The sequence below is a fragment of the Saccharothrix sp. BKS2 genome (assembly GCF_047689505.1).
Classification (GTDB): domain Bacteria; phylum Actinomycetota; class Actinomycetes; order Mycobacteriales; family Pseudonocardiaceae; genus Actinosynnema; species Actinosynnema lopnurensis.
In genome coordinates this window covers 285,902-343,395 of the sequence record NZ_JAUQOL010000010.1, presented here as the reverse complement: position 1 = coordinate 343,395, position 57,494 = coordinate 285,902, and the positions used below count along the sequence as shown (strand labels likewise).

Here is a 57,494-nt window from a genome sequence, read left to right as displayed (position 1 = left end):
CGCCGCCCGCGACATCACCACCCGCCAGTTCGAGGTGCCCGGCGCCAACGCCGCGAACCGGACGTTCGAGCGGGTGCGCTCGGCGGCCGAGGCCGCCCAGCGGGCCTACCTCGCCGAGCGGGGCAGCCTGCCGTACGTGCCGGGCGCGCCGCAGCCCACCGCGCTGCCCGACCACGGCTGGCCGTGGGGCATCGCGATGGCCGAGCGGCTCGCCTCCGCGGCGATGGACCTGCTCAAGCGCCTGGTGTGGGTGATGCCGGACGCCCAGCGGCTCGGCCTGGCCCGCACCGACCTGCACGACGTGCGCGCCCGGCTGCGCGCCCTGCGGACCGAGCTGGACGAGCACTGGACCACCGCCGAGCTGGAGGAGCTGGACCAGGGCTACTGGGAGCGGCGGCTGCACCGGTTCGCGGAGCGGATGCTGACCGCGCCGGACGGCGTCGGGCAGCGGGTGCGCGAGCAGGTGGACCGCATCGCCCACATCCTCGGCGACGCGCACGACATCCTCGACGGGCTGGACGACGACCAGCTGCGCGTGGGCGTGCTGCGCTCGTGGCACCGGCTGCTCACCGAACCGCGCACCCCCGCCGAGGCCGAGGCCGGGCTGGCGGGCGGCGGGCTGTGGCTGTCGAGGGTGCTGGCGCTGGAGGTGGCGACCACCTGCCTGGCCGACGACACCCGCGGCGAGCTGGACCAGGCCGTGGAGCTGGTGCAGATCAGCCTCCAGACGCGCAACGCCTTCGCCGAGTACAGCCTCACCCCCGACGACAAGGCCGGCGGCGCCGCGCTGAGCCGGTTCTCCGGGTTCCTCAAGCGGTCCTGGCGGGTCAACGACTGGATCTGGGGCCGCCTCGACGGCGCCACCATGCTGTGCAGGGTGGTGTTCGACCCGAAGCGGCTGCTGCGGGTGGACCGGCTCACCGGCGCGGACGGCGACCCGGCGCAGCGCGCCGCCCGCCGCGTCGACGAGCTGGTGCGCGCCCTGTTCGGCGAGGGGCTGCCCGACGACCTGCGGCCGTGCGTGGCCAGGGCGGAGGACGAGCTGGCGCGGGTCTACGCGGACCCGGACGGCGACCACCCGCCGACGTGCGCGGCGCTGGCCGAGCTCGCCTCGTGGGCGCTGCACATCCAGATCGCCTGCGAGGAGCTGCCCGCGCTGCGCGCCGCGATCCTGGCCGACCGGCTGGAGGGCGCGGACCGGCGCTCGCGCGGCGAGCTGTTCCTGGAGGAGCAGGCGGCGCTGTTGGCGCGGCTGCCCGTGCGCACCGACGCCGAACGGGTCGAGGTGGGCCTCCAGGCGCTGCGCGCGTTCGACCGGGCCGGCATCGGGCGCGAGCCGCTGGTGCAGGAGGCGGGCAGCGACCAGGTCATCCGCACGGCGGCGACCGCGGCGGCCGTGGCGGTCACCGTGGTCGACAGCGAGAACTCCGGGCTCGGCACGGCGAAACCGCTGACCAGGACGTTGCGCGGGGCGGCGCTGCTGCCGTACTGGACGATCACCGGGCTGACCCGCGGCGGGCAGCTGGCGCAGTTCCTCGGGCTGCTGGGGTTCGCGCTGGGCGGCGCGCTGCTGGTGCTGTCGCTGTTCGACCTGCTGCCGCCGTGGGCGGTGGGCCCGGCGGCGGCGCTGGGCGGCGGCACGCTGATGGCCGCGTTCGGCTACGCGGCGCTGCGGTCCGGGACCCTGCTGCACGGGCTGGTGCTGCTCTCACCGGTGATCCCGCTGGTCGCGGTGGCGGTCGACCGGACCCGGGACGCGATGGCCGGCGGGGAGACCGGGGACCAGGCCACCACCGGCATGGTCGCGGTGGGCGGGGTGCTGCTGGTCGTGGTGGGGCTGCTGGTCATCGGCAGCCTGCCCGCGCCGGTCGGCACGCCGCTGGCGGTGCTGGCCAGGGTCCGGCTCGAACCGCGCCTGCTGCTGCGGGTGCTGGTGGCGGCGGCGATCGTGGTCGGCGTGTGGGTGTTCGTGCGCTACCGGCTCTACGACCTGCCGCCCGTGCCGGTCGTGGTGGGCACCGCGGTGGCGGTCCTGTTCGGCGCGGTCACCTCGTACGTGCTGGGCAGCTCGCTGCGGCGGTGGCGGCAGGTGGACGGGACGTGGGACACCGAGCCCGCCGAGCCGCCCGCGTCGGCGACCGCCGGGTGGGCCGCCGTGTACGGGTCCGCGCTGCTGGTCGTGGCCGCCTCGGTGCAGGTGTTCGAGCTGCGGTTCACCGGCTGGGAGGCGGTGCTGGGCACGGCGCTGGCGTTCGGGCTGGTGCTGCTGTTCGTGACCACCTGGTGGGTGCCGCTGCGGGCCCGGCGCACCATCGCGACCTCGCTGGTGGAGCAGATGTCGATCGTGGACTTCGACCCGGACGACGTGGACGGCGCACTGCTGCGGCGGTTGGAGGGCCACGGGATGCTGTTCAGGTTCCTCACCGAGCTGGGGCCCGACGGCCGGCCGCGCCTGGGCCCCGGTGGCGTCCGGGTCGCGCAGCGCGTCAAGCGCATGGCCGCCACCGGGGTGGACGTGGGTTAGGGCCCTGCCGGAGGTCGGGCCGGCAGGGATCGGGCGGCCGGGGATCAGGCGGCCAGCGCCGGGCGGGTCTCGGGGACGCCGAGGGCGCGGGCGTAGAGGCGCTCGAAGGTCTCCAGGGTGCCGTCGAGGGCGTGGGCGGCGATGAGCTCGCCGCTGGCCGCGCCCATCCGGGCCGTCACGGCCGGGTCCGCCAGCACCGCGTGCAGCCGGTCGGCCAGCCCGCGCACGTCGCCCGGCGTGAACAGCCAGCCGTTGCGGCCCGGTCGGCACAGGTGCGGCAGCGCCATCGCGTCGGCCGCCACCACCGGCCTGCCCGCGGCCATCGCCTCCATGGTGGCCAGGCTCTGGAGCTCCGCGATGCCGGGCATGCAGAACACGTCGGCCGCCGCGTAGGCGTCGAGCAGCTCCTCCTCGGGGACGAACCCCCGGAACCGCACCCGGTCGGCGATGCCCAGGTCGCGGGCCAGCGACTCCCACGCCGCCCGGCACGACCCGTCGCCGACGACCTCCGCGCGCAGGCGCGGCACCAGCGCCACCGCGCGCAGCAGCTCGTCCACCCGCTTCTCCTCGTCCAGCCGGCCCACGAACAGCACGGTCGGCGCGTCGGAGCGCCGCGCGGGCCGCCGACCCCGGTACCGGTCGAGGTCGATCCCGCACGACACCGGCACCGCGCGCGGCGGGAACCCGTTGTCGTGCAGCAGCTCCACCGCCCGCGGCGTCGGCGCGGTCACCACGTCCGCCGCCCCGAACACCCGCCCCAGGTCCCGCCACGCCCACCGCGAGGCCGCGCCCCGCAGCCACGCCGGCACCCGCGCGTGGCCGAACAGGTTCTCCGGCATGAAGTGGTTGGTCGCCACCGTCGGCACCCCCAGCTCCGCCGCCCGCCGCAGCGCGTAGCGGCCCACCACGAAGTGCGCCTGCACGTGCACCACGTCCGGCCGCAGCCGCTCCAGCAGCACCCCCACGTCCCGGCGCACCTGCCACGGCAGCCCCACGCGGAACGTGCGGTGGAACGGCGTGCGGTGCGACCGCACCCGGTGCACGGTGACGCCGTCGACCCGCTCGGCACCCGCCCGCCCCGTCGTGGACACGCAGATCACGTGCACGTCGTGGCCCCGGCCGGCGAGACCGGCGGCCAACCGGTGGGCGAACCTGGCCGCGCCGTTGACGTCCGGCGGGAAGGTCTCCGCCGCGATCACGACCCGCAGGGCGCGTCCCTCGTCCACTGTCTTCTCCGTCCTGGTGGGAACCGTCCCGGGAGGAACCGCTCCGGTGGGAACTGCGTGTGCTCCGCGCGCCAGCGCCACCACGCCGCCGACGGCGACCAGAGCGCAGGCGAGTTCGGCCAGGGCGACGGCGCCGCTGGTCCGGGTCGCCTCGCCGAGCAGCCCCGCGCCGGCGCCGACGGCCACCAGCGGGTCCACCACGGTGAGGCAGGCGACCGCCAGGTGCGGCGGTCCGCCGGCGTAGGCGTGCTGGGTGAACCAGCCGCCGACGAGCAGGGCGGCGGCGATGCCCGCCGCCGACAGCGCGGTCGCCCAGGACACCCCGCCCCGCTGGACGTCCTGGGACACCGCGCGCATGAGCACGGACACGAGGCCGTAGGCGACACCGGCCGCCGAACCGAACCCGAGGGCCCGCACCGCCGGCCGCCGCGCCAGCACGCCCAGCAGGGCGGGTCCGGCGAGCAGGCCGAGGGCCAGCAGCCCCGCCCGGACCTGCGCCTCCGGCGCCACGGTGGTGGGGGTGGCGCTGCCCGCGGCCAGGAGCACGAAAGCCCCCACCGCGAGCGTGGTCACCAGCACCGCGGGCAGCTCGCGGCGGCGCCCGTCGAGCAGCGCGGTGACGCCGATGGCCACCACGCCCACCGGCTGCACCACGCTCAGCGGCGCCATCCCCAGCGCCACCGCGTGCACCCCGGAGCCGAGGACCAGCAGCAGCAGGCCCAGCAGCCACCGCGGCCGGCGCACCAGGTCCGGCAGCCGCGGCGCGCCGGCCCCCGCGCGCACCGCCTCGTGCTGGAGGCGGGCGGCCAGGGCGAAGCACACCGCGCCCAGCACCGCCAGCACCACCGCGAGCCACGTCACGACGACACCCCCCGGCGGACCGCGACGGCGGCCAAGGCGAACAGCAGGCCGTAGAGCAGGACGAACAACACCCGTTCGAAAAGGCCCAGCAGAACCGCGCCGCCGTCCGGCCGGACCAGTGCGACGTGGCTGAGCATAAAAGCGACGGAGGTGATTCCGGCAGCCACGGAAAAACGACGAACGGCGGTATTGGCGGTGAACGTCCGGGAAACCAGCCACCCCGCCAGCGGCAGCGCCGCGAACATCACCGCGCCCGCGTACCGGTGCACCGCGCCCGAGAACGACGTCGGCGCGCCGGTCGGGTCGGTCGGGAACACCGCGGCCACCGCCAACCCCGCCGCCCACAGCCCCATCAGCCACGACGCCGCCCCGTGCCGGGGCAGGCCGGAGCGCACCAGGACCACCAGCAGCCCCACCGACGCGGCCGACAGCGACAGCGCGGCGGCGCCCAGCGGCACCGACCCGCCGTCCACGAAGATGTAATCGCTGACCGTGTGCCGCACCGGGCTCAATTTCCCGACCGACACCACGTGCAGGTACCCGACCGGGAGCAATGAGCCGATCAGCCCGACCACGGTCAGCGGGAGCGCCAGCGCCCCGCTTTTCCCCCCGATCAACGCCACAACGGAAATCCTGGCGGTCCCGCCGGACCGAAAGATATCCGGAACACCCCCGAGGAAACCCTGAGGGCCCGGGGGTGACCCTGATGGGGCCAGCCCCACCACCGGGCCCCCACCACCGGGCCCCCACCGGCGGGGTCCTACGCTTCGCTGTCGTGAGCCCGCACCCCCAGCACCCTGCCGTGGAAGTGTCGGGGCTGGTCAAGCGCTACGGCTCCACCGTCGCGGTGAACGGACTCGACCTCACCCTGGCGACCGGCACGGTCCTCGCGCTGCTCGGCCCCAACGGCGCGGGCAAGACCACCACCGCCGAGGTGTGCGAGGGGTTCCGCCGGGCCGACGCCGGCCTGGTCCGCGTCCTCGGCCTCGACCCCGCCCGCGACGGCGACCGGCTGCGGGCCCGCATCGGCGTGATGCCGCAGGGCGGCGGCGGCTACCCCGGCGTGCGCGCCGCCGAGCTGCTGCGGCTCGTCGCCACCTGCGCCGCCAACCCCCACGACCCCGCCTGGCTGCTCGACGTGCTCGGCCTGTCCTCCGTCGGCCGCACCCCCTACAAGCGCCTCTCCGGCGGCCAGCAGCAGCGCCTCTCCCTCGCCTGCGCCCTCGTCGGCCGCCCCGAGCTGGTGTTCCTCGACGAACCCACCGCCGGCCTCGACCCCCAGGCCCGCCACCTGGTGTGGGACCTGATCGCCGCGCTGCGCGCCGACGGCGTCAGCGTGCTGCTCACCACCCACCTCATGGACGAGGCCGAGGCCCTCGCCGACCACGTCGTCATCGTCGACGCCGGCCGCGTCGTCGCCCAGGGCAGCCCCGCCGAGCTCACCACCCGGCACGACGAGCAGCAGCTCCGCTTCCGCGCCCGACCCGGCCTGGACCTGACGCTGCTGCGCGCCGCCCTGCCCGAGGGCCTGGAGGTCCGCGAGACCACCCGCGGCGCCTACCTCGTGCGGGGCACCATCGACCCGCAGGTCGTCTCCACCGTCACCTCCTGGTGCGCCCAGCAGGGCGTGCTCGCCGAGGAGCTGACCGTGGCCAAGCGGAGCCTGGAGGACGTGTTCCTCGAACTGACCGGCAGGGAGCTGCGCTCGTGACCGACCCCCGGTTCGCCCCCGGCACCTTCACCCCCGCCCCCGGCCGCGGCAACCTCGCCCGGATGCTGCTCGCCCAGGCCCGCACCGAGACCGCGCTCACCCTGCGCAACGGCGAGCAGGTCCTGCTCACCGTGCTCATCCCGGTGGCGCTGCTGGTCGCGATGAGCCTCATGGCGGTCATCCCGGTGCCCGAACCGCGCGTCGCCTCGGCCACCGCCCGCGTCCTCGCCCTCGCGGTCATCTCCTCCGCCTTCACCGGCCAGGCCATCGCCCTCGGCTTCGACCGCCGATACGGCGTGCTCAAGCGGCTCGCCGCGACCTCCCTGCCGCGCTGGCTGCTCGTCGCCGGCCGGGTCGCCGCCGGGCTCGCCGTCGTCGCCGTGCAGGTGCTGATCCTCTGCGCCGTCGCGCTCGCGCTGGGCTGGCGGCTCCCGCCCGTCGCCGGCCTGCTGTGGGCCGCCGCGCTGCTCGTCCTGGGCGCGCTCACCTTCGGCGCGCTCGGCGTGCTGCTCGGCGGCGCGCTGCGCGCCGAGGTCGTGCTCGCCCTGGCCAACATCGCCTGGTTCGCGCTGCTGCTCATCGGCGGCGTCGCGCTCGGCGTCGACACCCTGCCCGCGTGGCTGCGCGTGATCGTGGACGCACTTCCCTCCGCCGCCCTCGCCGAGGGGCTGCACCACGCGGTCGTCGACGGGGCCGCCCCCGCGCTGCGCCACGTGTCGGTGCTGGTCATCTGGGGTGTGGCCGCGGGCGCGCTGGCCGCCCGGACCACCCGGCTCGACTGACCCCGCCGGGAACACCCCGGACGGCGGTACCTACCATCGGCTGGTGCCCGCCTGGTTCACGACCGCCCTCAGCCGGTTCCAACGCGCCTTCGCCGTCGCCGTGGTCATCGCCCAGGGCGGCATCGCGGTCACCGGCTCGATCGTGCGCGTGACCGGGTCGGGCCTCGGCTGCCCCACCTGGCCCCAGTGCTTCGAGGGCAGCCTCGTGCCCACCGAGCACCCCGAGGTCGCCTCCCTGCACCAGTGGGTCGAGTTCGGCAACCGCACCCTCACCGGCGTGGTCGGCGTCATCGCCGGGCTGTGCGTGCTCGCCGCCTGGTTCAACCGGCCCCGCCGCAAGCGCGTGGTGGTGCTGGCCCTCGTGCAGTTCGGCGGCGTGGTCCTCCAGGCCCTCATCGGCGGCGTCACCGTGCTCACCGGCCTGCTGTGGTGGACCGTGTCCGTGCACTTCCTCGTGTCGATGGCGCTGGTGTGGTTCGCCGTCCTGCTGGTCGCCTCGCTCGGCGAGGGCGACGAACCCGCCCGCCCCCGCGTGCCGCGACCCCTCATGACGCTCCAGGTCGTGCAGGCCGTCACGCTCGGCCTGCTGCTGCTGGCCGGCACCTTCGTCACCGCCGCCGGACCGCACGCCGGCGACGCCGACACCCCGCGCCTGGACGCGCCCGTCGACACCCTCTCCCAGCTGCACGCCGACCTGCTGTTCCTGTTCCTCGGGATGCTCGTCGCGCTCGGCTTCGCGCTCAAGGGCCACCCGGTGCCGCGCCGGCCCTACTCCGCGCTCGTCGCCGTGGTGCTGGCGCAGGGCACCCTGGGCATGGTCCAGTACTGGACCGGTGTGCCCGAGGTGCTCGTGTCGCTGCACGTGCTCGGCGCCGGCGCCGTCGTCGTCGCCACCGCCGCCCTGTGGGTGTCCACCAGGGAACGGCCTCACCGCGCCGAGGAGGGCCTCCGCTCCCAGACCGCGGGCAGCTCCGTCGCCAGCCACGCGTAGAGGTCGTCGACCGCGCGCAGCCGCACCGCCCGCTCCGGGTCGCCGCTCATCAGCCGCATCCCCGACTCCGTCAGCTCGCGCACGCTCACCAGGGCGTCCAGCTTCGCCTGCACCAGGTCGGCCCACCGCTTCTCGTTGATGCGGTACTGCGCCGCCTGCCTGCCCCGGCGGGTCCGCTTGGTCACCAGACCCGCGTTGACCAGGAACTTCAGGTTCGTGCTGATCGAACCGCTGCTCGCCTCCAGCTCCTGCGACAGCTCCGCGGCCGTGCGCTCGGTCGGCTGGCACACGAGCAGGTAGCCCATGATGCGGCCGCCGATGAGCGGGAAGCCCTCCTTCTCGAAGTGCGCCGCGAACCTCTCGATCCACGCCGACAGCCGGGTCTCGCGTCCTGCGCTCACCGCCACCCCCTATGTGCTTCGGTCAACACTGAAACCATAGTAGGTCGCGTGCTGATCTTTGCGCAAAGGCGGGCGGTGCCGCGTGTCGCGGGAGGAGGTGGAGCGGCGGCTCGGGGCGAGGGATGGGAGGCGGTCGGGGCCGGGGGGCCGGGGCGGTCGGGTCGGGGCGGCCAGACTCGGGGCGGTCGGTTCAGAGGCGGCGCAGGCCCGCCAGGACGCGTTCCATCAGGCCCAGGTCCGGCTGGTCGGCGGAGGCGGTGTCGTGGACGTCGATCAGGCCGCGCTCCGCCATGTCGCCGAGCAGCACCTTGGCCACGCCCAGGGGCAGGCGCAGGAGGGCGGCCACCTCGGCGACCGACCGCGGGCGGTCGACGAGGCCGATCACCTCGTGGTGCTCGGACTTCATCCCGTCCGGGTAGTCCCAGTCCACCGCGGAGACCAGGGTCTCGATCTCCAGCTGGTAGGACGAGGTGGTGCGCCCCCCGGTCCACGAGTAGGCGCGGACGATCGACGCCGCCTCCTCGCGGGGGTACTCGAAGTCGGCGTCCCCGTCGTCGTCGAACACCGGCCGGTGCGGCCTGGTGTCGCCGGTGTCGGCGGACGCCTGCTCGGCCGCTTTCGGCTTGTCCGGCCGGCGGCGGCGGGAGTCCAGGCTGAACCCGTTGAGCAGGTTGGCGAACGCCTGGTCCGACGACCCCTCGGGGTCCTGGTCGTGGTTCATGACCACCTCACGCGGACGGGCGGGCCATCATCCGCTTCGCGCCGTGGAGCTGGGCGCGCAGCTCGGGGGTGAGGAGCTGGCCGACCTGGTCGACCACGACGGTCATCTCGTAGGCGACCTGGCCGACGTCCGCGTCCGGCGCGGCCAGCACCGCCAGGCACGAGCCGTCACGGATCGACATCAGCAGCATGATCCCGTGCTGCATCTCGACCACCGACCTGAGCACGCCGCCGCCGTCGAAGCAGCGCGCCGCCGACTCGGTCAGGCTCGCCACCCCGGCCGCGATCGCGGCCAGCTGGTCGGCCCGGTCCTCCGGCAGGTTGCTGGACGCGGTGAGCAGCAGGCCGTCCACCGAGATCACCACCGCGTGGGCCACCCCCGGCACGCGATCGGCGAAGTTGCTCACCAACCAGCCGAACTGATCGACCTGGCGGGACTTCTGCGCGCTCATCCGTTGCTCTCCTGACCGGTTCGGTTCTCCCCGGACCCCTGCACACCTTGCCTGATGCCGGTCTGGTAGTTGGCCAAAAATCCGCGTGTCGCCTGCGGATCCCTCCGTACGGGTGCCACCGCATCGGGTGCGCCCGGCCGTTCGGCCGCCAGGTTCTCCACCAGGTTCTTGCGCGGCTGCCTCTTCGGCAGGCCGGACGCGTTGTCGGACACGGGCGCCTCCCCGCGCTCGTGGTCTTCCGGCGCGCGGTGGCGCGCCGGCTCGGCCGGTCCGGGCGACACCGGGGTGCCGCCGAACCACGTCGACCCGTTCCGCTTCGGCGCGGGAGCCGGGGCCGGGGCCTTCGCGGGCGCCGGCGCGGTGGGGGTGGACGCGTCGGGGGTGCGGCCGCTGAACGGCGACCAACCGTCCTCCCCCAGCGGCACGGCGGGCGGGAGCGGCGGGAGCGCCGGGGGCATGACCAGCGGGGTCGACCCGGTGACCGGGGACCGCGGCAGCACCGGCTGGGGGCCCGTGGACGACGACCTCGGCAGCACCGGCTGGGGACCGGGGGACGGGGACCCGGCGGAATGGGACCCAGTGGAATGGGACCCGGCGGAATGGGACCCGGCGGAATGGGACCCGGCGGAATGGGATGCGGTGGGCAGGCCGTGCGCCGGGAACGGCTGCGGGCCGGTCGACGGCCCGCCCGAAGGGGAAGGACCCACGAGCGGGGAAGGACCGGTCAGCGAGGGCGGGCCCACCGCCGGGACGCGCTGCGCGCCGAAGCCGTCGGAGCCCGGGAGGCGCTGCGGGAGGCCGGCCGCGGAGTTGCCGTTCACCGGGATGGCCTGGACCGGCACGCCCCGGCCCGGGGTGGCGCGCGTGGGCACCGGCCTGCCGGGCACCGCGCCGACCGCGCGCACCAGCTCGGCGGGCAGCGCCACCACCGCGCGCAGCCCGTCGCCCTGCTCGCGCAGGACCACCTCGATGCCGTGCCGCCCGGCGAGTCGGCCGATCACGTACAGGCCGAGCTGGCGGGACACGGTCAGCTCGCCGGAGTCCTCGGCCGCGGCCAGCGCGATGCGGCGGTTGGCCTGGGCCAGGTCCTCCTCGGACATGCCGACGCCCTGGTCCACCACGTCCACCAGCACACCGCCGCCCGGACGGGCGCGACCGCCCACCACGACCTGGGTGCGCGGCGGCGAGAACGTGGTCGCGTTGTCCAGCAGCTCGGCCACCAGCCGCACCAGGTCGCCCGCGGCGTAGCCGACGACCTCGACCGACGGCGTGGTCTGCACGACGACCCGCTGGTACTGCTCGATCTCGGACGCGGCGGCGCGCAGCACGTCGCCCAGCGGCACCGGCCGGGTGAAGCGGCGGGCCACGTCGCTGCCGGAGAGCACCATCAGGTTCTCGTTGTTGCGGCGCATCCGGGTGGCGAGGTTGTCGAGCTTGAACAGGTTCGCCAGCTGCTCGGGGTTCTCCTCCTGGCGCTCCAGCTCCTCCATGAGCTTGAGCTGCCGCTCGACCAGGCCCTGGCTGCGGCGGGACAGGTTGGTGAACGCGTTGCGCATCGCCGCGCGCAGGTCGGCCTGCTCGGCGGCGGAGCTGACCGCCTGCCGGTGCACCGCGTCGAAGGCGCGGGCCACCTGGCCCAGCTCCTCCCGGGTGTGCACGGGCACGGGCTCGACGACCACGTCGTGGGCGCTGTTCTCGCGCAGCTGGGCGACCAGCGCGGGCAGCCGGTGCTCGGCCACGTCGAGCGCCGAGGTGCGCAGCGCCCGCAGGGAGCGCAGCAGGTAGCTGCCGACGATGAAGCCGATGCCCGCCGCGGCGAACAGCGACGCCAGCAGGATCACCGACGCCGCGCCGGCCCGGTCGCTGGTGGCGTCCTGGAGGCGGGCGGCGGCGTCGTCGAGCTGGTCCTCCAGCGTCCGCAGCACGACGCCGATCTGCCGGAGGGTGCCGCGCGAGCTGCTGTTCCACTCGTCCACCGGCACGTCGTTGGAGACCACGGCGGGCAGGCTGCGGACGTACTGGAACAGCCGGTTGCGGGTGTCCACGTCCGGGCCGGCGACCGTGGTCCGGTAGTCCTGCTGCTGGCGCGGCGTGGCGACGGCGGAGAAGTCGGCGAGCTTGTCCTCCTGGCGGGTCCAGGACTGCTCCAGCATGGTCCGCTCGTTGGCCAGCAGCGTGCCGCGGCTGACGCCCGCCAGCACGGTGGCCTGCTGCCAGGACACCTGCTCGGCGGCCATGGCGAGGTTGTGCAGGGCGGTGGCGGTGCCGGACAGGGCCGGGTCGCCGAAGTCGCCGACCATGGCCTGGTCGAAGTCCATCAGGGCGCGCAGCACCACGCTGTAGCCGCCGATGCCGCCCGCCAGGTCGACGCTGCCCGCGAGCACGCGGTCGCGCAGCTGCGGCAGGCCGTCGAGCTGCACCACCACGTCCTGGAAGCGGGCGCCGGCGACCTCGCCCAGCCTGGCGCGGGCCACCAGGTTCTCCACGCCCGCGGCGGCCGTGTCGGTGGTGCGGACCTGGGTCCGGAAGTCGTCCGCGTCGACGCCCTGGCCCTCGGCGCGCTGCGCGGCCATCGCGCGTTCCGCCTGCACGCCCTCGATGAGCGGGTCGAGCCCGGAGCGCAGGGTCACCAGCCGCTGCATCGCGGCGTAGCCGTCCGAGCTCGCGACGTAACCGCGGATCTGCACCAGACCCGCGCCGACCGCCACGAGCACCGGCACCGCCAGCACGGCGGCGAGCTTGATCGGCAGGCGCCAATTCCGCCAGTCCGCGACGGCGGACCACCACTGCCGGCGCGAGTTGTTGTCGCCAGTCACCAGACAAGCCCCGGAAAGTCCGTAGTTGTTTCAAAGTTGAACGACGCCGACTCTTTATGACGGCGGGCAGCGGGTGTTGCTGCGCGATAGTAAGTGGTGGACTGGCCCGGGACAACGACCTTGCGGTCCGTCCTCATCCGATTGGCGCAGCGTGACGATCCCGAGGTCCATCGGACGCCTGTTGAGACATCTTGCGACGTCGCAGCGGAGCGACCCGCGCGAAGCCGGCCACCCGGTTGCCGAGGAGGCGTTGACTGGCGGGCCGGCGCGGTTACGCTGAGCACTCGCCAGCGGTCCACGCGATCCCCCGCGCGCGGCGTGGCAAATCCCCGTGGAGGATTGATGACGAAGGCGATCCTGCCCTCGACGGATTCGAGACCGGCCCGCGGCGGGCGCGGCTTCGCGACTTTCGACGAACCGCCCGCGCCCCTGTTGGTCGACGAGTCCGGCGACCCCGACTTCGTCGCGCTCCAGGCGAGCGAGGACTTCCGCGAGCTGCGGCGCCGGACGACGATCTTCATCGTCCCCGCCACGTGCGGCTTCCTGCTCTGGTACCTGGGTTACGTCGCGCTGTCGGCGTACCTGCCGGAGTTCATGGGCACGCGGGTCTACGGGGTGGTCAACGTGGGGCTGCTGTTCGGGCTGCTCCAGTTCGCCACGACGATCGCGCTCACCCTGGCCTACGCCCGGTACGCGCGGCGCCGGCTCGACCCGCAGGTCGCCGCGGTGCGCGCGCTGACCGACGAGGAGCGGGCCTGATGGGCGGCAACACCGCGCTCAACCTGGGCGTGTTCGGCGTCTTCGTGCTGATCACGCTCTACGTCGTGTACCGGGCGGGCAGCCGCAACGCCACCGCGTCGGACTACTACGCCGCGGGCAGCAGCTTCACCGGGCCGCAGAACGGCATCGCCCTGTCGGGCGACTTCCTGTCCGCCGCGTCGTTCCTGGGCATCTCGGGCAGCATCGCGGTCAACGGCTACGACGGGTTCCTGTACTCCATCGGCTGGGTGGTCTCCTGGCTGATGGGCCTGATGATCATCTCGGAGCGGCTGCGCAACACCGGCCGGTTCACCCTGGGCGACGTGCTGGCGTTCCGGATGCGGCAGCGCCCGGTGCGCGCGGCGGCGGCGAACGTGACGCTGGTGATCTCGCTGTTCTACATGATCGCGCAGATGGCCGGCGCGGGTGCGCTGATGGCGCTGCTGCTGGACGTGCACACCAAGGGCGGCCAGGCGGTCGTCATCGCCGTGGTGGGCATCGTCATGGTGCTGTACGTGCTGGTGGGCGGCATGAAGGGCACCACCTGGGTGCAGATCATCAAGGCCGTGCTGCTGGTGGTGTGCGTGACCCTGATGACGGTGTTCCTGCTGGGCAAGTTCGGGTTCAGCCTGTCGTCGATCCTGGAGACCGCGTCGCGCAACACCCCGCTGGGCCCGGAGGTGCTGGAGCCGGGGGCCCGGTACGGCGGCACGCCGCTGGCCCGGCTGGACTTCATCTCGCTGGCGCTGGCCCTGGTGCTGGGCACCGCCTCGCTGCCGCACGTGCTGATGCGGTTCTACACCGTGCCCAACGCGCGCGAGGCGCGGCGCTCGGTGGTGTGGGCGACGTGGATGATGGCCGCGTTCTACCTGTGCACCCTGGTGATCGGCTTCGGCGCGCTGGCGCTGGTCGGCTCGAACGCCATCACCAAGGCGCCGGGCGGCGAGAACTCGGCCGCGCCGCTGCTGGCCTACGAGATCGGCGGCGCGGTGCTGCTGGGCGTGGTGAGCGCGGTGGCGTTCGCGACGATCCTCGCGGTGGTGGCGGGCCTGACGCTGACCGCGTCGGCCTCGTTCGCGCACGACGTGTACGCCAACGTGATCAAGCGCGGCCAGGCCGACCCGCGGTCGGAGGTCAGGGTGGCCCGGCTGACCGCGGTCGTGGTGGGACTGCTGGCGATCGCCGGCGGCATCGCGGCCAACGGGCAGAACGTGGCGTTCCTGGTGGCGCTGGCGTTCGCGCTGGCCGCGTCGGCGAACCTGTCCACGATCATCTACTCGATGTTCTGGAAGCGCTTCAACACCAACGGCACCCTGTGGGCGATCTACGGCGGGCTCGGCTCGTGCATCGTGCTGCTGGCCTTCTCCCCCTCGCTGTCGGGCGCGCGGAACTCGATCTTCCCGGACGTGGACTTCGCCTGGTTCCCGCTGAGCAACCCGGGCCTGGTGTCGATCCCGTTCTCGTTCCTGTGCGGGTACCTGGGCACGGTGCTGTCGAAGGAGCGGGCCGACCCCGCCAAGCAGGCGGAGATGGAGGTCCGCGCGCTGACCGGGATCGGGTCGGGGCTGCGGTGACGTCGCGGCTGAGGTGACGTCGGGACGCGGCCGGGTCCGGTGGTCCGGCCGGACCTGACGGGCCTGGCGGTCTTGCCGGGCCTGGCGGGCTGCCGGGCCGGACAGGTCCGCCCGACCTAGCGCCGCGCCAGCTCCGCCCGCACCGCCGAGGCGAAGCGCAGCGGCGCGCCCCGGTCGGCCTGCCGGAAGCCCAGCGACGGCTCGACCAGCTCCAGCTCCAGCAGCAGGGGCGAGCCGTCCGCGCCCGGCACCAGGTCCACCCGCGCGTACAGCAGCTCGTGGCGGGGCACGCCGGTCAGCGCCGCGGCCGCGTCCAGCACGTCCTCGGCGACCCGCCGCTGGGCGGGCGAGGGCGACGCGCCGGTCAACCGCTCCAGGACGTAGAGCCCGGACCCGTCCAGCTCGGCGTCCGGGGTGAGCATCGCGCCCTTGGCGAAGGCGTGCGAGTAGTGCCCGCCGAGGAACACCAGCGCCGTCTCGCCGGCCACGTCCACGTTCGCCTGGTACGGCTGCACGAGCGCCCGCACACCCAGCTCCGCCAGGTGCCGCGCGGCGGTCGCGTGGTCGCCGGCCGCGACGCGCAGCGCGCCCCGGGAGCCGCCGCCGACGGTCGGCTTGACCACGAACTCGCCGTCGGGCCAGTCGGTGAACCCGGGCTCGGCCAGGGCCGTGGGCACCACCGGCGCGCCCGCCCGCGCGAGGTCGAACAGGTAGGACTTGTCGGTGTTCCAGCGCACCACGCCCGCCGGGTTGGCCAGGGCCGGCCGCGCGTCGCACCAGGCCAGGAACCCGGCCAGCCGCTCGGGGTAGTCCCAGGTGGCCCGCAGCACGACCAGGTCGGCGTCGACGGGCGTGCCCCAGGCCACCCAGGAGGCGTGCACGCCGACCTCGGCCAGGGCGTCGACCAGCTCGTCCTCGTCACCGTCGCCGGCGGGCAGGGTGGCGCAGGTGGCGAAGAGGACCTTCACCTGCCGGCCATCCTGCGGCGGTGCGCGGGGCCGATCTTCACCGCGGCGGTCGTCTCGCGGTCCCACTCGTGCCGCTCCAGGTCCGGCGTCGCCTCGACGACCGCCTCGGCCGTCGCCACGTCGGGGAGGAACACGTCACCCATGGCGCCGTCGTCGCCGACCAGCACGAGACGCGCGCCGGCCCGGCCGACGGGCTCGACGACCGCGCGCGCCGGCTTGCCGTGCGCGGCCACGAACTCCGACGCGCTCTTCACCGCGCGGTCGACCTTCTTCGCCCCGGTCTTCTTCTCCTCAGCCACGCCGCCCAGATTAGGACCTGCCGGTGACTTCCGCGCGTGACTGCCCTCACCCGGCCGCCCACGCGGGATCGGCACGGTCGGGTTGCCGCGCCCCACCCCTCCCGCCGCGAGGACCCGAACCGTCGACGGGCAGGGCCCCACGGGTTTCGCGGTTCCGCGCGGTGGCCCCGACCAGCGGGTAGCTTCCGTCCTCGTGACTGCGAAGACCGAGGCCGACCGACTGGTCGGCGAATTCCTGGCCTGGCACTTCGACCGCGCTCCCGGCAACGCGGCGATGCTCGGCTCGCCGGCCCACGACCACACGCTCGGGGACTTCTCCGCCACCGCTTTCGCCGATGCCGAACGCGAGGCCGGCTCGTGGCTGGCGCGGTTCACCGCGCTGGAGACCGACGACCTCCAGGAGTCGGTGGACCGCGACCTCGTGGTGGCGGTGCTGCGCGGGGAGCGGGCGAAGGCGTCGTGGCCCGCGTGGCGGCGTGATCCCTCCGTCTACACCGGCGCGGTGCTGTTCCCGCTGTTCAGCGCGTTCCTCAACCGGCTGCGGCCGGAGCCGGAGCTGGTCGCGAGCGTGGTGCGACGGCTGGCCGAGGTGCCGGCGGTGCTCGCCGCGTGCCGCGCGAACCTGGACCAGGGGCTGGCCTCGCCGAAGATCGTGCTGCGCGCCGCGGCGCAGGCGAGGACCGGGCGGGCGTTCCTGACCGGCACGCTGCCCGCGGAGGTGGCCGACCCGGCGCTGCGGGCGGAGCTGGCGGGGGCCGCGGAGCCGGCCGCGCGGGCGTTCGACGAGCTGGCGGCGTTCCTGGACGGGTTCGCGGAGCGGGCCACCGGGGACTGGCGGATGGGCGAGGCGCTGTACTCGACGCTGCTGCGCGAGCAGGAGGTGCTGGGCTACGGCGCCGCCGAGCTGCACGAGCGCGGCCGCTCCGCCTACGCGGAGCTGGAGGCCGAGCTGCGGGAGCTGGCCGGCGCGGACGACTGGCACTCGGTGATGGCGGCGCTCCAGGACGACTTCCCGCCGACGCCGGAGGCGATGCGCGCGGAGTACGAGGCGGAGACGCGGCGGGCGCGGGCGTTCCTGGTGGAGCACGGCCTGGTGACCCTGGCCGAGGGCGAGGAGTGCCGGGTGGTGCCCTCGCCCGCGTTCCAGCGCCCGGTGCTGGCGGTGGCCTCCTACATGTCGCCGCCGCCGCTGACCGACCGGCGGGTCGGGCACTTCTTCGTGCCGTCCCCGCCGGAGGAGTTCACCGCCGAGCAGGTGGAGCAGCGGCTGCGCACCAACTCGCGGGCGCAGCTGGCCACGATCGCGGTGCACGAGGCGTACCCCGGCCACCACTGGCACCTGTCGTGGCTGGCCGCGCAGGACCGGCCGGTGCGCAAGGTGTTCCGCACGCCGTACTTCTCCGAGGGCTGGGCGCTCTACTCGGAGAAGCTGTTGCGGGAGCACGGGTTCTTCACCACGCGGGCCCAGGAGCTGGCGCACGTGGAGGCGCGGCTGTTCCGGGCGGCGCGGATGGTCGTGGACACCGCGCTGCACTGCGGCGACATGGGCGTCGAGGAGGCCGAGGAGTTCATGTCCACCAAGACCTCGCTGACGCCGGGCACGGCGACGGGCGAGGTCACCCGGTACTGCGCGTGGCCGACGCAGGCGCCGTCCTACCTGACCGGGGCGCTGGAGATCGACCGCATCCGCGCCGAGCACACCGGGTCGCTCCGCGAGTTCCACGACACCGTCGCCGGGTCGGGGGCGCTGCCGCTGGGCCTGGCCAGGCGGGTTGCTCTCGGCAGGTGAGACGGCGGAACAGGGCGCGGACGCGCCCGGTTGACGCTGGGAGTACGGCTCCGGGAACGGACGACCCCGAGATGTGGAGGACGGATGCCCAAGGCAGTGGTGGTGCGCGCGACGGGTGGACCCGAGGCGCTGGAGTTCGCCGAGGTCGAGGCGCGCTCGCCCGGTGCGGGCGAACTGCTGGTGGACGTGGCCGCGGCGGGGGTGAACTTCATCGACTGCTACCACCGGGAGGGCCGCTACCCGCTGCCGCTGCCGTTCGTGGTGGGCTTGGAGGGCGCGGGCCGGGTCAGCGCGGTGGGCCCGGACGTGGCGGGTTTCGCGGTGGGCGACCGCGTGGCGTGGTCGCAGGCCCCCGGCAGCTACGCGGAGCAGGTCGTGGTGCCGGCGGCGGGCGCGGTGGCGGTGCCGGAGGGGGTGGACGACGACACGGCGGGCGCGCTGCTGCTCCAGGGCCTGACCGCGCACTACCTGGTCGCCTCCACCTACCCCGTCCGGGAGGGTGACGCGGTGCTCGTGCACGCCGCCGCGGGCGGGGTGGGCCTGCTGCTGGTGCAGCTGGCCAAGGCGCGGGGCGCGCGGGTCATCGGCACGGTGTCGACCGAGGCCAAGGAGGCGCTGGCGCGGGAGGCCGGCGCGGACGAGGTGATCCGCTACGACCGGGTCGACTTCGCGCCCGAGGTGCGGCGGCTGACCGACGGCGCCGGTGTCGCGGCCGCCTACGACGGCGTGGGCCGGACCACGTTCGACGGGAGCCTGGCGAGCCTGCGGCCGCGCGGGGTGCTGGCGCTGTTCGGCGCGTCCAGCGGGGCGGTGCCGCCGGTCGACCCGCAGCGGCTCAACCAGGCGGGCTCGGTGTTCCTGACCCGGCCGTCGCTGGGCGCGCACCTGGCCACCCGGGAGGAGCTGGAGTGGCGGGCGGGCGAGCTGTTCGCGGCCGTCGCGGACGGGTCCCTGCGGGTGCGGGTCGGCGGGCGCTACCCGCTGGCCGAGGCCCGGCGCGCGCACGAGGACCTGGAGGGCCGCCGCACCACGGGCAAGCTGCTGCTGACGCCCTAGCCGCGAGCGCCCCGAACACGGACGGAGGGCCCCGGCACGTCGCCGGGGCCCTCCGCGCGTTCCGGGGTGGGTCGGGTTCCGGGGCGGGTCAGCCCTCCTGGACCGCCACCGCGTCGACCACGAAGATCAGCGTCTCGCCGGGCTGGATGTCGCGGTTGCCCTGGGGGTAGCCCAGGTCCGGCGGCACGACGAGCAGGCGCCGCCCGCCCTCCTTGAGCCCGACCAGGCCCTGGTTCCAGCCCTCGATGACCTGCGCCTGGCCGACGTTGGCCACCTCGAACGGCCGGCTGCCCCAGGACGACTCGCGGGTCTGCTGGTCGCGGAAGGTCGCCAGCACGTAGTTGATCGTGGCCGTGGAGCCGGGCCGGATCTCCGGGCCGGTGCCCTCGGTGAGGTCCCGGACGACCAGGCCGTCCTTCGGCGTGCAGCCGGTGGGGACCGTGATGGTCGGCTCCTCCCCCGCCGCGCCCGACACCTGGTACTGCGCCTCCTCGCACGGCGGCCCGCTCGGCTCGGCCAACTCGGCGCCGGTGGGCTCGGCCTCGGTGGGCGCGGCCTCCTCGGGCGCCGGGACGGTCGCGGAGGCGGTGTTGGTGAGGGTGGACGGTCGGTCACTAGCGGTGCACGCGGTGAGCGCCAGACCGGCGGACAACAGGGACGCGAGGGCCAGGGCCGTACGGCCGACAGTACGCATGGTTGCCGAGCCTAGGGTGCGACCCCGGGGAACGCGCCGCAGGGCCCACCAGCAGGCCCAACGCCGGTCACGGTGCGCTGTCGTTGATCTCCGGTCGAATCCGCAAATGTGCCACTAATTACCGCTTCCGCCGTTGCGTACTCGCGCGTACAGTTACTGCGCGCACTTGATCGGATACCGAGAGCATTCGACCGTTCGAGTGGCGAATCCAAGGAGGTGACCCCGTGCGCGCGGAGCCGAAGGGCGTCCGCAGCAATCTGTTGCAGGAATTGTTCTGGACCCGGACGGGCCTGCTGCTGCTGACACTCGTCGTGGTCTCCGGGACCTGCCTGGCCATTTCGAGCCCGATGCCGCCGAGCGGTCTGCGCGCCTTCCTCACCACCGCGGGCACCAGCGTCCTGATCTCGGCGGTGGTCGGCTTCTGGCAGACCCTGATCACCAGCACGGCCGCGCGCCGGTCGCTGGTGGAACCGGTCGTCGAGGAGAGCCGCAAGGCGCTGCACGAGCTGACCGCCGAGTACCGGGCGCTCGACCGCGAGTTCTTCCCCAGCCACGTGTTCGAGCCCACCGCCAAGCCCGACCCGGCGTTCAACCAGGTGATGATGCAGGACCTGGAGCGGACGCGGCTGTACGCGTTCCGCGGCTTCGCGGGCCGCTACGCGGCCTGCCGGCTGCTGCTGTCGCAGTCGGAGTGCGAGCTCAGGGCGGTGCTGGCCGACCCCAGGGACGAGGACGCGATCAGCGGGCGCGCCCGCTACCTGCTGCGGCACGAGGGCGCGGACGGCGACTACGACACGATCGTGGCGCGGCTGCGCGAGCAGATCCACGTCGGTCTGGTGGGCCTGTTCCTGGCCCGCGGCCGCGGCTCGCGCATCGACCTGACCATCGTGTCCGACCCGCCGCTGGACCGGATGGAGCTGTTCGACGACAGCGTGTGGCTGACCCTCTACAGCAACACCAGCGCGGGGGTGGTGCGCCCGTACCCGCGCACCCTGCGGTTCACCGAGGGCTCGTTCATCTACGGCATGGAACGCGCCGAGTTCCTCCGCATCAGCAATTCCAAGGCGGGGCTCCACATCGTCATCACGCCGGGCACCACCCGGGCGGACTTCCTCGCCCTCTTCGAGAAGATCACCGGGAACTCGCTCGACGAGGACGGGTTCCGGGCGCTGGAGGGGAAGTTCCACCGGTTCCGCAAAGAATTCGCCGCCTTCGCCCAGTTGGGGAGCTGATAAACCGTGCTGACCGAGTTCGCCGGGACCTCCGCCGTCGCGGAGCTCGCCGCCCTCCTCTCCGTGGCCGACCCCCCTGTCGCCGACCACTGGAGCCACGTCGAACGGGGGTTCCGGGGCTGGGTCGGTCGACCCGACCTGCGGGAGAGGCTGCGCGGGCACCTGCGCACCCTCTCCCCGCGGGAGCAGGCGCGCGTGGCCGCGAAGTCGCGGGAGACGACGACGCACTTCGCGTGGTGCCTGCGCGACGAGGCGGCCGAGCCGTTCACGTTCTGGCTGCACGAGTACAAGCCGCAGCGGGACTGGCGGCAGGGCTACGCCGATTCGGTGCACAACCACCGCTACCACTTCTGCACGGTCCTGTTGCAGGGCTCCTACCTGCACGAGCGGTTCAGCGTGGACCTGGCGGACGGCGGCGGGGCGATCCTGTCGACCACGCTGCTGCGCCGGTCCGCGGCGGCCGAGGGCCACTCCGGCACGATGCTGGCCCACGAGTTCCACCGCATCCCCGAGGCCGCGGACGACACCATGACGTTCCTGGTCAAGTCCCGCGCGGTCCGCCCGTGGAGCCTCAGCTTCGACCCGGACACCCGCACGAGTCACCGCCACGTGCCCGTCGAGGCCAGGTTGGAGGACCTCACGAACAGCATGTAACCGCCGCGGGCGGTCGCCGCCCGCCTCTACCATCGGCCCACCCGGCACGGGAGGGGTCCCGATGAGCACTGTCACGAACATGGTCACGAGCGCCGTCACGAGCACCGTCACGGCGGAGGCGATCTCGGAGGTGGAGCGCGAGGTGTGGCGGCTGTGCCGCGACCTCGCGCCGAAGCTCCAGTTCCACGGCTGGCACCACGTCAGCTTCGTGCGCGACAAGGCGGTCCACTTCGCCCGGCGCAACGGCGCGGACGCGCCGCTGGTCGAGGTGGCGGCCCTGGTGCACGACGTCAACTACATGGTCCGGCGCAACTCGCTGCCCGTGGACGGGCGCCGGCTGCGGCTGGACATCCTGGAGCGCGCGGGGGTGCCCGACCACCTCGCGCGGCGGGTGGACCGGGTGGTCGAGGAGGCCGAGATGCGCACCCGGGACCGCAACATCTCCCCCGAGGCGCAGGCCCTGTCCGACGCGGACACCCTGTTCAAGGCGCTGCCGGTGACGCCGGTGGTGCTCGCGCCGCGCTACCTGGAGGAGAACGGCATCACCCTGCGGGAGCTGGCGCACAAGATCGTCGGCGAGCAGCGGGACAAGCACGACGAGGGCTACTACTTCTACGACCCGGAGGCCGCGGCCACCTACTCCCGGTGGGCCACGGCCAACCTGGAGCTGTGGTCGTGCATCGTCGAGTCGCTGGACGACCCGAGCGTCACCGAGCTGCTCTCGGCGGTGTCCTGACCACACCCGGTGACGGGCCGCCCCACCAGATCACCTGGAGGTGTGGCGGCCCGTCCGGGAGCTCCTCGACCCGACGCGGTCGGGCCCCGGTCAGAAGGGCCAGCCGAGCACGGGCAGGCCGAGCACCGCGTCCACGGCGAGGCCGCAGAACACCAGCATCAGGTACAGGTTCGACAGGTGGAAGAACCCCATGGTGTTCGTCGAGCCGCCGCGCCGCACGACCCCGTGCAGCCGGTGCGCGAACACCACGAACCACACGCCCGACACGGCGGCCACCGCGACGTAGACCCACGAGGTGACCGGCGCCAGCAGCAGCGTGCACACCACGGTGACCCAGGAGTAGATGACGATCTGCCTGGTGACCTGCTGCGCGGTGGCCACCACGGGCAGCATCGGCACGCCGGCCCGCGCGTAGTCCTCCTTGAACTTCATCGCGAGCGCCCACGTGTGCGGCGGCGTCCAGAAGAAGATCACGCCGAACATCACCAGGGCGGGCCACGCCACCGTGCCGGTCACCGCGGACCAGCCGATGATCACCGGCATGCAGCCGGCCATGCCGCCCCAGATGACGTTCTGCGAGGTCCGGCGCTTGAGCACCAGGGTGTAGACGAAGATGTAGAACAGGATCGTGGCCACCGCGAACACGGCCGACATGAGGTTCGTGGTCAGCCACAGGAAGCCGAACGAGACCACCCCGAGCACCACGCCGAACACCAGCGCGTTGCGCGGCGGGATGGTGTTGCGGGCCAGCGGCCGGGCGCCGGTGCGCTTCATCACCGAGTCGATGTCGGCGTCGACGTAGCAGTTCAGCGCGTTCGCCGAGCCCGCCGCCAGGGTGCCGCCCGCCAGGGTGCACGCGATCAGCCACAGCGGCGGCAGGCCGCGCTGGGCCAGCAGCATCGCCGGGATCGTGGTGATCAGCAGCAGCTCGATCACCCGCGGCTTGGTCAGCGCCACGTACGCCCCGACGACCTGTCGGGGCGACCGCGCCGGGGCCTCGGTGACGGCACTCATCGCAGGGCGCTCCTCGTCGGGGTCAAGGGGGATGAGCAGATCGTAACCAGGGGTTCCCCCACCGGCCCGTTCGGGTAGTCCCTGATCGCACGAACTACGCCTGTGCGTACACCCACAGAGCGTGTGACGGCACGCGTGTCCTCTGGCCGGACTAGGCTGGCCGGCGGACCTTGGTAACCGCGGATCGGACCTGACGGAAACGATTGAGTTCACCGCCAGCCGTCACCCGATAACCGCCTATGCGAGTTTGGAGCTGGAAGTCAGTGTCCGTCACCGATGACATTGCCCGGTTGACCGAAGCCCACCTGCCCGAGGACTGGACCGACCTCGACAAGCGCGCCGTGGACACCGCCCGCGTGCTGGCCGCGGACGCGGTGCAGAAGGTGGGCAACGGCCACCCCGGCACCGCGATGAGCCTGGCGCCGCTGGCCTACTCTCTGTTCCAGCGCGTCATGCGGCACGACCCCGCGGACGGCGACTGGTTGGGCCGGGACCGCTTCGTGCTCAGCGCGGGCCACTCCAGCCTCACCCTCTACGTGCAGCTGTTCCTCAACGGCTACGGCCTGGAGCTCGACGACCTCAAGGCGCTGCGCACCTGGGGCTCGAACACCCCGGGCCACCCCGAGCACCGCCACACCCCCGGCGTGGAGATCACCACCGGCCCGCTGGGCCAGGGCCTGGCCTCGGCGGTCGGCATGGCGATGGCCGCGCGCCGCGAGCGCGGGCTGTTCGACCCGGACTCCCCGATCGGCGAGAGCCCGTTCGACCACCACATCTTCGTGATCGCCTCCGACGGCGACATCGAGGAGGGCGTGACCAGCGAGGCGTCCTCGCTGGCGGGCACCCAGCAGCTGGGCAACCTCACGGTGATCTACGACGACAACAAGATCTCCATCGAGGACGACACCACCATCGCGCTGTCCGAGGACACCGCGAAGCGCTACGAGGCGTACGGCTGGCACGTCCAGGTCGTCGAGGGCGGCGAGAACGTCACCGGCATCCTGGAGGCGCTGCGCAACGCCAAGGACGAGGTCGACCGGCCGTCGTTCATCCTGCTGCGCACGATCATCGGCTTCCCGGCGCCGACCAAGCAGAACACCGGCGCGGCCCACGGCGCGGCGCTGGGCGCCGACGAGGTGGCCGAGGTCAAGCGCATCCTGGGCTTCGACCCCGAGCAGACCTTCGAGGTCGCGCCCGAGGTGCTGGAGCACACCCGCGCCGTGGTCAAGCGCGGCGAGCAGGCCCGCGCCGAGTGGCAGCGGTCGTTCGACGCGTGGGTCGAGGCGAACCCGGAGCGCAAGGCGCTGCTGGACCGGCTGCTGGCCGACGAGCGGCCCGAGGGCTGGACCGACGCCCTGCCGTCGTGGGACCCGGACCCCAAGGGCGTGGCCACCCGCAAGGCGTCCGGCGAGGTGCTCGGCGCGCTGCGCGACGTGCTGCCGGAGCTGTGGGGCGGCTCGGCCGACCTGGCGGAGTCGAACAACACCACGATGAAGGGCGCCGACTCGTTCGGCCCGGAGTCGATCTCCACCAAGATGTGGAACGCCGACCGCTACGGCCGCACGCTGCACTTCGGCGTCCGCGAGCACGCCATGGGCTCGATCCTCAACGGCATCGCGCTGCACGGCCCGACCCGCCCGTACGGCGGCACGTTCCTGGTGTTCAGCGACTACATGCGCCCGGCGGTCCGGCTGGCCGCGCTGATGAAGTCGCCCGCCATCTACGTGTGGACGCACGACTCCATCGGCCTGGGCGAGGACGGCCCCACGCACCAGCCGGTCGAGCACCTGGCCGCGCTGCGCGCCATCCCGGGCCTGAACGTGGTGCGCCCCGGTGACGCCAACGAGACCGCCGCGGCCTGGAAGGTCACCGTGGAGCGCCGCAACGGCCCGGTGGGCCTGGCGCTGACCCGGCAGAACCTGCCGGTGCTGGTGGGCACCAAGGAGAAGGCCCCCGACGGCATGGCGCGCGGCGGCTACGTGCTGGAGGGCGAGGGCGAGCCGGAGCTGATCCTCGTCGCCACCGGCTCCGAGCTCCAGATCGCGGTCGAGGCCCGGAAGGTGTTCGAGTCCGAGGGCATCGCCACCCGCGTGGTGTCCATGCCGTGCGTCGAGTGGTTCGACACCCAGGACGAGGGGTACCGGGAGAGCGTGCTGCCGTCCTCGGTCAAGGCGCGCGTGGTGGTGGAGGCGGGCATCGCCCAGCCGTGGCACCGGTTCGCCGGCGACGCGGGCGAGATCGTCTCCATCGAGCACTTCGGCGCCTCCGCGGACTACCAGACCCTGTTCCGCGAGTTCGGCTTCACCACCGAGAACGTCGTCGCCGCGGCGCGGCGGTCGCTGGCCCGGACCCGCTAAGACCTCTTCCAGGGAGATGACGACGTGAGCAGCAACCCACTGGCCGACCTCAGCGCGGCGGGCGTGTCGATCTGGCTGGACGACCTGTCCCGGGAACGCCTCGACACGGGCAACCTGGCGAGCCTGATCGCCGAGCACCACGTGGTCGGCGTGACCACGAACCCGACCATCTTCGCCGCCGCCCTGTCGAAGGGCTCGGCCTACGACGCGCAGGTCCGCGAGCTGGCCGCGCGCGGCGCGGACACCGACGCCACCGTGCGCGAGGTGACCACGACCGACGTGCGCAACGCGTGCGACCTGTTCCGCGACACCTACAACGCCACCGACGGCGTCGACGGCCGGGTGTCGATCGAGGTCGACCCCCGCCTGGCCAAGGACACCGAGCGCACCGCGGCCGAGGCGCTCGACCTGTGGAAGACCGTCGACCGGCCGAACCTGATGGTCAAGATCCCGGCCTCGATCGAGGGCCTGCCCGCGATCACCCGGACCCTGGCCGAGGGCGTCAGCGTCAACGTGACGCTGATCTTCTCCGTCGAGCGCTACCGCCGCGTGATGGAGGCGTTCGTCACGGGCCTGGAGCAGGCCAAGGCCAACGGCCACGACCTGCGCACCATCCACTCCGTGGCGTCGTTCTTCGTGTCCCGGGTGGACGCCGAGATCGACAAGCGGCTGGACGCGCTGGACGACCCGCGGGCGGAGGAGCTGCGCGGCAAGGCCGCCATCGCCAACGCCGTGCTGGCCCACGCGGCGTACCAGGAGACGTTCCAGGGCGCCCGGTGGGAGGCGCTGGCCGCCGAGGGCGCCCGCGCGCAGCGCCCGCTGTGGGCCTCCACCGGCGTCAAGGACCCGGCCTACTCCGACACGCGCTACGTCGACCAGCTGGTCGTGGCCGACACGGTCAACACGATGCCCGAGAAGACCCTGCACGCGGTCGCCGATCACGGCAAGATCGTGGGCGACACCGTGTCCGGGCGGGCCGCCCAGGCGCAGGAGGTCTTCGACGGGCTCGTCGAGGTCGGCATCGACCTCGACGACGTGTTCGTCACGCTGGAGACCGAGGGCGTCGACAAGTTCGAGAAGTCGTGGGCCGAGCTGCTGGAGACGGTGACCGGACAGCTGGACCAGGCCAAGGGCTGAGGACGAGGACAATCATGACCGAGGTGATCTCCGTGGAGATCGTCCGCACACCGAACCAGGACCAGGTCGACACCGTCATCGGTGACCTGGTCCGGGACTCGGCGCCGAGCAGGCTCACCGCCGGGGACGCCACGCTGTGGGGTCCCGAGGCGGAGCCCGAGGCGTCGATCCGCCTGTCGTGGACGACGCTGCACGAGACGTCGCGCCCGCTGGTGGCCGAGATCACCGCGCTGCGCGAGGAGCTGCTCGCGGAGGGCGTGGACCGCGTGGTCCTCGCCGGCATGGGCGGCTCCTCGCTGGCCCCCGAGGTGATCACCGGCACGGCGGGCGTGCCGCTGGTCGTGCTCGACACCACCGACCCGGGCCAGGTCGCCGACGCGCTCGCGGGCGACCTGGAGCGGACCGTCCTGGTGGTGTCGTCGAAGTCGGGCGGCACCGTCGAGACCGACAGCCACCGGCGGATCTTCGAGGCGGCGTTCACCGCCGCGGGCGTCGACGCCGCCTCGCGGATCGTCGTGGTGACCGACCCGGGCTCGCCGCTGGAGGCGGCGTCCCGGGAGGCCGGCTACCGCAGGGTGTTCCTGGCCGACCCGAACGTGGGCGGCCGCTACTCGGCGCTGACCGCGTTCGGCCTGGTCCCCTCGGGCCTGGCCGGCGCGGACGTCGGCGCCCTGCTCGACGAGGCGGCCGCGGTCGCCCCGCTGGTCTCGGCGGACTCGGCGGACAACCCGGCGGTGGTGCTGGCCGCGACCTTCGCGGTCGCGCACGCGCACGGCGCGGAGAAGATCGTGTTCGCCGACACCGGATCGGGCATCTCCGGCTTCGGCGACTGGGCCGAGCAGCTGATCGCCGAGTCGACCGGCAAGAACGGCACCGGCCTGCTGCCGGTGGTCGTGGAGGGCCCCGGGGCGCCCGGTTTCTCGGACGCGCGCTCGGACGCCACGACCGTCGCGATCGGCCCGGCCACCGGCTCGTCGACCCTCGCCGTGGAGGGCGCGCTCGGCGCGCAGTTCCTGGTGTGGGAGTACGCGACCGCGCTGGTGGGCCGCGTGCTGGAGATCAACCCGTTCGACCAGCCGGACGTGGAGGCGGCGAAGAAGGCGGCCCGGTCGCTGCTGGACTCCCCCGCGGCGTCCTCGGTGTCGCCCGCGTTCACCGACGGCCCGGTCGAGGTCTACCCGAGCGAGGGCTGGCTGTCGCCGGACGTCAAGACCGTCGCCGAGGCGATCAAGGCGCTCGTCGCGGCCGCCCCGGAGCACGGCTACCTGTCGGTGCAGGCGTACCTGGACCGGATCGACGACGCCTCGTTCGCCCTCGTCCGCCCGGAGTTGGCGCGGCGTTCACACCTCCAGACCACCTTCGGCTGGGGACCGCGGTTCCTGCACTCCACCGGCCAGTACCACAAGGGCGGCCACCAGAACAGCGTCTTCCTCCAGCTCACCGGGGCCTCGGAGGTGTCGCTGGACGTGCCGGGCCGCCCCTACGACCTGAGCACGCTGCAACTGGCGCAGGCGCTGGGCGACGGCCAGGTGCTGGCCGAGCACGGGCGACCGGTGCTGCGCCTGCACCTGACCGACCGCGTCGCCGGGCTGGCGCAGCTCGTCGAGGCAATCCAGGAGGATGGTTCGTGACAGCGCCCGCCGCCAAGCGCAACCCGCTGCGGGACCCGAGGGACAAGCGGCTCCCGCGCATCGCCGGGCCCTCCGGTCTGGTGATCTTCGGCGTGACGGGTGACCTGTCGCGCAAGAAGCTCATGCCCGCCATCTACGACCTGGCCAACCGCGGCCTGCTGCCGCCGGGCTTCGCGCTCGTCGGCTTCGCCCGCCGCGACTGGGCCGACCAGGACTTCATGCAGGTCGTGCACTCCGCGGTCAAGGAGCACGCCCGCACGCCGTTCCGGCAGGAGGTCTGGGACCAGCTCGCCGAGGGCGTCCGGTTCGTTCAGGGCACCTTCGACGACGACAGCGCGTTCGACACGCTGGCCACCACGCTGGCCGACCTGGACCGCGACCGCGGCACGGGCGGCAACCACGCGTTCTACCTGTCGGTGCCGCCCAGCGCGTTCACCACGGTGGTCAACCAGCTCAAGCGCGCGGGCCTGGCCACGCCGCCGACCGACAACCCCGGCCAGTGGCGCCGGGTGGTCATCGAGAAGCCGTTCGGCCACGACCTGAGCAGCGCCAAGCAGCTGAACAAGACCGTCAACGACGTCTTCCCCGAGGAGTCGGTGTTCCGCATCGACCACTACCTCGGCAAGGAGACGGTGCAGAACATCCTGGCGCTGCGCTTCGCCAACCAGCTCTACGAGCCCATCTGGAACGCCAACTACGTCGACCACGTGCAGATCACCATGGCCGAGGACATCGGCCTGGGCGGTCGCGCGGGCTACTACGACGGCATCGGCGCGGCGCGGGACGTGATCCAGAACCACCTGCTCCAGCTGCTCGCGCTGACCGCGATGGAGGAGCCGGTCTCGTTCCGGCCCAGCGACCTGCGCGCGGAGAAGGTCAAGGTGCTGTCGGCGACCCGGGCGACCGGGCCGTTCGACGAGACCAGCGCCCGCGGCCAGTACACCGGCGGCTGGCAGGGCGGGCAGAAGGTGCCCGGCCTGCTGGAGGAGGGCGGCTTCGCGAAGGACTCGATCACCGAGACCTACGCGGCGATCACCTGCGAGGTGAACACCCGCCGCTGGGCGGGCGTGCCGTTCTACCTGCGCACCGGCAAGCGCCTGGGCCGCCGGGTCACCGAGGTGGCCGTGGTGTTCAAGCGGGCGCCGCACCTGCCGTTCGACGACACCGCGACCGAGGAGCTGGGGCAGAACGCCCTGGTCGTGCGGGTGCAGCCGGACGAGGGCGTGACCATGAGGTTCGGCTCGAAGGTGCCGGGCAACTCGATGGAGGTCCGGGACGTCACGATGGACTTCGGCTACGGCCACGCGTTCACCGAGTCCTCCCCGGAGGCGTACGAGCGGCTGCTGCTGGACGTGCTGCTGGGCGAGCCGTCGCTGTTCCCGAAGAACGACGAGGTCGAGCTGTCGTGGGAGATCCTGGACCCGGTGCTCGGGCACTGGGCCACGCACGGCGAGCCGGAGAAGTACAAGGCCGGCACCTGGGGTCCGGCGTCCGCGAACAGGATGCTGGCCCGGACCGGCAGGCACTGGAGGCGTCCGTGATCATCGACCTGCCCTCGACGACCACGTCGCAGGTCAACAGCAAGCTGGTGCAGATCCGGGAGGAGGGTGGCGCGGTCACCCTCGGCCGGGTGCTCACCCTGGTGATCGTCACCGACGACGGCGCGAAGACCGAGGAGGCCGTCGAGGCGGCCAACGACGCCAGCCGCGAGCACCCCTGCCGGGTGATCGTGGTGGCCCGCGGCGCCCGCAAGGCCGCGCCGAGGCTGGACGCGCAGATCCGGGTCGGCGGTGACGCGGGCGCGTCCGAGGTGATCGTGCTGCGCCTGTACGGGGAGCTGGCCAACGAGGGCGCCTCCTGCGTGGTGCCGCTGCTGCTGCCGGACACCCCGGTGGTGGCGTGGTGGCCGAACGAGGCGCCCGCCGTGCCGGCGGAGGACCCGATCGGGCAGCTCGCGCAGCGCCGCATCACCGACGCGGCGGCCGAGAAGAACCCGATCAGGGCGCTGGAGCAGCGGCGCGCCTCGTACACGCCGGGCGACACGGACCTGGCGTGGACGCGGCTGACGCTGTGGCGGGCGATGCTCGCGTCGGCGTTCGACCTGCCGCCGTACGAGAAGGTCGTCGAGGCCGAGGTGAGCGGGGAGAGCGACTCGCCGTCGACCGACCTGCTGGCCGCGTGGCTCGCCGCGTACCTGAAGGTGCCGGTGAAGCGGTCGAAGGCGGCCCGCGGCGAGGGCATCGTGGACGTGCGGCTGGTGCGCCGGTCCGGTGTGGTGGAGCTGTCGCGGCCGGACGGCAAGGTCGGCGCGCTGAACCAGCCGGGTCAGCCGGAGCGCCGGGTGGCGCTCCAACGGCGCGTCGTGCGGGACTGCCTGGCCGAGGAGCTGCGGCGGCTCGACCCGGACGAGGTGTACGACACGGCGCTGAGGGCGCTGGGCAAGGTGGTGCGGGGGCGGACCGCGCCGAAGGCCGCCGTCGCGGCGGGTGGGCGCAAGCCGGCGCCGGCGAAGGTGTCGGCGGACCCCAAGCCCGTCGAGGCGAAGCCGTCGGACGTGAAGGCCGGGGAGGGCGGGTCTGCGGACACCGCGGCCCCGGCTGCTACTGCTGCCGCTCCGGCTGCCGCCAAGGCCGCGGATGCCAAGGCCCCGGCCGCCAAGTCGGTGGCCGCGAAGGCGTCGGGCGCGAAGGCGTCGGGCGCGAAGCCCGCCGCCAAGGCCGCGGCGAAGTCCCGGACGGCGTCGGACGCCAAGGCCCCGACCAAGGCCAAGTCGGCGAAGGCCCCCGGCAAGGCGAAGGCGGGTTCGTGAGCGACCCGCAGATCGTGGTGCACCGTGGCGGCGACCTCCTGGCCGCCGCCACGGCCGCCCGCCTGGTGACCGCGCTGGTGGACGCCCAGGCCGCGCGGGGCGAGGCGCACCTGGTGCTGACCGGCGGGCGCACCGGCACCGCCGTGCTGGAGCAGCTGCGCGACATCCCCGCGCGGGACGCGGTGGACTGGTCGCGGGTGGAGCTGTACTGGGGTGACGAGCGGTTCCTGCCGTCCGGCGACCCCCAGCGCAACGAGACGCAGGCGCGCGAGGCGCTGCTCGACCACGTGCCCGTGCCCGCCGAGCACGTCCACGTGGTGGAGGCTTCCGACGGCCGGTTCGGCGACGACCCGGACGCGGCCGCCGCGGCGTACGCGGAGCTGCTGGGCGAGGGCTTCGCGTTCGACGTGTGCCTGCTCGGCGTGGGCGAGGAGGGGCACGTGGCGTCGGTGTTCCCGGACTCCCCCGCGGTGCACGAGCGGGACCGCGCGGTCGTGGCGGTGCGGAACTGCCCCAAGCCGCCGCCGACCCGGGTGAGCCTGAGCCTGCCCGCGATCCGGGCGTCGCGCGAGGTGTGGCTGATGACGACCGGTGCGGCGAAGGCCGGGGCCGTGGCCTCCGCCCTCGGTGGGGCCGGTGAGGTGGACCTGCCCGCCGCGGGCGCGGTCGGCACCGAGCGCACCCTGTGGCTGCTGGACACCGCCGCCGCGTCGAAGTTGCCGCCGCGCTAGCACCCGCTGTTCGGAACGGCCGTCCCGTCGGCGCTCCTCGCTCTCGGGACGGCCACTCCGCAGGCAACCCTCCCCGCGTGGGACCACGCGGCTGGCCGGTACCCCTCCTGCGCTGTGCCCTCCCCCGCGCTGCCTCTCCCGCGCTGCCTCTCCCGCGTCGTGCCCCGTCCCGCTCTCTCCGCCCTGCCTTCCTCGCCCTGCCCTCCTCCCATCGGGACCTCCCACCGGAATCTCCACCGGGACCTTCCGTCGTGCCCTTTCCTTGCCTTGCCCACCCCTCCCCTGTCCGCATGTCGGACGTTCGCGCTCGCAATTTGTTGGTCGCCCAAGCGTCCCTTTCGGGTGATCAGGCTGTCTCGACAGGTGAGCGGGGGCAGCGAGCGGGGTCGGAGGCGGAGGGCGGGTCATGCCAAGCGTGATGGCGGCGCAGTACGGTGAGGACCGGCGGATAGCTGACTCGGGAGGTCCGACCCTGGCCGGCAACGCGGTGGAGAGGCCGCCGGGCGGTCGGGTCAACGGCGTTCCGACCGATCGGGTGTCGAGTGCTGCCCGGGGGTGGGTCGAGCGCTACCGGCAGTGGGCGTTCGACGTGGCCGCCGTGGCGATCGCGGCGCTCGACGTGTGGCTGCGGGTGGTGCCCGAGGCCGAGACGTACAACTACGTGCTGTCGGCCGTGGCGGTCGTGGCGGTGGCGCTGCGCCGGCGGTTCCCGTTCCTGGTGGTGCTGATCACCGCGCCGGGGTTCCTGGCCGGGTGGGCGCAGCTGGCGGCGATGATCGCGCTCGGCACGCTGGCGCGGCGCAGGCTGCTGTCGACGCAGACGTTCATCGGCGCCGGTCTGGTGTGGTTCAGCCGGTTCTTCACGTGGCCGCCGTCCGAGTTCGTGGAGCTGGACTGGAAGACCCACGTCCACAACGCCATCTACGGCTGCCTGGTGGCCGGGATGCCGATTGCGATCGGTCTCCTCGCCCACGCGCGCGAGGAGCTGTCGGCGCGCATCGCCGAACTGGCCGCCAGCCGGGAGCGGGAGCGGATGCTGCACTCGCACGCCGTGCGGGCCGACGAGCGGGCCCGGCTGGCGCGCGAGATGCACGACGTGGTGTCGCACCAGGTGAGCCTGATCGCGATGCAGGCGGGTGCCCTGCGCATGGCGGCGGAGGACCCGAACGCGCGACGGGTGGCGGGCACGATCCGCACGCTGAGCACCAGAACCCTGGACGAACTGCGCCAACTGGTGAGCGTCCTGCGAACCACGAGCGGCGACGACTCGCCCCAACCGAGGGTCGAGGACCTGCCGCAACTGGTGGCCACCGCGGGCTTCCCGATCAGTCTCGCGGTCCACGGAGAGGTCGCGTCGCTGCCGGCCCCGGTGTCCGGTGCCGTGTACCGCACGGTGCAGGAGGCGCTGACGAACGTCCGCAAGCACGCAGCCGGCGCCCCGACCGGCGTACTGGTCGTCGTGGACCGGGACGAACTGCGAGCGGAGATCCGCAACGACCCACCCCACCACCGACAGGAAACCGGCACCCTCCCCGGCGGCGGCCACGGCCTCATGGGCCTGCGCGAAAGAGCCGCCCTGCTCAACGGCGACTTCGCCGCAGCCCCCACAGAAGACGGCGGCTACCTGGTCCGGGTAACGTTCCCGGTGACGAGGTCCCTGGACACCTGACCCGTCACACGATCGGGTGACCGATGTACGGAAACACCGTTACCGTCGTCGGTTGGAACATGAGGAAACCCGACCACACCCCTGCCTCAGGAACCCAGTCCCCGCCGCAGGCAGACCACCCACTCGGCACCGCACCAAGCCACGAGCCGAGCCCTCCGGAACCCGGGCCTCGACCCGAACCAGGACCTCGACCTGGCCCCGGTCCCGCCCCCTGCCCCGGCGCCCCCGGCCCGGACCACCCGAGCCCGACCGCCACAGGCCAGTGGAGCGCCGGTGGAGCTGAGCCGAGCCGCCGGACCAGACCCCCGTCGACCCTGTCACCGCCACCCGCACCGGCACAGTCCCGGTCAAGCCACCCGGCCCCGTCAAGCCACCCGGCCAGGCAGCGGACGCGGGATGCGCTGGGTCGCCTCGGGATCTGCCGGGGGCAGGTCGGGCGAGCCGCCCGCCGGCTCCGGCGGCAGGTCGTCGGCATCGGGGTGCCGCGTCAGGCACCCCAGCGCGAACACCACCCCGGCCGTCCCCAGCACGAGCCCGACCCCCACCCCCGGCGAAGGCACCACCACCCGCAGCACCGACAACGCGATCACCGCCACCAGCCCCGACCCCACCCCCGCCGGCAGGAACCGAGCCGCCCGCCCCCACCGGCCGGCCGGCAACCGCCGCCGCGCCAGCGCCAGCAGGACCCCCGTCCACGCGAGCACGGTCAACACCGCCATCGCCAAGCCGAACAGCCCGTACACCGACCACATCGACCCGCGCACGTCACCCACGGCCCGCGCGGACCCGATGACGTCGCGGTTGGCGTCCAGCACCTCCAGCGTGGTCGGCAGCAGCCCGGTCGCCTGACCGCCCAGCCGGCTCACGTCCAGCGCGAACGCCCGCGTCACGCTCTGCCGACCCGGCACCTCGAACGGCACGGTCGTGTCGTAGGAGAAGAACGTCAGCGCCAGCACCGCGCCGGACAGGCGGACCGACTTGACGTGCCGGACGACGTCCGTTCCATTGTGGACGGTCACCTCGATCCGGGGGGAGGCCGCCGGGTCCAGCACCAGCCGTTCCTCGCCGACCGGTGTTCCGTCCACTGTGGCGTCAACGGTGATCGCCTCGCCGGCCGCGTGGGCCGGGCCGGCCGCGTGGGCCGAGGCAACCGCACGGGCCTCACCGACCGCGAAGGCCGGGCCGAACGCGAAGGAGGTCCCGCACAGGAGCAGTAGGACGAGGCTGCTCATAATGCGTCTCACAGGGCACCTCGGGAGTGGGGAAGGTCGTCATGCGATCGGCAGGAACACTAGCTCTACTCGGCACCCTGGCCTACGGCGTGGTCGTGCTCGTAGCGACACCGGTATCCGCCCAACCGCGCCCCACCGCCACCGCGTCCCCCGACTCGGGCCCGGCGGGCAGCACGTTCACCGTGAGCTGGGCCGACCTCTACCTGGACCCGCGCTGCTCCAACCGCACGGTGCAGCTCGTCTGGGACACCGGCCAGGTCGTCGGCACCGGGTGGCACGGGGACAGGGGTCGGGGTTCCGGCACCGCGACCGTCCCGCCGGGAGCGACCCCGGGCGGTCACGCCGTCACGGCCCGGCCCGTCTGCGCGGCCACCGGCAGCCCCACGGACGCCTTCACCGTGACGGCGGTCCAGACCACCACGACGGCGCCCGCGGTCACCGCGACGACCACTCCCCCGCCCGTGACGAGCACGACCCGCGCGTCGGAGTCGACCACCACTGAAACCACCACGACAACGACGACCACCACCACGACCACCACCACTGTGACGTCCACCAGCGCACCGATCCCGCTGGAGGACGAGGGCGTCGGCGACGGCGTCCTGACCCTGGACAAGGACAACATCCAGCCGGGCGATCCCCTGACCGCCACGGGCACCGGCTGCGCCCCCGACTCCGAGGTGAGGCTGACCTCCCAGGGCGAGGACATCGGTACGACGCGAGCCGACCCGTCGGGCACCTTCAGCACCCTGGTCGAGTTCCGGACGATCCACCCGGGTCGTCACGTCGTCCGCGCCGACTGCGGCCTGGTGCTGGTCGGCAGCGTCGAGGTGGCCCTGACCAGTTCCACCAGCGGCACCACGCCCACCCTCGTGGCCCTGGTCCTCATCCTGCTGCTGGGCGCCCTGGTGATCCGCCGCCAGTTCGCCGGCCTGTTCGCCAAGCGAACCTGAACCGGCGGACCTGGACCGGCGAACCTGGACCGGCGGACCTGGACCGGCGGACCGAACCCGCGAACGGAACAGCACCACACACGAGCGAAGCTCACAAACCGCAGAAGCACAGCAACGGCCCCCGTGGGGAACCACGGGGGCCGCTGTCGTGCCCGTCGAACGCGACCGGAGGTCGAAAACCTCCCGGTCACGCTCCGAACTAGGGCTCTTCGCGCTGCTTGCGCAGCTTCATGAGCGCCTCTTCGAGGATCGCCTCGCCGTCCGCGTCGGAGCGGCGCTCCTTCACGTACGCCAGGTGCGTCTTGTACGGCTCGTTGCGCGGCGGAGCAGGGGGTGCCTGCTCGTCGCGCCCCGCCGGAAGACCGCACCGGGGGCAGTCCCAGTTCTCCGGGACATCCGCCTCGACCGCGAACGACGGCCGGGACTCGTGCCCGTTCGCGCACCAGTACGACACCCGACGTCGGGGCGCGGACTCGCCGCGTTCCGATTCGCCCATCGGGCCTGCGCCGACGCGGGTACCGCGAATCGCGTTACCACCAGCCATCGACCCTCACACCCCCACCACGTGGTTTCCCTGTCTGCCGGACCGAAAGCTCGGACCGAGGAGAGCTCGGTCAGAGCTTCATGAGCAGCCCGGTGCCCACGATGGCGATGACCCAGACCGCGCCGACGAACAACGTCAGCCGGTCGAGGTTCTTCTCCACCACGCTGGAACCGGACAGGCTCGACTGCATACCGCCGCCGAACAGCGAGGACAGACCGCCGCCGCGCCCGCGGTGCAGCAGCACCAGCAGGATGAGCAGCAAGCTCGAGACGATCAACAGGATCTGCAGGAACAGGATCATTTCTTCCTCGCTGTCAGGCAGGTGACGCCACAGAGTACCCGGTCGACTGCCGACCGTGGACCACTGCCGGGGGAGTGCGTGTCAACCAGATCAGGGTAGTGGGCCACCCGCCGCGAGGGCACACAGCTTGGCGAACTCGTCCGCGTTCAGGCTCGCACCGCCCACGAGGGCGCCGTCGACGTCCTTCTGGGCGACCAGCTCGGCGATGCTGCCGGACTTGACGGAACCGCCGTAAAGCACCCGAACGGCCGAAGCGACGTCCTCGCCGTGCAGCTCGGCGAGCTTGACGCGCAGGGCGGCGCAGACCTCCTGGGCGTCGGCCGCCGAGGCGACCTTGCCGGTGCCGATGGCCCACACGGGCTCGTAGGCGATCACGACGTTCCGGACCTGCTCGGCGGAGAGCCCCTTGAGGCCCTCGACCAGCTGGTTCGTGCAGAACGGCACGTGGTCGCCCGCCTCGCGGACGTCGACCTGCTCGCCCAGGCAGAAGATCGGGGTGATGCCGTGCTTGAGCGCGGCCTTGACCTTCTTGTTGACCAGGGCGTCGTCCTCCTGGTGGTACTCGCGCCGCTCGGAGTGGCCCACGGTGACGTAGGAGCAGCCGAGCTTGGCGAGCATCACGCCGGACACGTCGCCGGTGTAGGCGCCGGAGTCGTGCGGCGACAGGTCCTGCGCGCCGTACTTGAGCAGCAGCTTGTCGCCGTCGACGAGGGTCTGGATGGACCGGATGTCGACGAACGGCGGCAGCACCGCGACCTCGACCTTGGCGAAGTACTTCTCCGGCAGGGAGAAGGCGATCTTCTGCACCAGGGCGATGGCTTCGAGGTGGTTGAGGTTCATCTTCCAGTTGCCCGCGATGAGGGGCTGGCGCGCGGCCATCAGTCCTCCAGGACCTTCACGCCGGGGAGTTCCTTGCCTTCGAGGAACTCCAGGGATGCGCCACCACCGGTGGAGATGTGCGAGAAGCCGTCCTCGGGCAGGCCGAGGGCGCGCACGGCCGCGGCGGAGTCGCCGCCGCCGACCACGGTGAAGGCGTCGCTCTTGACGAGCGCCTCGGCGACGGCCCGCGTGCCGCCGGAGAACGCCTCGAACTCGAACACGCCCATCGGGCCGTTCCAGAAGACGGTCCGCGCGTCGGCGAGCTTGCCCGCGAACAGCTCCCGCGTCTCGGGGCCGATGTCCAGGCCCTCGCGGTCGGCGGGGATGGCGTCGGTGCGCACGACCTCGTGGGGCGCGTCGGCGGCGAACCCGGTGGCCGCGAGCACGTCGACGGGGAGCACGAGCTCCACGCCGCGCTCCTCGGCCTCGGCGAGGAAGCCGCGGACCTGGTCGAGCTGGTCCTCCTGGAGCAGCGACCGGCCGACCTCGTGGCCCTGGGCCTTGAGGAAGGTGTAGGCCATGCCGCCGCCGACGAGGAGCCGGTCGACCTTGCCCAGCAGGTTCTTGATGACGCCGAGCTTGTCGGAGACCTTCGCGCCGCCGAGCACGACGACGTAGGGCCGCTTGAGGTCCTCGGTGAGCTGGTGCAGCACCTCGACCTCGGCCAGCACGAGGCCGCCCGCGTAGTGGGGCAGCTCCCGGGCCACGTCGTAGACCGACGCCTGCTTGCGGTGCACGACGCCGAAGCCGTCGGAGACGAACGCGTCGGCCTTGGCGGCGAGCTCGCGGGCGAGGGCGGCGCGCTCGGCGTCGTCCTTGCTGGTCTCGCGCGGGTCGAAGCGGATGTTCTCCAGCAGCACCACGGTGCCGTCGGCGTCGGCGGTGCCGGTGCCGATCACGACGTCCTGGCCGAGCAGCTCACCGAGCCGCGCGGCGACGGGCGCGAGGGAGAACCTGGGGTCCGGCTCGCCCTTGGGGCGGCCGAGGTGGGCGGCGACCAGGACGCGGGCGCCCGCGCCCACGAGCGCCTTGATCGTCGGGACCGACGCGCGGACGCGGCCGTCGTCGGTGATCCGGTCGCCGTCGAGGGGGACGTTCAGGTCGGCGCGCACGAGCACGCGCCGACCCGACACACCCTCGCTGAGCAGGTCTTCGAGAGTCTTCACAGCGAGCGTCCCGTACCGCTTCAGAGCTTGCCGGCGACGAGGTTGACCAGGTCGACGAGGCGGTTGGAGTAGCCCCACTCGTTGTCGTACCAGCCGACGACCTTGACCTGGTTGCCGTTGACCTTGGTCAGCGGCGCGTCGTAGATGCAGGACGCCGGGTCGGTGACGATGTCCGACGACACGATCGGGTCGGTGCTGTAGCGCAGGTAGCCCTTCAGCGGGCCCTCGGCGGCGGCCTGGTAGGCGGCGTTGACCTCGTCCAGGGTGACGTCGCGACCCACGGTGACGGTCAGGTCGGTGGCCGAGCCGGTGGGCACGGGCACGCGCAGCGCGTAGCCGTCGAGCTTGCCGTTCAGCTCGGGCAGCACCAGGCCGATGGCCTTGGCGGCGCCGGTGCTGGTGGGCACGATGTTCAGCGCGGCGGCGCGGGCGCGGCGCAGGTCCTTGTGCGGCGCGTCCTGGAGGTTCTGGTCCTGCGTGTAGGCGTGGATGGTGGTCATCAGGCCACGCTCGATGGTGAACGAGTCGTGCAGCACCTTGGCCAGCGGGGCCAGGCAGTTCGTGGTGCACGAGGCGTTCGAGATGACGGTCTGCGAGCCGTCGTACTGGCCCTCGTTGGCGCCCAGGACGACGGTGAGGTCCTCGTTCTTGGCCGGGGCCGAGATGATGACCTTCTTCGCGCCGCCCTCGTCGACGTGCTTGCGGGCCACGGTGGCGTCGGTGAAGAAGCCGGTGGACTCGACCACGACGTCGACGCCGAGGTCCTTCCAGGGCAGCTTGCCCGGGTCGCGCTCGGCCAGGGCCTTGATGACCTTGCCGTCGACCGAGATGCCCTCGTCGGTCACGGTCACCTCGCCGTCCAGGCGGCCGAGGATGGAGTCGTACTTGAGCAGGTGTGCCATCGTCTTGACGTCACCGAGGTCGTTGAAGGCGACGATCTCGATGTCGTGCCCGCTGGCCTGAACGGCGCGCCAGAAGTTGCGGCCGATGCGGCCGAAACCATTGACACCTACGCGAACCGTCACGGTGAGTCTCCTCGATCTCGACTGGCGGAACGAACACCAGAGGCGTGCAGTCATGGGCTGACCAGGCAGCCGTCGGTCAGCCTAGCCTCCGCGCCGAGGCCCTGGTCACCCGCACCACCAGGATCTCTTTATCGAACAAGAAAATCCAGCTTGACGGCATTGTTACCGTCAAGTAACAAAGCGGCCGGGCGTTCCGGCGATCTCCGGGCCCGACACCGCCACCGCCCCGCCCACGGCATCGCCCGCGGTTGACGCGAATGTGGAACTCGGGGGTCCTGAACGTTCGACACGATGGTCCTGAACGTTCGACTCGCGGGGTCTGGACGTACGACACGACCGGTCTGGACGTACGACTCGCGGGGTCTGGGCGTACGACTCGCGCGAGGGGGCGGTCAGACCTCGGCCTCCAGCATTTCCGCGGTCACGGCGGACTCCGTGTCGGGCATGCCCATCTCCTTGGCGCGCTTGTCGGCCATGGCCAGCAGGCGCCGGATGCGGCCGGCCACCGCGTCCTTGGTCATCTGCGGCTCCGACAGCTGGCCCAGCTCCTCCAGCGACGCCTGCCGGTGCGCCAGGCGCAGCGCGCCCGCCGCGGCCAGGTGGTCCGGCGCCTCGGCGCCGAGGATCTCCAGCGCCCGCTGCACGCGCGCCGCCGCCGCCACCGCGGCCCGCGCCGAGCGCCGCAGGTTGGCGTCGTCGAAGTTCGCCAGGCGGTTGGCCGTGGCCCGCACCTCGCGGCGCATCCGCCGCTCCTCCCAGGCCAGCACGCTGTCGTGCGCGCCGAGCCTGGTCAGCATCGCGCCGATCGCGTCGCCGTCCCGGATCACCACCCGCTCCGCGCCGCGCACCTCCCGCGACTTCGCGCCGATGCCCATCCGCCGCGCCGCCCCGACCAGCGCCAACGCCGCTTCCGGCCCCGGGCAGGTGATCTCCATCGACGACGACCGGCCGGGCTCGGTCAGCGAGCCGTGCGCCAGGAACGCGCCGCGCCAGGCCGCCTCCGCGTCGCACACCCCGCCGGACACCACCGGCGCGGGCAGGCCGCGCACCGGGCGGCCGCGCGGGTCCAGCAGCCCGGTCTGGCGGGCCAGGCCCTCGCCGTCCTTGACCACGCGCACCACGAACCGGGTGCCCTTGCGCAGGCCGCTGGAGGTAATGGTGAACACGTCGGACTGGTGCCCGTAGAGCTCGTGGATCTCGCGGCGCAGCCGCCGGGCCGTCGAGCCCAGGTCCAGCTCCGCCTCCACGACCACCCGCCCGCCGACGATGTGCAGGCCGCCCGCGAACCGCAGCAGGGACGCGACCTCCGCGCGGCGGCAGCAGGTCTTGGAGACGGCCAGCCTGCTCAGCTCGTCCTTGACCGCAGACGTCATCGCCACGGTGCCTCGCCTCCCCTGGTCGTGCCTTCTTCCAGCAGGGTTGTACTCGACGCCCCGCCGGTCCCGTCAGCGGGGCCGGCCAACGCCCGCCGGATCCCCAGGGCCAGCGCGGCCGGGTCGTGCCGGTCCGGCGCACCGGCCACGGCGACCGGCACGAGGTGCGCCTCGGCCCCCAGAGCTGCGGCGGCGCGCCGCAGGCGGTCCGGGACGGGCACCGCGCCGACGTCCGCGATCACCGCGTCCACGCGCAGCCGCGGCGCGTGCTCGCACAGCACGTCGAGGTGCAGCTCCGGGGAGAAGCCGGCGGTTTCGCCCGGTTGGGGGACGAGGTTGAGCACCACGACCTTCTTCGCGGCGGTGCGCGTCAACGCGTCGTGCAGCTCGGGCACCAGCAGGTGCGGCAGCACGCTGGTGAACCAGGACCCCGGCCCGAGCAGCACCACGTCCGCCCTCAGCACCGCCTCGACGGCCTCCGGGCAGCCGCGCGGCGCCTCACCGGGCCCGCCGGGGCCGTGCAGGCGGATGCGCCGCACCCGGCCGGGGGTGGTGGCGATCGCGACCTGGCCGCGGATGCGGCGCTCCACGTCGGCGTCGTCGTCCAGCCCGGACACGTCGGCCTCGATCTCCAGCGGCTCGGTGCACATGGGCAGCACGCGCCCGCGCACGCCGAGCAGCCGGGCGGCCTCCGCCAGCACCGCCACCGGGTCGCCCAGCTGCTCCAGCAGCCCGGCCAGCACCAGGTTGCCCACGGCGTGCCCGGCCAGCGCGCCCGTGCCGCCGAAGCGGTGCTGGAACAGCGTCGCCCACATCGCGCTGGCGGGGTCCTCGCCCGCCAGCGCCACCATCGCCTTGCGCAGGTCGCCGGGCGGCAGCAGGCCCAGCTCACGGCGCAGGCGCCCCGAGGAGCCGCCGTCGTCGGCGACCGTGACCACGGCCGTCACGTCGTCGGTCACCCGGCGCAGCGCGGTGAGCGTGACGTGCAGGCCGCGCCCGCCGCCCAGCGCCACAGCTGTCCAGCTCACTCGCGTCCCAGGTCCCGGTGCACGACCTTGACCGCCATGCCGTCCTCGCTGGCCAGCCGGGCGGCCAGCTCCTCGGAGATGGCCACGCTGCGGTGCTTGCCGCCGGTGCAGCCCACCGCGAGCGTCAGGTACCGCTTGCCCTCGCGCCGGTAGCCGGCGCCGATGAGCCGCAGCAGCTCGTGGTAGCGGTCGAGGAACTCCTCCGCGCCCTCCTGGGTGAGCACGTAGTTGCGCACGTCGCCGTCCAGGCCGGTCTGCTCGCGCAGCTCGGGGATCCAGAACGGGTTCGGCAGGAACCGCACGTCCATCACCAGGTCGGAGTCCATCGGCAGGCCGTACTTGTAGCCGAACGACAGCACGGTCACGCGCGTGCGGGTCGCCGCCTCGGAGCCGAAGGTGTCCTCGATCTTGTTGCGCAGCTGGTGCACGGACAGGCCGGAGGTGTCCAGCACCAGGTCTGCCTCCTCGCGCAGCGGCGTGAGCAGGACCCGCTCGGCCTCGATGCCGTCCGCGAGGCGCCCGTCACCCTGGAGGGGGTGGCCGCGGCGGACCGACTCGAACCGGCGGATCAGCACGGCGTCGGTGGCCTCCAGGAACAGCACCTTCGGCTTGTAGCCGCGGGTGTCGAGGTCCTTGATGATCGCCGCCAGGTCGTCGGTGAACGCGCGGCTGCGCACGTCCATGACGACCGCGACCCTGGTGATGGCGCCCCTGGCCTGCGCGCCCAGCTCCACCATGGTCGCGATCAGCTCGGGCGGCAGGTTGTCCACCACGAACCACCCGAGGTCTTCCAGGCACTTGGCGGCGGTGCTGCGGCCCGCGCCGGACAGGCCGGTCACCACCGCGACTTCGATGCCGGACTTCTCGCCGGCCGGTGCGCTCACTTCGTTTCCCCTTCGGTACCGACCGCGCTCAACGTCGCGTGCACGGCCTCCGCGGTGCGCCGGCCCACGCCGGGCACCACGCTGATCTCCTCGATGCTCGCCTCACGCAGTCTCTTCAGTGAGCCGAAGTGCTTGAGCAGTGCGGCCCTGCGCGTCTGCCCCAGGCCCGGCACGTCGTCCAGGGCCGAGGTGGTCATGCGCTTGGACCGCTTCTGCCGGTGGTAGGCGACGGCGAACCGGTGCGCCTCGTCGCGCACGCGTTGCAGCAGGTAGAGGGCCTCGCTGGTGCGGGGCAGGATGACCGGGTCCGGCTCGCCGGGCACCCACACCTCCTCCAGCCGCTTGGCCAGGCCGACCACCGCCACGTCGGTGATGCCCAGCTCGGCCAGCACGTCGGAGGCCGCCTGCGCCTGCGGCGCGCCACCGTCGACGACCAGCAGGTTCGGCGCGTAGGCGAACTTGCGCGGCCGGCCGGTCTCGGGGTCGATGCCGGGGTTCGGACCGGCGTCGGCGGTCTCCCTCAGGTAAGCCTGGAAGCGGCGGCGCACGACCTCGGCGATGGAGGCGACGTCGCCCTGCTCGGCGGCCTCGCGGACGGCGAAGCGGCGGTACTCGGACTTGCGCGCCAGGCCGTCCTCGAAGACCACGAGCGAGGCCACCACGTCGGTGCCCTGCACGTGGCTGATGTCGGTGCACTCGATGCGCAGCGGCGCCGAGTCCAGGCCCAGCGCCTCCTGGAGCTCCTGGAGGGCGGCCGAGCGGGCGGTGAGGTCGCCGGCGCGGCGCAGCTTGTGCTGCTGGAACGCCTCCTCGGCGTTGCGCCCGACGGTCTCCATGAGGGCGCGCTTGTCGCCGCGCTGCGGGACGCGCAGCACCACCCGGCCGCCGCGCAGGTCGGACAGCCACCTCTCCACGGCGGGCGCGTCGTCGGGCAGCTCGGGCACCAGCACCTCGCGCGGCACGGGCGCCGCCTCGACGCCGCCGGCCCGCGCGGAGTCGACCTGCTCGCCGTAGAACTGGGTGACGAACTGGTCGACCAGCTCGGGCACGCCGACCTCGTCCACCTTGTCGACGACCCAGCCGCGCTGGCCGCGCACGCGCCCGGCGCGCACGTGGAACACCTGCACGGAGACCTCCAGGTCGTCCTGGGCGAAGGCGACCACGTCGGCGTCGGTGCCGTCGCCGAGGACCACGGCCTGCTTCTCCAGGGCCCGCTTGAGGGCGGCCTGGTCGTCGCGCAGGCGGGCGGCCTTCTCGAACTCCAGCTCCTCGGCGGCGGCCGTCATCTCCCGTTCGAGCCGGCGGACGAGCGAGTCGGTGCGGCCGGCCAGGAAGTCGCAGAAGTCCTCGACGATGTCGCGGTGCTGGTCGGCGGTGACGCGGCCCACGCAGGGCGCGGAGCACTTGTCGATGTAGCCGAGCAGGCACGGGCGGCCGATCTGGCCGTGGCGCTTGAACACGCCGGCGGAGCAGGTGCGGGCCGGGAAGACGCGCAGCAGCAGGTCCAGGGTCTCCCGGATGGCCCAGGCGTGGGCGTAGGGGCCGAAGTAGCGGACGCCCTTGCGGCGCGGGCCGCGGTAGACGTGCAGGCGGGGGAACTCCTCGTGCAGCGTCACGGCCAGGACCGGGTAGCTCTTGTCGTCGCGGTAGCGGACGTTGAAGCGGGGGTCGAACTCCTTGATCCAGTTGTACTCCAGCTGGAGCGCCTCGACCTCGGTGGTGACCACGGTCCACTCGACGCTCGCCGCGGTGGTGACCATCTGCCTGGTGCGCGGGTGCAGGCCCGTGATGTCGGCGAAGTAGGAGTTGAGGCGGGAGCGCAGGTTCTTGGCCTTGCCGACGTAGACCACCCGGCCACCGGCGTCGCGGAACTTGTACACGCCGGGGGCTTCGGGGATGGTGCCTGTCGCGGGGCGATAGGTCGACGGGTCGGCCACGCGACAAGCCTACGTGCGGGCACCGACAAACGATCGCGTGGTCGGTTCACCCGGTCCGGTGGGCGGTCGCCCCCGGACCCGCGGTCCCGGACCCGCGGCCGGTGGTCGGCGGTCGCGGGTCGCGGGTCCTGGGTCGCGGGTCCGGGCGTCCGGCACGCGCGCGGGTCAGGCCAGGAAGACCTGGTCCCCCTCCACCCTGACCGCGACCTCGGTGAGGCCCTTGGTGGCCGGGCCCTTGGCCAGCGAGCCGTCCGCGGCGCTGAACTGGCTGCCGTGGGCCGGGCAGGTGATGGTGCCGTTCTCCGGCGGGGCGACGGCCACGCCCTGGTGGGGGCACGTCGCGTCGTACGCCTTGACGGTCTCGCCGGTGCGGACCAGCACCAGCGGCTTGCTGGTGGCCGGGTTGCCCGCCACCAGGCCGCCGCCGTCGGGCACGTCGGCCAGCGCGGCGATCACCGCGGCGCCCGTCGTGCCGTTGCCGGTGCTGCCGGCGGTCGGGGTGTCGGTGGCGCCGGCGCCGCCGGTCGGGGTCGGCTCGCCGCCGCCGCACGCCGCGAGCCCACCGGGCACCGCGAGCGCGACGAGGAGGCCGCACAGCGCCGAGCGACGGGACAGTCCTGCTTTCTCCGTTGAACTCAAAACCGGTCCTTTGCTACGTGGTGGGAGGTGGTCGTTCGGTACACACGCAATACGACACCACGTGAAGCCGGGTTCAACGGATCCCGCGAGGTGGGACGCCCCTCAGGAGAGCACCACGTCCGGACCGGCCACCGAGACCGGCACCTCGGCCAGGCCGCGCGGCGACGGGCCCGTCAGCACCGCGCCGGAAACCGGGTCGAACGTGCTGGCGTGGGTCGGGCAGGTGATCACCCCGGCGGCGGGCGGGTTCACCGAGGTGCCCTGGTGCGGGCAGGCCGGGTTGAACGCCCGGACCACCTCGTCGGACGGCCTGACCAGCAGCAACTGCCCGTCGCCCGCCACGTCGACCAGCGCGCCGGAGCCGACCGGGACGTCGGCGAGCCCGGCGATGCGGTCACCGGGGCGGGCCGAGCCGACGCCGGGGCGGCGGGCGGGCGGGCCCGCGCCGCACGCGGTCAGGCCGGCGCCGCCGGCGGTCAGGGCGAGCAGGCCGCACAGCAGCGTTCGTCGATCCACGTGCCCATTTTGACCGGTGACGAACGGAGCAGCGCGGACGGCCGGGTGGAGCAGGGCGGCCGGGGACGGGGGCGGCCGGCGCCCCGGACCGTCCGCGCGGTGCGGAGGTCCGAGGCCCGGCGCCCCGGCCACCGGCGGTCGAAGCACCCCCCGCAGCGGTGCCCCGACGTCCCGGCGGCCGGAGTTCGGCGGTTCCGGCCCGGCGGCTCGGCAGACCGGTAGCCCGGTTAGCCCGACGGCTGGGCGATCCGGCGACCCGGCAGCTCAGCGGTCCTGCGCCACCGCGGTCCGGGCCAGCGCCAGCACCGCGGTGAACGGCGGGAACCAGTGGCGCGAGTGCGACGGCGGGTTCGCCCACCTCAGCGAGCCGTACCGGGTCATGGTCGGCGGCAGGGCGATGCGCTGCGGCGAGCGGACGAACTGGACCTCCGCCGGCGCCTTCAGGTGCGTGGGCAGCAGCGCCACCAGTTCGGCGAGGAAGATCCAGTGCTCCCGCGGCCCGGGGATCACCGTGACCGGGCCCGCCAGCATCCGGGCCTTCAGGTCGGCCAGCACCCGGGACCCGATCCGGGCGGGCATGGCCAGGGCGGTGGTGGCCGGCCCGAGCGGCAGGAAGACGCCCTGCTCGGTGACGGACACCTTCCAGCCCAGCAGCCGGTAGCCCGCGATGGCCTCACCCAGCGCCTGCTGGTGCGCGCGGTCGCGGGGCCCCAGTCGCGGGGCGTTGTCGGCGGTGGTGGCGGTGGTGACCCTCATCGGTGCGTTCCTCCCGGTCGGGTGGAGCGGACGGGGTGCGGCGCCGTGAGGTCGTCCCGGCTCCTGCACACCCCGAAGGGTCCGGCCGCGGGGCGGCCCCCACCACACCGGCCTCGGTTGGGATCCATGCACCGGACGGATCCCGTTCATCCACCACCCGGCGTCACCGGGTCCCCGGCAGGGGGCCGACTTCGCCATATGCACGAAATGCATGGACTCGCGATCACATCTCTATACACTGTTGACCACGCTCAGTGACGGGAGCGAGCCATGGACCGGAAAGCCACCAGAGCACCCACCACCAGGCGCGCATGTCCGTCGTGCGGGGCGTTGGTCGCCGCTGACAACACCGACCAGCTCTGCCAGCGCTGCCGGCGCAGCGCGCGCGTCGAGCTCCACGGACCACCCCGCGTCCCGGGGGACTTCTGGGACCACGAGGCGATGGCTGCCGCGTTCTCCGACCGGAACATGGGAGCGCTCCTCGCCGCCTACCGGCACCACCCCCAGCACGTCAGCCGCGTCACCCAGGACCGCATGGCGTCCTGGCTGGGGATCTCCCAGGCACAGCTTTCGCGGTACGAGACCGGTGAGAACCCGATCGACCGGATCGACCGCCTGCGCCACTTCGCGCGGGTGCTCGGCGTCCCCGGCGACCGGCTGTGGTTCGACCGCGTCGGAATCCCAAGCCAGGCGGGCCCCGATCACGGGGTCCCGCCCGATGTGCTCGCCGCGGCGTGGGACGCGTCGAGCATAGCCAGATCGGTCGAGGAGACGGCGAGGAACGACTTGGCGATCAGCAGACGAGCGGCGCTCACCGGAGCTGCCGCGGTGGCAATGGGTCCCTCCCTGGTCGAGCCGTTGCAGCGGTGGCTCCACCCCTTGCAGCCCCTGTCCCGGTGGTCGTCCAGCGCGGCGATCAGCGAGGAGGAGCTGGCGGCGTTGCAGCACGTCGCCGACGGGCTGCGCGGGTGGGGCGGACGAGGCGGGTACGGGCTGGCGCGCAAGGCGGTGCTCGGGCAGTTGGAGGAACTGGCCGAGCGGCTGTCGCGCGCACCGGCGGGCCCGACCACGGAGCGGGCCTTCTTCATCGGCGCGGAGCTGTCCAAGGTCGCGGCGAGCATGTCCTGGGACGCGGGTATGCACGACGCCGCGCAGCGGTACTACGTGCTGGGCGTGCGCATGGCCAAGGCCGGGCGCAACGACCCGTTCGCGGCGCTGTGCCTGGCGGCGATGGCGAGGCAGATGTTCGACCTGGGCCGTTCGGAGGACGGCCTGGAGCTGGTGCAGCTGGCCCAGTACGGCACCAGGCGCACCGCCACGCCGACGTTGCAGGCGCTGTTGCAGACGCGGGAGGCGTGGGCGTACGCGCAGATGGGCCGGGTGCGGGAGTTCCACCGGGCGGTCGGGCAGGCGCAGGACAGCTTCGCCCAGCGGCGGCCCGACGGCGACCCGTGGTGGCTGGACAGCTTCGACGAGGCCGAGATGGAGGGCGTCATCGGGGCGCGGATGCGCGACCTGGCCAGGCACGACCCGTCCCAGGCGCCGAAGGCCGAGCTGCACATCCGGCGGGCGCTGAGCCTGCGCGACCCGTCGCGGGTGCGCAACCGGGCGTTCGACGTGATCGGGCTGGCCCGCACGAAGATGGTGGCGGGTGAACCCGAGGAGGCGTGCGCGCTGATCCAGCAGGTGCTGCCGAAGGCGGCGGGACTGGCGTCCGGGCGGGTGGTGCGCAAGCTCCAGGACTTCGCCAAGGAAGCCGAGATGCACCGCGACCTGGCCGTGGTGCGCGACACGCGGGAAGCGATCAGGGGACTGCGGACGGCCTAGTGATGCGGGTGGGTGTGACGGGGCACAGCAAACTGGTGCCCGAATGCGTCGATGCCGTGCGGGCGGCGATCCGGGCGGCGTTGGAGGCCGAGGCGGCGGGCGGGCCATCCCTGGTGGGGGTGACCTGCCTGGCGCCGGGCGCGGACCAGCTGTTCGCGCGGGTGGTGCTGGACCTCGGCGGGCGGGTGGAGGTCGTGCTGCCCGCCGCGGACTACCGGGACCGGCTCAAACCGGAGAAGCGGGCCGCCTACGACGAGCTGCTGGCGCGGGCGCACGTGGTGAGCGTGCTGCCCAACGAGCTGTCCGGGCGGCACGCGTACGTGATGGCCAACGAGCGGATGCTCGCGTCGGTGGAGCTGCTGATCGCGGTGTGGGACGGGCAGCCGCCCGACGGGCGCGGCGGCACCGCGGACGTGGTGGAGACGGCGCGGGCGTCGGGCGTGCCGGTGGTGGTCGTGTGGCCGGAGGGGGCCAGGCGGGCGTAGCGGGCCGGGTGGAGCAGCCGGGCGCAACAGCGGGCGGGGCGGAATAGCGGACGGTGGTTGTCCGTGATGGCCGGCACACTGCGTGGTGTGCTGGAGACCTCCGCCCGCCTGCTCAAGATGCTGTCGCTGCTCCAGGTCCGCCGCGACTGGACCGGGGCCGAACTGGCGCGGCGGCTCGACGTCGACGTCCGCACCGTGCGGCGGGACGTGGACAAGCTGCGCAACCTCGGCTACCCGGTGAACGCCGCGCCGGGCGTGGCCGGCGGGTACCAGCTGGGCGCGGGCGCCGAGCTGCCGCCGCTGCTGCTCGACGACGACGAGGCCGTGGCGGTGGCCGTCGGGTTGCGCACGGCGGCCAACGGCACGGTGTCGGGCATCGAGGAGACCTCGGTGCGGGCGCTGGCGAAGCTGGAGCAGGTGCTGCCGTCGCGGCTGCGGCGGCGGGTCAACGCGCTCCAGGCGCACACGGTGTCCCTCGCGCCGAGCGTGACGCGGGTCGACCCGGCGACGCTGACCGCGATCGCCGGCGCGTGCCGGGACCACCAGCGGCTGCGGTTCCCGTACTCCGGGCGGGAGGGCGACGCCACCAACCGGCACGTGGAGCCGCTGGGCCTGGCCCACACCGGGCGGCGCTGGTACCTGGTGGCGTGGGACGTCGACCGGGACGACTGGCGAACCTTCCGGGTGGACCGGATCGGGGCCGAGCCGACGTCGGGCGCCCGGTTCACGCCGCGCGAGCCGCCCGAGGAGGACCTCGCCTCGTACGTGTCGCGGCAGCTGTCGGTGGCCCCCTACCCGCACGAGGCCCGGTTGATCGTGCACGCGCCGTACGAGGTGGTGGCGGAGCGGACCTCCTACACCTCGGTGCACCTGGAGCGGATCGACGGGGAGCGGACCAGGCTGACCGTCGGCGCGCCGTCGCTGGAGGAGCTGGGCCCGTGGATCGCGATGATCGGGGTGGACTTCGAGGTGGAGAGCCCGGACGAGCTCAGGCAGCACCTCCGGGCGCTGGCCGGGCGGTTGGCGCGCGCCGCCGGCGACCGGGCCTAGCACAGGGCCTGGGCCGGACGCGGGCCGGACCCGGGCGGGATCCGGGCGGGACCTGGACTGGACCTAGGCGGGGCCGACCCGCAGCAGGATGCGGCGCCCGCGTTCGGCGTGGCCGGTCACCACCGCCTCGACCGGGGCGCCGTCGCGCGGGAAGTCTTTCGGGGCCACCGCGGCGCCGTCCGGGCGGTACAGCTCGGCGGGCACGAAACCCTCGGCCCCGGGGCACGCCCGCGTCGAGACGACCAGGCCGGAGGTCCACCTCTCCACGACCTCGCCGTGCACGGCCGCGCCGACCGGCAGGGTCCGCTTGGCCTTCTCCCAGGTCGAGATGTGGGCCTTGGCGGCCGCGATCGCGTTCCACGAGAAGTCGGCGGGCGGCCGGTAGCCGTGGCGGTCGACGTAGTGGGCCACCAGGGTCGGCGCGGCGTAGACGAACCCGCCCGGACCGGGGACGTGGACCTCCCCGTTGCCCAGGGACACCTCGCCGCCCTCCGCCGGTTCGAACGGCACCCGGAGCGCGTCCTGCCCCGGGTGCCGCTCGCACAGCTCGCACAGGTGGTGGCCCCTGGTCACGTGGGCCCGGCGGAACGCGGCCAGGGTGAGCAGCGCCTCGACCAGCCCGGGTTCCGGCGCGCCGACCCCGAACCGCGAGCCGCGGCCCAGCCAGCCGACGTTGACCAGCCGGCCGGTTCCCTCGTCCGGGGTCAGGTACTCGTAGGGGGTCAGGTCCTCGTACGTGGCCACGCGGACCAGCATCGCTCACGGGCCGTCGACGTGGACGGGTTTCGTCCACATCCCGGGATCAGGGGCGCGTGCGGGCCAGGCGGTAGGAGGCGGCTCCGATCAGCTCCAGGGAGACCTGGAGGCGTTCGGTGCTCACGTTCTGCTCGATCGTGTCCTCCGGGGTGTGGTAGAGCGGCTCCAGCTCGTGCGGGCCGCCCTCGCCGCGCCAGCTGAAGTTCGCCGAGGCGATCCCCCGCTCGTGGAACGGGACGTGGTCGCTGCTGCCGCGCGGCACCGGGCCGTGCACGCGCCCGCCGTAACCCAGGCGGGTGGCGGCCGCGGCGACCTGGGCGGTGGTGGCGTTGTCGCCGCCGTCGACCGACAGCAGCCAGTAGGCGGTGGCCGGGCCGTGGCTGGTGGCGACCATGTCGTTCTGGAAGACGCCCGCGATGCGGCCGGCCTCGGCGTCGGTGAGCTGGTTGACGTAGTACCGGGAGCCGATCAGGCCCTGCTCCTCCGAGCCCCACAGCGCGAAGCGCAGCGCCCGGTGGGTCGGCAGGTAGCGCAGGACGCGGGCCAGTTCGAGGGCCAGGACGGTGCCGCTGCCGTCGTCGTTGGCGCCGGGCGAGCCTGGCACGCTGTCGTAGTGGGCGGTGACCATGACCACGCCGTGGTCGGGGCCGCCGGGGAACGTGGCGGGCCGGTCGGCGATGACGTTGTACGAGGTCAGGTTGGTGTGGTGAGTGGTGGCGACGGTGACGCGGACCGGGCCCGCGGCGCGCAGCCGCTCCACGTGCACCTGGGCGATGCCCAGCACCGGCACGGCCACGTTCTCGGTGAGGGTGGGCGAGAACGCGCCGGTCTTGCCCGCGGGCGGGGTCGACACCCGGCCGATCAGCACGGCCGCCGCGCCCAGGCGGACCACGTCGAGCACCGTGGTGGCGCCGGCGGGCACGTTGACCAGCAGGACGACCTTGCCGGTGAGGTCGGCGGGCAGGGAGGCGCCGTTGTCGAGGTCCACCACCGGGCCGGACGCGGTGACGCCGAGGGCGCCGAAGCGGGACGCGCCCGCGCTCCAGGTGCTCCGGCCGACCTTGAGCGTGGACAGGTACTTGTCGGGTGCCGGGAACGGCTGGAGCGTCACCCGGTAGCGCAAGTCGCGCAGGACGTCGGCGAGGTAGTCGCGGGCGCGGTGCTCGGACTCCAGGCCGCCGATGCGCGGCCCGATGCGCTCGCTGAGCACCCGCAGGTGCTCCATCGCCTTGCGCGACCGCACCCGCCCCACCACGGGGTGGTCACCCAGGCCGAGGTCGGGCAGGTCAGACGCGCCGGGCCGCTGGGCGCGCGCGGCCGGGTTGAGGCCGAGCGTGACCGCCCCCGCCACCGCCGCGGCACCGGTGATGAGTGAACGTCTGCGCATGAGCGGCCCCCCGGGGTTCGTGGTCACCCGAACCTAGGCAGGCCCCCCGACCCGGACAAGCCGCCGATGGCCCACACCGGCTCCGCCAACAGCACCACGCCGATCGGCGGGTCCCCGGCACCCGAACGCAGAACTCGGTCGTCCCGAACGTTCGACACGGTCGTCCCGAACGTTCGACTCGCGCGTTCCGAACGTACGACACGCGAGGTCTGAACGTACGACACGCGAGGTCTGAACGTACGACTCGCGCGAGTCGTACGGTCCGGACCGGCGTGTCGTACGTTCAGGACACCCGAGTTCAGCGTTCGGGGTCACCTGGTTCGGTGGTCGGGGTGGCTGTGCGGTGCAGGTCGCGCAGGGTGCGGACGGCGGTGACGGCGTGGTCGCGGTCCACCGCCTGGATGGCCATGACCGACACGTACTCGTCGTCCGGGAGTTCCAGGCGGGCCCAGGAGGCGCCGTCGGGGAACGAGACGTGCAGGACGTCGTGCCAGGCGAAGCGGTGGGCGGTGATCACGTTGCGGACCTCGACGCCCTCGGCGTCGGCGCGCACGCGCGGGCGGGTCAGCAGCAGGACGCCGCAGGCCAGCAGGACGCCCAGGCAGACCATCGCCACCTGGTCGGAGGTGCGGAAGATGACGCCGGTGGGCGTGTCGCCCAGCAGCAGGCCGACCACGGTGAACACGGCGACCAGGAACACCGCGCAGGCGCCGGCCACCAGGCGGATCTTCTTCGGGCGGAACTCGACGGCGGCCACGGCGGTCCTCACGAGCCCGCTCGCAGCCCGCGCAGCACGAGGGCCGTGTCCAGCGCCGCCACGCACGCCTCGAAGCCCTTGTCCTCCACCGAGTCCGGGAACCCGGCGCGGTCGAGGGCCTGCTGCTCGTCGTTCGCGGTGAGCACGCCGTTGCCGACCGGGGTCGACGAGTCCAGCGCCACCCTGGTCAGCCCGGCGGTCACCGCGTCGCACACGTACTCGAAGTGCGGCGTGCCGCCCCGGACCACCACGCCCAGCGCCACCACCGCGTCGTGCGTGCGGGCCAGCTCCTGCGCCACCACCGGCAGCTCGACGGCGCCGGCGACCCGCGTCACGGTCGGCGACGCCACGCCGGCCCGGGAGGCCGCCTCCAGCGCCCGCGCGACCAGGTTGTCGGTGATCCTCGCGTGCCACCGCGTGGCCACGACCGCCAGCGTCAGCCCCGCCGCGTCCGGGACGTCGCCCTCGGGCCGCCCTTCGCCGCTCATTCCGCTCCTTCCGTGGTGGACACCACCGCGCCGCCCTGGGCCAGCGCCTCGTACTGCTCCAGCTGGTGCAGCTCGTGGCCCATCCGGTCGCGCTTGGTGCGCAGGTACCGCAGGTTCTCCGGGTTGGGCGAGATCGGCAGGGGCACGCGGTCGAGCACGCGCAGCCCGTAGCCCTCCAGGCCCACCCGCTTGGCCGGGTTGTTGGTCAGCAGCCGCATCGACTTCACGCCCAGCGAGCACAGGATCTGCGCGCCGGTGCCGTAGTCGCGCGCGTCGGCGGGCAGGCCCAGGCCGAGGTTGGCGTCCACGGTGTCCGCGCCGTGGTCCTGGAGCTGGTAAGCCTGGAGCTTGTGCATCAGGCCGATGCCCCGGCCCTCGTGCCCGCGCATGTAGAGCACGACGCCGCGGCCCTGCGCCGCGACCGCCTCCAGCGCCGCGTCCAGCTGCGGGCCGCAGTCGCAGCGCAGCGAGCCGAACACGTCGCCGGTCAGGCACTCCGAGTGCACCCGCACCAGCACGTCCTCGCCGTCGCCGAGCTCGCCGTAGACCATCGCGATGTGCTCGATGCCGTCCAGCCTGCTGTCGAAGCCGACCGCGGTGAACGTGCCGTGCGCGGTGGGGATGCGCGCCTCCGCGACCCGCTCCACCTGCGTCTCCACCCGCCGCCGGTAGGCGATCAGGTCCGCGATGCTGATCAGCGCGAGGTCGTGGTCGGAGGCGAACACCTCCAGCTCCTCGCGCCGCGCCATGTCGCCCTCGTCCTTCTGCGACACGATCTCGCACAGCACGCCCGCCGGCGCGAGCCCCGCCATCCGGGCCAGGTCCACGGCGGCCTCGGTGTGCCCGGCGCGGCGCAGCACGCCGCCGTCGCGGGCCCGCAGCGGCACCACGTGACCGGGCCGGGTGAAGTGCTTGGCGGTGGACTCCGGGTCGGCCAGCAGGCGCATGGTGTGCGCCCGGTCCGCGGCCGAGATGCCCGTGGACACGCCCTCGCGGGCGTCGACGGTCACCGTGTACGCGGTGCCGCGCTGGTCCTGGTTCGTGTGGTACATCGGCGGCAGGTCGAGCCGGTCGCAGTCGGCCTCGGTGAGCGCCACGCACACGTACCCGGACGTGTAGCGGACCATGAACGCCAGCAGCTCCGGCGTGGACTTCTCCGCGGCGAAGATCAGGTCGCCCTCGTTCTCGCGGTCCTCGTCGTCCACCACGACCACCGGCCGGCCCGCGGCGATGTCCGCCACGGCCCGCTCTATGTCGGCGAAGTCCCTCACCGCTCCCCCTCGACGTCGGACCGCTCCCGCAGGTGGGGCAGGGCGAGCCGTTCCACGTACTTCGCCAGGACGTCCACCTCCAGGTTCACGGTGTCGCCCGGCACGCGCCGGCCGAGCGTGGTCAGCTCCAGCGTGGTCGGGATGAGGCTGACGGTGAACGAGTCGTCGAGCGCCGACACCACGGTCAGCGACACCCCGTCCACGGTGATCGAGCCCTTCTCCACCACGTACCGCGCCAGCCGCGGCGGCAGGCCGAGGTGGACGACCTCCCAGTGCTCGGCCCTCTCCCGCGCCAGCACGGTGCCCGTGCCGTCCACGTGGCCCTGCACGATGTGCCCGCCCAGCCGCTGCCCGACGGCGGCGGCGCGCTCCAGGTTGACCCGGTCCCCCGGGGCGACCTTGGCCAGGCTGGAGCGGTTCAGCGTCTCGCGCATCACGTCCGCGGTGAACGCGCCGCCCTCGACGTCCACGACGGTGAGGCAGACGCCGTTCACCGCGATGGAATCGCCGTGCTTCGCGTCGCCGGTCACCAGCGGGCCCGCGATGGTGACGCGCGCCGCGTCCGGCAGGTCGACCACCGCGACGACCTCACCCAACTCCTCGACGATCCCGGTGAACACCAGTGTCCTCCTCTAGCGGCCGGGGACGGCGGAGATCCGCACGTCCGGCCCGCACATACTGACCTGCTCCACGACCAGCCCGACCGCGTCGGTGATCGTCGACACCCCGGCGTCCCGCAGTGCGGGAGCACCGTCGCCCAGGAACTTCGGGGCGAGGTAGGCGAGCACCCGGTCGACGCGGCGCGCGGCCGTGAACGCACCCGCCAGGGTAGGCCCGCCCTCCAGCAGCACGTCCACGACGCCGCGCCGGGCGAGTTCGGCGAGCACCGCGTCGGGGTCGCGGGTGCGCAGGTGCGCGGTCTCCGCCGCGTCGTCCAGGACCCGGGCGCCCGGCGGCAGGTCGCCGGTGCCGACCACGACCCGCAGCGGTTGGCGGGTCGCGCCGGGGCCGCGCGCGGTCAGCCCGGGGTCGTCGACGCGGACCGTGCCGGCGCCGACCACGATCGCGTCCACCCTGGCGCGCAGGGCGTGCACCTCGGCGCGGGAGCTCTCGGAGCTGATCCAGCGGCTGGTGCCGTCGGTGGCGGCGACCCGGCCGTCGAGGGTGGCGGCGTACTTCCAGGTCACGTGCGGTCGGCCGGTGCGGGCGAAGTGCAGCCAGGCGCGCAGCGGGCCGCGCGCCACCTCCTCCGCCAGCAGGCCGGACTCGACGGCCACCCCGGCGGCGCGCAGCGCCTCCGCTCCCCCGGCTGCCCGCGGGTTCGGGTCGGCCGCGGCGTGCACGACCCGCGCGACGCCCGCGGCCAGCAGCGCGTCGACGCACGGCGGGGTGCGGCCGTGGTGGTTGCACGGCTCCAGGGTGACCACGGCCGTGCCGCCCCGGGCCCGGTCACCGGCGCGGGCGAGGGCGACGACCTCGGCGTGGGCCTGGCCGGGCGGCCTGGTCGCGCCCTCCCCGACCAGCTCGCCGGCGGCGTCCAGGACCACGCAGCCGACCGGCGGGTTCGGGCTGGTGGTGCCCCGCACCCGCTCGCTCGCCGCGATGGCCCGCGCCATCGCCTCGTCCAGGTTCACCGGGCGCGGGCCGCCCGCTCGCGCAGCCGCTCCAGGGCCGCGCCGGGGTCGGCCGCGTCGTAGATCGCGGAACCGGCGACGAAGCAGTCGACGCCCGCCTCGGCGGCTTGCTCGATGGTGTCGGCGTTGATCCCGCCGTCGATCTCCACGACGAGCCTGAGGTGGCCGGTGTCGACCAGGCGGCGCGCGGTGCGCACCTTGTCGAGCACCTCCGCCATGAACCGCTGCCCGCCGAACCCGGGCTCGACCGACATCACCAGCAGGGTGTCGTAGTGCTTGAGCACGTCCAGGTGCGGTTCCAGCGGGGTGCCCGGCTTGAGCGACAGGCCCGCCCTGGCGCCCGCCGCGCGCAGGTCCTTGGCCAGCCGCACCGGGTCCTTCGCGGCCTCGACGTGCACGGTCACGTTGTGGGCGCCGGCCTCGGCGTACCCGGTGGCCCAGCGGTCCGGGTCCTCGATCATCAGGTGGCAGTCCAGCGGGATGTCGGTCGCCCCGCGCAGCGCCTTCACCACCGGCAGGCCGATGGTGAGGTTGGGCACGAAGTGGGCGTCCATCACGTCCACGTGCAGCCAGTCGGCGCCCGTCACGGCGGCGGCCTCGTCCGCGAGGCGGGCGAAGTCGGCGGACAGGATGCTCGGCGCGATCATCGGCTGGTGGACCACGGCTCGGGAGTCTAGGCTTCCGCCTCCCGGTCGACCCGTCCGGGACCGGTGTTCCGGGCCACTGCCCGTTCCCCGGTATTCACCACCGGCCCGTCCATTCCCGACTACTCACGCGGGTAGTTCCCCTGTCGCGCGCGGGCTATTACGTTCAGGTGCGGGGCAGGTACTGGGGAGCGTTTGGATGAATGCGGAATTCCGCCGCCGCGTCGCGCTGGTCACCGGCGCGGGTTCGCGGCTCGGCGGCGAGGTGGTGGAGGCGCTGGCCCGGCGGAGCGCGCTGGTCGCGGCCGTCGACGGTGACGGGCCGCGGCTGGCCGACCTGGTCGAGCGGCTGCGCGACGAGGGGCTGCT

General features: G+C 73.5%; 54 protein-coding genes (2 of these 54 running past the window's edge). 23 read left to right on the top strand and 31 right to left on the bottom strand.

The genetic code is table 11. The features are described 5' to 3' along the window. Positions 1–2,524, top strand: partial view of a patatin-like protein gene (locus Q5530_RS23190; RefSeq protein WP_415364855.1) — the 3' portion only. The gene continues 1,130 nt to the left of window position 1, outside the view; 2,524 of the gene's 3,654 nt are visible here — the last part of the coding sequence; its start codon lies off the left edge, out of view; the stop codon is at positions 2,522–2,524. Between the two features lie 44 nt (positions 2,525–2,568). Here the strand turns inward: Q5530_RS23190 and Q5530_RS23185 are convergent, their stop codons facing one another. After that, complete coding sequence (locus Q5530_RS23185) at positions 2,569–4,611, bottom strand: glycosyltransferase (RefSeq protein WP_415364854.1); 2,043 nt, start codon at positions 4,609–4,611, stop codon at positions 2,569–2,571. Further along, the gene (locus Q5530_RS23180; protein ID WP_415364853.1) at positions 4,608–5,234 is read right to left on the bottom strand and encodes a DUF998 domain-containing protein; all 627 of its coding nucleotides are present in this window, start codon (positions 5,232–5,234) and stop codon (positions 4,608–4,610) included. Before Q5530_RS23180 ends, Q5530_RS23185 begins: the two co-directional genes overlap by 4 nt. Positions 5,235–5,386: 152 nt before the next feature. On the opposite strand from Q5530_RS23180, the gene Q5530_RS23175 reads away from it, so the two are divergent. From Q5530_RS23175 to Q5530_RS23165, 3 genes are all read left to right on the top strand, one after another. Beyond that, positions 5,387–6,322 (top strand): ABC transporter ATP-binding protein, encoded by a 936-nt coding sequence (locus tag Q5530_RS23175; protein WP_415364852.1) that lies wholly within the window; start codon positions 5,387–5,389, stop codon positions 6,320–6,322. Positions 6,323–6,384: 62 nt separating this feature from the next. Then, positions 6,385–7,104: an ABC transporter permease gene (locus Q5530_RS23170; protein ID WP_415364873.1), complete on the top strand. Its 720-nt coding sequence runs from the start codon at positions 6,385–6,387 to the stop codon at positions 7,102–7,104. Between the two features lie 43 nt (positions 7,105–7,147). After that, entirely contained in the window at positions 7,148–8,095 is a 948-nt protein-coding gene (locus Q5530_RS23165; protein WP_415364851.1) for a COX15/CtaA family protein, read from the top strand. Here the strand turns inward: Q5530_RS23165 and Q5530_RS23160 are convergent. The 4 genes from Q5530_RS23160 to Q5530_RS23145 form a co-directional block, all read right to left on the bottom strand. Further along, positions 8,032–8,496, bottom strand: coding sequence for a GbsR/MarR family transcriptional regulator (locus tag Q5530_RS23160; RefSeq protein ID WP_380642039.1), 465 nt, complete (start codon positions 8,494–8,496; stop codon positions 8,032–8,034). The two genes, Q5530_RS23165 and Q5530_RS23160, sit on opposite strands and share 64 nt — an antisense overlap. A 190-nt stretch (positions 8,497–8,686) precedes the next feature. Then, positions 8,687–9,217 carry a DUF742 domain-containing protein gene (locus tag Q5530_RS23155; RefSeq protein ID WP_415364850.1) on the bottom strand — a complete coding sequence of 177 codons (531 nt, stop codon included), beginning with the start codon at positions 9,215–9,217 and terminating at the stop codon, positions 8,687–8,689. Positions 9,218–9,224: 7 nt separating this feature from the next. After that, entirely contained in the window at positions 9,225–9,668 is a 444-nt protein-coding gene (locus tag Q5530_RS23150; RefSeq protein ID WP_380642033.1) for a roadblock/LC7 domain-containing protein, read from the bottom strand. Then, on the bottom strand, positions 9,665–12,484 hold the full coding sequence (locus tag Q5530_RS23145) for a nitrate- and nitrite sensing domain-containing protein (RefSeq protein WP_415364849.1): 2,820 nt from the start codon (positions 12,482–12,484) through the stop codon (positions 9,665–9,667). The genes Q5530_RS23150 and Q5530_RS23145 overlap by 4 nt, the downstream gene beginning before the upstream one ends. A gap of 342 nt (positions 12,485–12,826) precedes the next feature. Between Q5530_RS23145 and Q5530_RS23140 the strand changes: the two genes are divergently transcribed. Next, entirely contained in the window at positions 12,827–13,243 is a 417-nt protein-coding gene (locus Q5530_RS23140) for a DUF485 domain-containing protein (RefSeq protein ID WP_380642027.1), read from the top strand. Further along, complete coding sequence (locus Q5530_RS23135; protein ID WP_415364848.1) at positions 13,243–14,817, top strand: cation acetate symporter; 1,575 nt, start codon at positions 13,243–13,245, stop codon at positions 14,815–14,817. Before Q5530_RS23140 ends, Q5530_RS23135 begins: the two co-directional genes overlap by 1 nt. 116 nt (positions 14,818–14,933) lie before the next feature. On the opposite strand, the gene Q5530_RS23130 is transcribed toward Q5530_RS23135, so the two are convergent. Together Q5530_RS23130 and Q5530_RS23125 are read right to left on the bottom strand one after the other, a co-directional pair. Beyond that, the gene (locus tag Q5530_RS23130) at positions 14,934–15,785 is read right to left on the bottom strand and encodes an ATP-grasp domain-containing protein (protein WP_415364847.1); all 852 of its coding nucleotides are present in this window, start codon (positions 15,783–15,785) and stop codon (positions 14,934–14,936) included. Further along, positions 15,782–16,084, bottom strand: coding sequence for a hypothetical protein (locus Q5530_RS23125; protein WP_380642018.1), 303 nt, complete (start codon positions 16,082–16,084; stop codon positions 15,782–15,784). The genes Q5530_RS23130 and Q5530_RS23125 overlap by 4 nt, the downstream gene beginning before the upstream one ends. A 193-nt stretch (positions 16,085–16,277) precedes the next feature. On the opposite strand from Q5530_RS23125, the gene Q5530_RS23120 reads away from it, so the two are divergent. Beyond that, positions 16,278–17,873, top strand: coding sequence for a DUF885 domain-containing protein (locus Q5530_RS23120; RefSeq protein ID WP_415364846.1), 1,596 nt, complete (start codon positions 16,278–16,280; stop codon positions 17,871–17,873). A gap of 84 nt (positions 17,874–17,957) precedes the next feature. Then, positions 17,958–18,929, top strand: coding sequence for a quinone oxidoreductase family protein (locus Q5530_RS23115; RefSeq protein ID WP_415364845.1), 972 nt, complete (start codon positions 17,958–17,960; stop codon positions 18,927–18,929). An 88-nt stretch (positions 18,930–19,017) separates the two neighbouring features. Here Q5530_RS23115 and Q5530_RS23110 read toward each other — a convergent pair whose 3' ends face one another. After that, positions 19,018–19,623: an FKBP-type peptidyl-prolyl cis-trans isomerase gene (locus tag Q5530_RS23110; protein WP_415364844.1), complete on the bottom strand. Its 606-nt coding sequence runs from the start codon at positions 19,621–19,623 to the stop codon at positions 19,018–19,020. Between the two features lie 224 nt (positions 19,624–19,847). On the opposite strand from Q5530_RS23110, the gene Q5530_RS23105 reads away from it, so the two are divergent. The 3 genes from Q5530_RS23105 (at position 19,848) to Q5530_RS23095 (ending at position 22,245) form a co-directional block, all read left to right on the top strand. Then, a complete protein-coding gene (locus Q5530_RS23105; RefSeq protein ID WP_415364843.1) occupies positions 19,848–20,855 on the top strand; it encodes a hypothetical protein in 1,008 nt (335 codons plus the stop codon). Positions 20,856–20,861: 6 nt separating this feature from the next. Next, positions 20,862–21,509 carry a hypothetical protein gene (locus Q5530_RS23100; RefSeq protein ID WP_415364842.1) on the top strand — a complete coding sequence of 216 codons (648 nt, stop codon included), beginning with the start codon at positions 20,862–20,864 and terminating at the stop codon, positions 21,507–21,509. Positions 21,510–21,588: 79 nt separating this feature from the next. Then, the gene (locus Q5530_RS23095) at positions 21,589–22,245 is read left to right on the top strand and encodes an HD family phosphohydrolase (protein WP_380642082.1); all 657 of its coding nucleotides are present in this window, start codon (positions 21,589–21,591) and stop codon (positions 22,243–22,245) included. 90 nt (positions 22,246–22,335) lie between these two features. Here the strand turns inward: Q5530_RS23095 and Q5530_RS23090 are convergent, their stop codons facing one another. Beyond that, positions 22,336–23,259, bottom strand: a complete 924-nt coding sequence (locus tag Q5530_RS23090; protein ID WP_415364841.1) for a heme o synthase — start codon at positions 23,257–23,259, stop codon at positions 22,336–22,338. 239 nt (positions 23,260–23,498) lie between these two features. Here Q5530_RS23090 and tkt point away from each other — a divergent pair, with 239 nt between their 5' ends. From tkt to Q5530_RS23055, 7 genes are all read left to right on the top strand, one after another. Beyond that, complete coding sequence (tkt, locus tag Q5530_RS23085) at positions 23,499–25,616, top strand: transketolase (RefSeq protein WP_415364840.1); 2,118 nt, start codon at positions 23,499–23,501, stop codon at positions 25,614–25,616. 24 nt (positions 25,617–25,640) lie between these two features. Continuing rightward, positions 25,641–26,753 carry a transaldolase gene (tal, locus tag Q5530_RS23080; RefSeq protein ID WP_415364839.1) on the top strand — a complete coding sequence of 371 codons (1,113 nt, stop codon included), beginning with the start codon at positions 25,641–25,643 and terminating at the stop codon, positions 26,751–26,753. A 14-nt stretch (positions 26,754–26,767) separates the two neighbouring features. Continuing rightward, positions 26,768–28,384: a glucose-6-phosphate isomerase gene (locus tag Q5530_RS23075; protein ID WP_415364838.1), complete on the top strand. Its 1,617-nt coding sequence runs from the start codon at positions 26,768–26,770 to the stop codon at positions 28,382–28,384. Further along, a complete protein-coding gene (zwf, locus tag Q5530_RS23070; protein ID WP_380641993.1) occupies positions 28,381–29,925 on the top strand; it encodes a glucose-6-phosphate dehydrogenase in 1,545 nt (514 codons plus the stop codon). The genes Q5530_RS23075 and zwf overlap by 4 nt, the downstream gene beginning before the upstream one ends. Then, on the top strand, positions 29,922–31,193 hold the full coding sequence (gene opcA, locus Q5530_RS23065; protein WP_415364837.1) for a glucose-6-phosphate dehydrogenase assembly protein OpcA: 1,272 nt from the start codon (positions 29,922–29,924) through the stop codon (positions 31,191–31,193). The genes zwf and opcA overlap by 4 nt, the downstream gene beginning before the upstream one ends. Further along, positions 31,190–31,924, top strand: a complete 735-nt coding sequence (gene pgl / locus Q5530_RS23060; RefSeq protein WP_415364836.1) for a 6-phosphogluconolactonase — start codon at positions 31,190–31,192, stop codon at positions 31,922–31,924. The genes opcA and pgl overlap by 4 nt, the downstream gene beginning before the upstream one ends. Positions 31,925–32,459: 535 nt before the next feature. Continuing rightward, on the top strand, positions 32,460–33,593 hold the full coding sequence (locus tag Q5530_RS23055) for a sensor histidine kinase (RefSeq protein ID WP_415364835.1): 1,134 nt from the start codon (positions 32,460–32,462) through the stop codon (positions 33,591–33,593). 365 nt (positions 33,594–33,958) lie between these two features. Here the strand turns inward: Q5530_RS23055 and Q5530_RS23050 are convergent, their stop codons facing one another. Then, positions 33,959–34,825 carry a hypothetical protein gene (locus Q5530_RS23050; protein ID WP_415364834.1) on the bottom strand — a complete coding sequence of 289 codons (867 nt, stop codon included), beginning with the start codon at positions 34,823–34,825 and terminating at the stop codon, positions 33,959–33,961. Between the two features lie 41 nt (positions 34,826–34,866). On the opposite strand from Q5530_RS23050, the gene Q5530_RS23045 reads away from it, so the two are divergent. Next, positions 34,867–35,778 carry a hypothetical protein gene (locus Q5530_RS23045; RefSeq protein ID WP_415364833.1) on the top strand — a complete coding sequence of 304 codons (912 nt, stop codon included), beginning with the start codon at positions 34,867–34,869 and terminating at the stop codon, positions 35,776–35,778. 199 nt (positions 35,779–35,977) lie between these two features. On the opposite strand, the gene Q5530_RS23040 is transcribed toward Q5530_RS23045, so the two are convergent. The 12 genes from Q5530_RS23040 to Q5530_RS22985 form a co-directional block, all read right to left on the bottom strand. After that, complete coding sequence (locus tag Q5530_RS23040; RefSeq protein ID WP_380641981.1) at positions 35,978–36,322, bottom strand: RNA polymerase-binding protein RbpA; 345 nt, start codon at positions 36,320–36,322, stop codon at positions 35,978–35,980. A gap of 70 nt (positions 36,323–36,392) precedes the next feature. Continuing rightward, positions 36,393–36,623 carry a preprotein translocase subunit SecG gene (gene secG / locus Q5530_RS23035; protein ID WP_380641978.1) on the bottom strand — a complete coding sequence of 77 codons (231 nt, stop codon included), beginning with the start codon at positions 36,621–36,623 and terminating at the stop codon, positions 36,393–36,395. Between the two features lie 90 nt (positions 36,624–36,713). Continuing rightward, the gene (gene tpiA / locus Q5530_RS23030; protein ID WP_380641975.1) at positions 36,714–37,502 is read right to left on the bottom strand and encodes a triose-phosphate isomerase; all 789 of its coding nucleotides are present in this window, start codon (positions 37,500–37,502) and stop codon (positions 36,714–36,716) included. Further along, positions 37,502–38,668, bottom strand: a complete 1,167-nt coding sequence (locus Q5530_RS23025; protein WP_415364832.1) for a phosphoglycerate kinase — start codon at positions 38,666–38,668, stop codon at positions 37,502–37,504. Before Q5530_RS23025 ends, tpiA begins: the two co-directional genes overlap by 1 nt. A gap of 20 nt (positions 38,669–38,688) precedes the next feature. Beyond that, positions 38,689–39,693, bottom strand: a complete 1,005-nt coding sequence (gene gap / locus Q5530_RS23020) for a type I glyceraldehyde-3-phosphate dehydrogenase (RefSeq protein ID WP_380641970.1) — start codon at positions 39,691–39,693, stop codon at positions 38,689–38,691. A 392-nt stretch (positions 39,694–40,085) separates the two neighbouring features. Next, positions 40,086–41,072: a DNA-binding protein WhiA gene (gene whiA, locus Q5530_RS23015; RefSeq protein WP_415364831.1), complete on the bottom strand. Its 987-nt coding sequence runs from the start codon at positions 41,070–41,072 to the stop codon at positions 40,086–40,088. Next, positions 41,063–42,094, bottom strand: a complete 1,032-nt coding sequence (locus Q5530_RS23010) for a gluconeogenesis factor YvcK family protein (RefSeq protein WP_415364830.1) — start codon at positions 42,092–42,094, stop codon at positions 41,063–41,065. The genes whiA and Q5530_RS23010 overlap by 10 nt, the downstream gene beginning before the upstream one ends. After that, entirely contained in the window at positions 42,091–42,948 is an 858-nt protein-coding gene (gene rapZ, locus Q5530_RS23005; RefSeq protein WP_380642080.1) for an RNase adapter RapZ, read from the bottom strand. Before rapZ ends, Q5530_RS23010 begins: the two co-directional genes overlap by 4 nt. Positions 42,949–42,974: 26 nt before the next feature. Next, complete coding sequence (gene uvrC / locus Q5530_RS23000) at positions 42,975–44,915, bottom strand: excinuclease ABC subunit UvrC (protein ID WP_415364829.1); 1,941 nt, start codon at positions 44,913–44,915, stop codon at positions 42,975–42,977. A 165-nt stretch (positions 44,916–45,080) separates the two neighbouring features. Continuing rightward, positions 45,081–45,554, bottom strand: coding sequence for a Rieske (2Fe-2S) protein (locus Q5530_RS22995; protein WP_415364828.1), 474 nt, complete (start codon positions 45,552–45,554; stop codon positions 45,081–45,083). A gap of 102 nt (positions 45,555–45,656) precedes the next feature. After that, complete coding sequence (locus tag Q5530_RS22990; RefSeq protein ID WP_415364827.1) at positions 45,657–46,070, bottom strand: Rieske (2Fe-2S) protein; 414 nt, start codon at positions 46,068–46,070, stop codon at positions 45,657–45,659. Positions 46,071–46,334: 264 nt separating this feature from the next. Further along, positions 46,335–46,826: a hypothetical protein gene (locus Q5530_RS22985; protein ID WP_415364826.1), complete on the bottom strand. Its 492-nt coding sequence runs from the start codon at positions 46,824–46,826 to the stop codon at positions 46,335–46,337. A 330-nt stretch (positions 46,827–47,156) separates the two neighbouring features. On the opposite strand from Q5530_RS22985, the gene Q5530_RS22980 reads away from it, so the two are divergent. From Q5530_RS22980 to Q5530_RS22970, 3 genes are all read left to right on the top strand, one after another. Next, entirely contained in the window at positions 47,157–48,653 is a 1,497-nt protein-coding gene (locus Q5530_RS22980) for a helix-turn-helix domain-containing protein (RefSeq protein ID WP_415364825.1), read from the top strand. Between the two features lie 35 nt (positions 48,654–48,688). Beyond that, entirely contained in the window at positions 48,689–49,138 is a 450-nt protein-coding gene (locus Q5530_RS22975) for a hypothetical protein (protein WP_415364824.1), read from the top strand. 87 nt (positions 49,139–49,225) lie between these two features. Beyond that, positions 49,226–50,188 (top strand): helix-turn-helix transcriptional regulator, encoded by a 963-nt coding sequence (locus Q5530_RS22970; protein ID WP_415364823.1) that lies wholly within the window; start codon positions 49,226–49,228, stop codon positions 50,186–50,188. A 63-nt stretch (positions 50,189–50,251) separates the two neighbouring features. Here the strand turns inward: Q5530_RS22970 and Q5530_RS22965 are convergent, their stop codons facing one another. From Q5530_RS22965 to rpe, 8 genes are all read right to left on the bottom strand, one after another. Further along, a complete protein-coding gene (locus Q5530_RS22965) occupies positions 50,252–50,932 on the bottom strand; it encodes a hypothetical protein (protein ID WP_415364822.1) in 681 nt (226 codons plus the stop codon). Positions 50,933–50,990: 58 nt separating this feature from the next. Next, positions 50,991–52,331, bottom strand: a complete 1,341-nt coding sequence (locus tag Q5530_RS22960; RefSeq protein WP_415364821.1) for a M28 family peptidase — start codon at positions 52,329–52,331, stop codon at positions 50,991–50,993. Positions 52,332–52,629: 298 nt separating this feature from the next. Next, positions 52,630–53,088 (bottom strand): PH domain-containing protein, encoded by a 459-nt coding sequence (locus Q5530_RS22955; protein WP_415364820.1) that lies wholly within the window; start codon positions 53,086–53,088, stop codon positions 52,630–52,632. A gap of 8 nt (positions 53,089–53,096) precedes the next feature. Beyond that, entirely contained in the window at positions 53,097–53,576 is a 480-nt protein-coding gene (gene ribH, locus Q5530_RS22950; RefSeq protein WP_380633210.1) for a 6,7-dimethyl-8-ribityllumazine synthase, read from the bottom strand. Beyond that, entirely contained in the window at positions 53,573–54,847 is a 1,275-nt protein-coding gene (locus tag Q5530_RS22945; protein WP_380633208.1) for a bifunctional 3,4-dihydroxy-2-butanone-4-phosphate synthase/GTP cyclohydrolase II, read from the bottom strand. The genes ribH and Q5530_RS22945 overlap by 4 nt, the downstream gene beginning before the upstream one ends. Then, positions 54,844–55,467: a riboflavin synthase gene (locus tag Q5530_RS22940; protein ID WP_415364819.1), complete on the bottom strand. Its 624-nt coding sequence runs from the start codon at positions 55,465–55,467 to the stop codon at positions 54,844–54,846. Before Q5530_RS22940 ends, Q5530_RS22945 begins: the two co-directional genes overlap by 4 nt. A 12-nt stretch (positions 55,468–55,479) precedes the next feature. Next, positions 55,480–56,463 carry a bifunctional diaminohydroxyphosphoribosylaminopyrimidine deaminase/5-amino-6-(5-phosphoribosylamino)uracil reductase RibD gene (gene ribD / locus Q5530_RS22935; RefSeq protein ID WP_415364872.1) on the bottom strand — a complete coding sequence of 328 codons (984 nt, stop codon included), beginning with the start codon at positions 56,461–56,463 and terminating at the stop codon, positions 55,480–55,482. A gap of 14 nt (positions 56,464–56,477) precedes the next feature. Continuing rightward, positions 56,478–57,143, bottom strand: a complete 666-nt coding sequence (rpe, locus tag Q5530_RS22930) for a ribulose-phosphate 3-epimerase (RefSeq protein WP_415364818.1) — start codon at positions 57,141–57,143, stop codon at positions 56,478–56,480. Between the two features lie 181 nt (positions 57,144–57,324). On the opposite strand from rpe, the gene Q5530_RS22925 reads away from it, so the two are divergent. Next, a protein-coding gene (locus Q5530_RS22925) for an SDR family NAD(P)-dependent oxidoreductase (RefSeq protein WP_415364817.1) crosses the window boundary here: on the top strand, positions 57,325–57,494 show its 5' end (the start). 466 nt of this gene lie beyond the right edge of the window; the window shows 170 of its 636 coding nt (coding positions 1–170); it begins with the start codon at positions 57,325–57,327; its stop codon lies off the right edge, out of view.

Bases quoted from the DNA above. Each gene is read 5' to 3' on its own strand.
- Q5530_RS23045 (WP_415364833.1), top strand. From the start codon at position 34,867: ATGCGATCGGCAGGAACACTAGCTCTACTCGGCACCCTGGCCTACGGC.
- Q5530_RS23115 (WP_415364845.1), top strand. From the start codon at position 17,958: ATGCCCAAGGCAGTGGTGGTGCGCGCGACGGGTGGACCCGAGGCGCTG.
- Q5530_RS23095 (WP_380642082.1), top strand. From the start codon at position 21,589: ATGGTCACGAGCGCCGTCACGAGCACCGTCACGGCGGAGGCGATCTCG.
- Q5530_RS23150 (WP_380642033.1), bottom strand. From the start codon at position 9,668: ATGAGCGCGCAGAAGTCCCGCCAGGTCGATCAGTTCGGCTGGTTGGTG.
- Q5530_RS23075 (WP_415364838.1), top strand. From the start codon at position 26,768: ATGACCGAGGTGATCTCCGTGGAGATCGTCCGCACACCGAACCAGGAC.
- Q5530_RS23110 (WP_415364844.1), bottom strand. From the start codon at position 19,623: ATGCGTACTGTCGGCCGTACGGCCCTGGCCCTCGCGTCCCTGTTGTCC.
- tkt (WP_415364840.1), top strand. From the start codon at position 23,499: ATGCGAGTTTGGAGCTGGAAGTCAGTGTCCGTCACCGATGACATTGCC.
- Q5530_RS22985 (WP_415364826.1), bottom strand. From the start codon at position 46,826: ATGAGGGTCACCACCGCCACCACCGCCGACAACGCCCCGCGACTGGGG.
- tpiA (WP_380641975.1), bottom strand. From the start codon at position 37,502: ATGGCCGCGCGCCAGCCCCTCATCGCGGGCAACTGGAAGATGAACCTC.
- Q5530_RS23155 (WP_415364850.1), bottom strand. From the start codon at position 9,217: ATGAACCACGACCAGGACCCCGAGGGGTCGTCGGACCAGGCGTTCGCC.
- Q5530_RS23140 (WP_380642027.1), top strand. From the start codon at position 12,827: ATGACGAAGGCGATCCTGCCCTCGACGGATTCGAGACCGGCCCGCGGC.
- Q5530_RS23090 (WP_415364841.1), bottom strand. From the start codon at position 23,259: ATGAGTGCCGTCACCGAGGCCCCGGCGCGGTCGCCCCGACAGGTCGTC.
- Q5530_RS23050 (WP_415364834.1), bottom strand. From the start codon at position 34,825: ATGAGCAGCCTCGTCCTACTGCTCCTGTGCGGGACCTCCTTCGCGTTC.
- Q5530_RS23135 (WP_415364848.1), top strand. From the start codon at position 13,243: ATGGGCGGCAACACCGCGCTCAACCTGGGCGTGTTCGGCGTCTTCGTG.
- Q5530_RS22960 (WP_415364821.1), bottom strand. From the start codon at position 52,331: ATGCGCAGACGTTCACTCATCACCGGTGCCGCGGCGGTGGCGGGGGCG.
- Q5530_RS23170 (WP_415364873.1), top strand. From the start codon at position 6,385: ATGCTGCTCGCCCAGGCCCGCACCGAGACCGCGCTCACCCTGCGCAAC.
- secG (WP_380641978.1), bottom strand. From the start codon at position 36,623: ATGATCCTGTTCCTGCAGATCCTGTTGATCGTCTCGAGCTTGCTGCTC.
- ribD (WP_415364872.1), bottom strand. From the start codon at position 56,463: ATGGCGCGGGCCATCGCGGCGAGCGAGCGGGTGCGGGGCACCACCAGC.
- Q5530_RS23040 (WP_380641981.1), bottom strand. From the start codon at position 36,322: ATGGCTGGTGGTAACGCGATTCGCGGTACCCGCGTCGGCGCAGGCCCG.
- ribH (WP_380633210.1), bottom strand. From the start codon at position 53,576: ATGAGCGGCGAAGGGCGGCCCGAGGGCGACGTCCCGGACGCGGCGGGG.